This is a genomic window from Pseudomonas sp. BR20, from assembly GCF_050780135.1.
GTDB lineage: Bacteria > Pseudomonadota > Gammaproteobacteria > Pseudomonadales > Pseudomonadaceae > Aquipseudomonas.
Genome location: NZ_CP172012.1, coordinates 2,774,069 through 2,829,006, shown reverse-complemented (window position 1 = coordinate 2,829,006; position 54,938 = coordinate 2,774,069). Strand labels below are relative to the sequence as shown.

General features: G+C 62.5%; 55 protein-coding genes (2 of these 55 running past the window's edge). 20 read left to right on the top strand and 35 right to left on the bottom strand.

Annotated elements, in window-relative coordinates:
- The 4 genes from ACHPFG_RS13105 to ACHPFG_RS13090 form a co-directional block, all read right to left on the bottom strand.
- Window positions 1-1,424 carry the 5' portion of an amidohydrolase gene (locus tag ACHPFG_RS13105; protein ID WP_131699227.1) on the bottom strand. Its footprint begins 415 nt before the window's first position, so the window shows 1,424 of its 1,839 coding nt (coding positions 1-1,424); it begins with the start codon at window positions 1,422-1,424; its stop codon lies beyond the left edge, outside the window.
- The gene (locus ACHPFG_RS13100; protein WP_431702905.1) at window positions 1,421-2,011 is read right to left on the bottom strand and encodes an antibiotic biosynthesis monooxygenase; all 591 of its coding nucleotides are present in this window, start codon (window positions 2,009-2,011) and stop codon (window positions 1,421-1,423) included. Before ACHPFG_RS13100 ends, ACHPFG_RS13105 begins: the two co-directional genes overlap by 4 nt.
- Window positions 2,012-2,117: 106 nt before the next feature.
- Complete coding sequence (locus ACHPFG_RS13095; RefSeq protein WP_339543072.1) at window positions 2,118-2,705, bottom strand: NUDIX domain-containing protein; 588 nt, start codon at window positions 2,703-2,705, stop codon at window positions 2,118-2,120.
- A 32-nt stretch (window positions 2,706-2,737) separates the two neighbouring features.
- On the bottom strand, window positions 2,738-3,583 hold the full coding sequence (locus ACHPFG_RS13090; protein WP_431702902.1) for an SDR family NAD(P)-dependent oxidoreductase: 846 nt from the start codon (window positions 3,581-3,583) through the stop codon (window positions 2,738-2,740).
- A gap of 162 nt (window positions 3,584-3,745) precedes the next feature.
- Here ACHPFG_RS13090 and ACHPFG_RS13085 point away from each other — a divergent pair, with 162 nt between their 5' ends.
- A complete protein-coding gene (locus ACHPFG_RS13085) occupies window positions 3,746-4,672 on the top strand; it encodes an alpha/beta hydrolase (RefSeq protein ID WP_431702898.1) in 927 nt (308 codons plus the stop codon).
- A gap of 195 nt (window positions 4,673-4,867) precedes the next feature.
- Here the strand turns inward: ACHPFG_RS13085 and ACHPFG_RS13080 are convergent, their stop codons facing one another.
- Window positions 4,868-6,025, bottom strand: a complete 1,158-nt coding sequence (locus ACHPFG_RS13080) for an alpha-hydroxy acid oxidase (RefSeq protein WP_431702896.1) — start codon at window positions 6,023-6,025, stop codon at window positions 4,868-4,870.
- A 121-nt stretch (window positions 6,026-6,146) separates the two neighbouring features.
- Here ACHPFG_RS13080 and ACHPFG_RS13075 point away from each other — a divergent pair, with 121 nt between their 5' ends.
- Window positions 6,147-6,932: a DeoR/GlpR family DNA-binding transcription regulator gene (locus ACHPFG_RS13075; RefSeq protein ID WP_431702894.1), complete on the top strand. Its 786-nt coding sequence runs from the start codon at window positions 6,147-6,149 to the stop codon at window positions 6,930-6,932.
- Window positions 6,933-7,189: 257 nt separating this feature from the next.
- Here ACHPFG_RS13075 and ACHPFG_RS13070 read toward each other — a convergent pair whose 3' ends face one another.
- Both ACHPFG_RS13070 and ACHPFG_RS13065 read right to left on the bottom strand, forming a co-directional pair.
- Window positions 7,190-7,624: a DNA methylase gene (locus ACHPFG_RS13070; RefSeq protein WP_431702892.1), complete on the bottom strand. Its 435-nt coding sequence runs from the start codon at window positions 7,622-7,624 to the stop codon at window positions 7,190-7,192.
- 2 nt (window positions 7,625-7,626) lie between these two features.
- Entirely contained in the window at window positions 7,627-7,851 is a 225-nt protein-coding gene (locus ACHPFG_RS13065) for a hypothetical protein (RefSeq protein WP_131699219.1), read from the bottom strand.
- 186 nt (window positions 7,852-8,037) lie between these two features.
- Between ACHPFG_RS13065 and ACHPFG_RS13060 the strand changes: the two genes are divergently transcribed.
- Both ACHPFG_RS13060 and ACHPFG_RS13055 read left to right on the top strand, forming a co-directional pair.
- Window positions 8,038-8,541 carry a DUF4142 domain-containing protein gene (locus ACHPFG_RS13060; RefSeq protein WP_131699218.1) on the top strand — a complete coding sequence of 168 codons (504 nt, stop codon included), beginning with the start codon at window positions 8,038-8,040 and terminating at the stop codon, window positions 8,539-8,541.
- A gap of 30 nt (window positions 8,542-8,571) precedes the next feature.
- Window positions 8,572-9,132 (top strand): type 1 glutamine amidotransferase domain-containing protein, encoded by a 561-nt coding sequence (locus ACHPFG_RS13055; RefSeq protein WP_431702890.1) that lies wholly within the window; start codon window positions 8,572-8,574, stop codon window positions 9,130-9,132.
- 62 nt (window positions 9,133-9,194) lie between these two features.
- On the opposite strand, the gene ACHPFG_RS13050 is transcribed toward ACHPFG_RS13055, so the two are convergent.
- Window positions 9,195-9,401, bottom strand: a complete 207-nt coding sequence (locus ACHPFG_RS13050) for a PLDc N-terminal domain-containing protein (RefSeq protein ID WP_028616597.1) — start codon at window positions 9,399-9,401, stop codon at window positions 9,195-9,197.
- A gap of 255 nt (window positions 9,402-9,656) precedes the next feature.
- Here ACHPFG_RS13050 and ACHPFG_RS13045 point away from each other — a divergent pair, with 255 nt between their 5' ends.
- The gene (locus ACHPFG_RS13045) at window positions 9,657-10,133 is read left to right on the top strand and encodes a hemerythrin domain-containing protein (protein WP_145337455.1); all 477 of its coding nucleotides are present in this window, start codon (window positions 9,657-9,659) and stop codon (window positions 10,131-10,133) included.
- 68 nt (window positions 10,134-10,201) lie between these two features.
- Window positions 10,202-10,480, top strand: a complete 279-nt coding sequence (locus ACHPFG_RS13040; protein ID WP_131699215.1) for a hypothetical protein — start codon at window positions 10,202-10,204, stop codon at window positions 10,478-10,480.
- Here ACHPFG_RS13040 and ACHPFG_RS13035 read toward each other — a convergent pair.
- Entirely contained in the window at window positions 10,469-10,678 is a 210-nt protein-coding gene (locus ACHPFG_RS13035) for a DUF3079 domain-containing protein (protein ID WP_053130271.1), read from the bottom strand. The genes ACHPFG_RS13040 and ACHPFG_RS13035 overlap by 12 nt on opposite strands.
- Window positions 10,679-10,856: 178 nt before the next feature.
- On the opposite strand from ACHPFG_RS13035, the gene ACHPFG_RS13030 reads away from it, so the two are divergent.
- Genes ACHPFG_RS13030 through ACHPFG_RS13015 form a run of 4 tightly spaced genes read left to right on the top strand, consistent with a single transcriptional unit; the run spans window position 10,857 to window position 13,911 of the window.
- Window positions 10,857-11,387, top strand: a complete 531-nt coding sequence (locus ACHPFG_RS13030; protein WP_367248283.1) for an iron transporter — start codon at window positions 10,857-10,859, stop codon at window positions 11,385-11,387.
- The gene (locus ACHPFG_RS13025) at window positions 11,387-11,710 is read left to right on the top strand and encodes a cupredoxin domain-containing protein (protein WP_131699213.1); all 324 of its coding nucleotides are present in this window, start codon (window positions 11,387-11,389) and stop codon (window positions 11,708-11,710) included. Before ACHPFG_RS13030 ends, ACHPFG_RS13025 begins: the two co-directional genes overlap by 1 nt.
- Window positions 11,711-11,719: 9 nt before the next feature.
- Window positions 11,720-12,559 (top strand): FTR1 family iron permease, encoded by an 840-nt coding sequence (locus tag ACHPFG_RS13020; protein ID WP_431702886.1) that lies wholly within the window; start codon window positions 11,720-11,722, stop codon window positions 12,557-12,559.
- Window positions 12,556-13,911, top strand: a complete 1,356-nt coding sequence (locus tag ACHPFG_RS13015; RefSeq protein WP_431702884.1) for a 4Fe-4S binding protein — start codon at window positions 12,556-12,558, stop codon at window positions 13,909-13,911. Before ACHPFG_RS13020 ends, ACHPFG_RS13015 begins: the two co-directional genes overlap by 4 nt.
- Window positions 13,912-14,879: 968 nt before the next feature.
- On the opposite strand, the gene ACHPFG_RS13010 is transcribed toward ACHPFG_RS13015, so the two are convergent.
- From ACHPFG_RS13010 to ACHPFG_RS12955, 12 genes are all read right to left on the bottom strand, one after another.
- On the bottom strand, window positions 14,880-16,499 hold the full coding sequence (locus ACHPFG_RS13010; RefSeq protein ID WP_431702882.1) for a methyl-accepting chemotaxis protein: 1,620 nt from the start codon (window positions 16,497-16,499) through the stop codon (window positions 14,880-14,882).
- Window positions 16,500-16,567: 68 nt separating this feature from the next.
- Window positions 16,568-17,263 (bottom strand): anaerobic ribonucleoside-triphosphate reductase activating protein, encoded by a 696-nt coding sequence (locus tag ACHPFG_RS13005; RefSeq protein WP_145338834.1) that lies wholly within the window; start codon window positions 17,261-17,263, stop codon window positions 16,568-16,570.
- Window positions 17,260-17,415 carry an anaerobic ribonucleoside-triphosphate reductase gene (gene nrdD / locus ACHPFG_RS13000; protein WP_027607168.1) on the bottom strand — a complete coding sequence of 52 codons (156 nt, stop codon included), beginning with the start codon at window positions 17,413-17,415 and terminating at the stop codon, window positions 17,260-17,262. Before nrdD ends, ACHPFG_RS13005 begins: the two co-directional genes overlap by 4 nt.
- Before the next feature lie 31 nt (window positions 17,416-17,446).
- Entirely contained in the window at window positions 17,447-19,447 is a 2,001-nt protein-coding gene (locus tag ACHPFG_RS12995) for a ribonucleoside triphosphate reductase (protein WP_431702879.1), read from the bottom strand.
- 814 nt (window positions 19,448-20,261) lie between these two features.
- Window positions 20,262-21,248: a GTP 3',8-cyclase MoaA gene (gene moaA / locus ACHPFG_RS12990; protein ID WP_145338836.1), complete on the bottom strand. Its 987-nt coding sequence runs from the start codon at window positions 21,246-21,248 to the stop codon at window positions 20,262-20,264.
- Between the two features lies 1 nt (window position 21,249).
- Entirely contained in the window at window positions 21,250-22,176 is a 927-nt protein-coding gene (locus ACHPFG_RS12985; protein WP_431702876.1) for a peptidylprolyl isomerase, read from the bottom strand.
- 10 nt (window positions 22,177-22,186) lie between these two features.
- Window positions 22,187-22,867: a respiratory nitrate reductase subunit gamma gene (gene narI, locus ACHPFG_RS12980; RefSeq protein WP_131699965.1), complete on the bottom strand. Its 681-nt coding sequence runs from the start codon at window positions 22,865-22,867 to the stop codon at window positions 22,187-22,189.
- The gene (gene narJ / locus ACHPFG_RS12975; protein ID WP_259245017.1) at window positions 22,860-23,615 is read right to left on the bottom strand and encodes a nitrate reductase molybdenum cofactor assembly chaperone; all 756 of its coding nucleotides are present in this window, start codon (window positions 23,613-23,615) and stop codon (window positions 22,860-22,862) included. The genes narI and narJ overlap by 8 nt, the downstream gene beginning before the upstream one ends.
- A 3-nt stretch (window positions 23,616-23,618) precedes the next feature.
- Window positions 23,619-25,157 (bottom strand): nitrate reductase subunit beta, encoded by a 1,539-nt coding sequence (narH, locus tag ACHPFG_RS12970; RefSeq protein ID WP_027607174.1) that lies wholly within the window; start codon window positions 25,155-25,157, stop codon window positions 23,619-23,621.
- A gap of 1 nt (window position 25,158) precedes the next feature.
- On the bottom strand, window positions 25,159-28,932 hold the full coding sequence (locus ACHPFG_RS12965) for a nitrate reductase subunit alpha (protein WP_431702873.1): 3,774 nt from the start codon (window positions 28,930-28,932) through the stop codon (window positions 25,159-25,161).
- Between the two features lie 57 nt (window positions 28,933-28,989).
- On the bottom strand, window positions 28,990-30,387 hold the full coding sequence (locus tag ACHPFG_RS12960; protein ID WP_431702871.1) for a NarK family nitrate/nitrite MFS transporter: 1,398 nt from the start codon (window positions 30,385-30,387) through the stop codon (window positions 28,990-28,992).
- 2 nt (window positions 30,388-30,389) lie between these two features.
- Window positions 30,390-31,631 carry an MFS transporter gene (locus ACHPFG_RS12955; RefSeq protein WP_205885947.1) on the bottom strand — a complete coding sequence of 414 codons (1,242 nt, stop codon included), beginning with the start codon at window positions 31,629-31,631 and terminating at the stop codon, window positions 30,390-30,392.
- Between the two features lie 325 nt (window positions 31,632-31,956).
- Between ACHPFG_RS12955 and ACHPFG_RS12950 the strand changes: the two genes are divergently transcribed.
- The 3 genes from ACHPFG_RS12950 (at window position 31,957) to ACHPFG_RS12940 (ending at window position 35,952) form a co-directional block, all read left to right on the top strand.
- Window positions 31,957-33,759: a HAMP domain-containing protein gene (locus ACHPFG_RS12950; protein ID WP_431702869.1), complete on the top strand. Its 1,803-nt coding sequence runs from the start codon at window positions 31,957-31,959 to the stop codon at window positions 33,757-33,759.
- Window positions 33,756-34,403, top strand: coding sequence for a two-component system response regulator NarL (gene narL, locus ACHPFG_RS12945; RefSeq protein ID WP_145338841.1), 648 nt, complete (start codon window positions 33,756-33,758; stop codon window positions 34,401-34,403). The genes ACHPFG_RS12950 and narL overlap by 4 nt, the downstream gene beginning before the upstream one ends.
- An 868-nt stretch (window positions 34,404-35,271) precedes the next feature.
- Window positions 35,272-35,952, top strand: coding sequence for a Crp/Fnr family transcriptional regulator (locus tag ACHPFG_RS12940; protein WP_131699959.1), 681 nt, complete (start codon window positions 35,272-35,274; stop codon window positions 35,950-35,952).
- A 111-nt stretch (window positions 35,953-36,063) separates the two neighbouring features.
- On the opposite strand, the gene ubiT is transcribed toward ACHPFG_RS12940, so the two are convergent.
- The 8 genes from ubiT to ACHPFG_RS12900 all read right to left on the bottom strand — a co-directional run bounded on the left by ubiT (window position 36,064) and on the right by ACHPFG_RS12900 (window position 43,234).
- On the bottom strand, window positions 36,064-36,531 hold the full coding sequence (gene ubiT / locus ACHPFG_RS12935; RefSeq protein ID WP_431702866.1) for a ubiquinone anaerobic biosynthesis accessory factor UbiT: 468 nt from the start codon (window positions 36,529-36,531) through the stop codon (window positions 36,064-36,066).
- Complete coding sequence (locus ACHPFG_RS12930) at window positions 36,525-37,415, bottom strand: U32 family peptidase (protein WP_131699957.1); 891 nt, start codon at window positions 37,413-37,415, stop codon at window positions 36,525-36,527. The genes ubiT and ACHPFG_RS12930 overlap by 7 nt, the downstream gene beginning before the upstream one ends.
- Before the next feature lie 10 nt (window positions 37,416-37,425).
- Window positions 37,426-38,421: a ubiquinone anaerobic biosynthesis protein UbiU gene (gene ubiU / locus ACHPFG_RS12925; RefSeq protein WP_131699956.1), complete on the bottom strand. Its 996-nt coding sequence runs from the start codon at window positions 38,419-38,421 to the stop codon at window positions 37,426-37,428.
- 9 nt (window positions 38,422-38,430) lie between these two features.
- Window positions 38,431-39,663, bottom strand: a complete 1,233-nt coding sequence (locus ACHPFG_RS12920; protein WP_339453482.1) for a molybdopterin molybdotransferase MoeA — start codon at window positions 39,661-39,663, stop codon at window positions 38,431-38,433.
- Window positions 39,660-40,214 (bottom strand): molybdenum cofactor biosynthesis protein B, encoded by a 555-nt coding sequence (gene moaB, locus ACHPFG_RS12915; RefSeq protein WP_339543406.1) that lies wholly within the window; start codon window positions 40,212-40,214, stop codon window positions 39,660-39,662. Before moaB ends, ACHPFG_RS12920 begins: the two co-directional genes overlap by 4 nt.
- Before the next feature lie 85 nt (window positions 40,215-40,299).
- A complete protein-coding gene (gene pdxH / locus ACHPFG_RS12910; RefSeq protein WP_131699953.1) occupies window positions 40,300-40,947 on the bottom strand; it encodes a pyridoxamine 5'-phosphate oxidase in 648 nt (215 codons plus the stop codon).
- Between the two features lie 655 nt (window positions 40,948-41,602).
- Window positions 41,603-42,034, bottom strand: coding sequence for a hypothetical protein (locus tag ACHPFG_RS12905; RefSeq protein ID WP_431702863.1), 432 nt, complete (start codon window positions 42,032-42,034; stop codon window positions 41,603-41,605).
- A gap of 9 nt (window positions 42,035-42,043) precedes the next feature.
- On the bottom strand, window positions 42,044-43,234 hold the full coding sequence (locus tag ACHPFG_RS12900) for an NnrS family protein (RefSeq protein WP_431702861.1): 1,191 nt from the start codon (window positions 43,232-43,234) through the stop codon (window positions 42,044-42,046).
- 251 nt (window positions 43,235-43,485) lie between these two features.
- Between ACHPFG_RS12900 and ACHPFG_RS12895 the strand changes: the two genes are divergently transcribed.
- Window positions 43,486-44,169, top strand: a complete 684-nt coding sequence (locus ACHPFG_RS12895) for a Crp/Fnr family transcriptional regulator (RefSeq protein WP_431703469.1) — start codon at window positions 43,486-43,488, stop codon at window positions 44,167-44,169.
- Window positions 44,166-44,357 carry a protein DnrP gene (locus ACHPFG_RS12890; protein ID WP_090403099.1) on the top strand — a complete coding sequence of 64 codons (192 nt, stop codon included), beginning with the start codon at window positions 44,166-44,168 and terminating at the stop codon, window positions 44,355-44,357. The genes ACHPFG_RS12895 and ACHPFG_RS12890 overlap by 4 nt, the downstream gene beginning before the upstream one ends.
- Here the strand turns inward: ACHPFG_RS12890 and ACHPFG_RS12885 are convergent.
- From ACHPFG_RS12885 to ACHPFG_RS12860, 6 genes are all read right to left on the bottom strand, one after another.
- Window positions 44,351-46,192: a nitric oxide reductase activation protein NorD gene (locus ACHPFG_RS12885; protein ID WP_431702859.1), complete on the bottom strand. Its 1,842-nt coding sequence runs from the start codon at window positions 46,190-46,192 to the stop codon at window positions 44,351-44,353. The two genes, ACHPFG_RS12890 and ACHPFG_RS12885, sit on opposite strands and share 7 nt — an antisense overlap.
- A 624-nt stretch (window positions 46,193-46,816) precedes the next feature.
- Window positions 46,817-48,238 (bottom strand): cbb3-type cytochrome c oxidase subunit I, encoded by a 1,422-nt coding sequence (locus ACHPFG_RS12880; protein WP_339453524.1) that lies wholly within the window; start codon window positions 48,236-48,238, stop codon window positions 46,817-46,819.
- A 3-nt stretch (window positions 48,239-48,241) separates the two neighbouring features.
- On the bottom strand, window positions 48,242-48,682 hold the full coding sequence (locus ACHPFG_RS12875) for a c-type cytochrome (RefSeq protein WP_027607193.1): 441 nt from the start codon (window positions 48,680-48,682) through the stop codon (window positions 48,242-48,244).
- Window positions 48,683-49,249: 567 nt separating this feature from the next.
- The gene (locus ACHPFG_RS12870; protein WP_408013597.1) at window positions 49,250-49,456 is read right to left on the bottom strand and encodes a cytochrome C oxidase subunit IV family protein; all 207 of its coding nucleotides are present in this window, start codon (window positions 49,454-49,456) and stop codon (window positions 49,250-49,252) included.
- A gap of 43 nt (window positions 49,457-49,499) precedes the next feature.
- Complete coding sequence (locus ACHPFG_RS12865) at window positions 49,500-50,072, bottom strand: cytochrome c oxidase subunit 3 (RefSeq protein ID WP_431702856.1); 573 nt, start codon at window positions 50,070-50,072, stop codon at window positions 49,500-49,502.
- A complete protein-coding gene (locus ACHPFG_RS12860; protein WP_431702854.1) occupies window positions 50,056-50,832 on the bottom strand; it encodes a CbbQ/NirQ/NorQ/GpvN family protein in 777 nt (258 codons plus the stop codon). The genes ACHPFG_RS12865 and ACHPFG_RS12860 overlap by 17 nt, the downstream gene beginning before the upstream one ends.
- Before the next feature lie 300 nt (window positions 50,833-51,132).
- On the opposite strand from ACHPFG_RS12860, the gene nirS reads away from it, so the two are divergent.
- The 5 genes in view from nirS to ACHPFG_RS12835 are tightly spaced (at most 24 nt apart) and all read left to right on the top strand, a layout consistent with a single transcriptional unit that may run on beyond the window.
- Window positions 51,133-52,701, top strand: coding sequence for a nitrite reductase (gene nirS / locus ACHPFG_RS12855; RefSeq protein ID WP_237683199.1), 1,569 nt, complete (start codon window positions 51,133-51,135; stop codon window positions 52,699-52,701).
- 24 nt (window positions 52,702-52,725) lie between these two features.
- On the top strand, window positions 52,726-53,040 hold the full coding sequence (locus ACHPFG_RS12850) for a c-type cytochrome (RefSeq protein WP_431702852.1): 315 nt from the start codon (window positions 52,726-52,728) through the stop codon (window positions 53,038-53,040).
- A gap of 16 nt (window positions 53,041-53,056) precedes the next feature.
- On the top strand, window positions 53,057-53,374 hold the full coding sequence (locus ACHPFG_RS12845) for a c-type cytochrome (RefSeq protein WP_175539109.1): 318 nt from the start codon (window positions 53,057-53,059) through the stop codon (window positions 53,372-53,374).
- Window positions 53,371-54,540 carry a cytochrome D1 domain-containing protein gene (locus tag ACHPFG_RS12840; RefSeq protein ID WP_431702850.1) on the top strand — a complete coding sequence of 390 codons (1,170 nt, stop codon included), beginning with the start codon at window positions 53,371-53,373 and terminating at the stop codon, window positions 54,538-54,540. Before ACHPFG_RS12845 ends, ACHPFG_RS12840 begins: the two co-directional genes overlap by 4 nt.
- A gap of 1 nt (window position 54,541) precedes the next feature.
- Window positions 54,542-54,938, top strand: the 5' portion of a protein-coding gene (locus ACHPFG_RS12835) for an Lrp/AsnC family transcriptional regulator (RefSeq protein ID WP_431702848.1). The gene runs 62 nt beyond the window's last position; the window shows 397 of its 459 coding nt (coding positions 1-397); the start codon lies at window positions 54,542-54,544; its stop codon lies beyond the right edge, outside the window.

Here is a 54,938-nt window from a genome sequence, read left to right as displayed (position 1 = left end):
AGCTCCAGCGCGGTGAGGCGCGGCAGGCCTTCGGCGTGCAGTTCCAGGCCACCGACGGTGCGGCCGCTGACCATCCAGTACAGCGAGGTCCACGGGTTGTAGCTCGACACCCGCGTGGCATCGGTGCCCGCCCCTACCGGCACGCCTTCGGCCAGCATGCGCTTGATTGGTGGCGTGGCTTCGGCGGCCTTGGCGCCGTAGCGCTCGACAAAATATTCGCCCTGGAACGCCATGCGGTCCTGGATCGCAATGCCGCCACCGAGGGCGCGGACCCGCTCGATATTCTTCGGGGTGATGGTTTCGGCATGGTCGAAGAACCACGGCAAGCCATTGAACGGGATGTCGCGGTTGACCTTCTCGAACACATCGAGCATGCGCGAGATGGACTCGTCATAGGTGGCATGCAGGCGGAACGGCCAGCGCTGTTCCACCAGATGGCGCACCACCGGTTCCAACTCCTGCTCCATGGTCAGCGGCAGATCGGGACGGGGTTCGAGGAAGTCTTCGAAGTCGGCGGCTGAGAACACCAGCATCTCGCCGGCGCCGTTGTGACGCAGGTAGTCATCGCCCTGGTGCAGGGTGACGCTGCCGGTCCAGTTCTTGAAGTCGCTGAGTTCTTCCTTGGGCTTCTGGGTGAACAGGTTGTAGGCGATGCGCACCGTCAGCTGTTGATCCTTGGCCAGTTGCTCGATCACCGCGTAGTCATCGGGATAGTTCTGGAAACCGCCGCCGGCATCGATGGCGCTGGTCAGGCCGAGGCGATTGAGTTCACGCATGAACTGGCGGGTGGAGTTGACCTGGTATTCCAGCGGCAGTTTCGGGCCTTTGGCCAAGGTCGAGTAGAGGATCATCGCGTTGGGTCGCGCCACCAGCATGCCGGTGGGGTTGCCGTTGCTGTCGCGCACGATCTCGCCGCCCGGTGGGTTTGGCGTGTCCTTGGTGTAGCCGGCCACGCGCAGGGCGGCGCGGTTAAGCAAGGCGCGGTCATACAGGTGCAGCACGAACACCGGGGTGTCCGGTGCGGCCTGGTTGAGTTCTTCCAGGGTGGGCATGCGTTTTTCGGCGAACTGGAATTCGTTCCAGCCACCCACCACCCGCACCCATTGCGGCGTCGGGGTACGGTCGGCCTGCTCCTTGAGCATGCGCAGGGCATCGGCCAGGGACGGCACACCTTCCCAGCGCAGCTCGAGGTTGTAGTTCAGCCCGCCACGGATCAGGTGCAGGTGCGAGTCATTGAGGCCGGGGATCACGGTGCGGCCCTTGAGGTCGATGACCTGGGTACCGCTGCCACGCAGGGCCATGGCCTCGCCATCGGTGCCGACGGCAACAAAACGCCCCTCGCGGATGGCGACGGCGGTTGCCCGCGGGTTTTCACGGTCCACGGTGTGGAACTGGCCATTGAACAGAATCAGATCGGCGTTCATAGGGTTTCCTTTACAGAGGCTTCAAGCCAGGGAGCGAACAGGCGAGTGGCGGCCGGCATCAGCAGGTAGACCACCAGCAGGACGATGGTCACGGTGACTAGGAAGGTCGCGACCACATAGTTGGACAGGAACGGGTGCAGGCCGAGGATCGGACCCCACACGATCGGCACCAGCAGGGTCAGCGGCAGGATCACGCACAGGGTGACCACCGCCTGCTTCCAGCGCGGCGGCTTGGCGGCGCTGTCAGCCAGGGGCGTGAACCAGAATTCGTTGACCGCACCGATTTCGGTCTTGTCGCCGTCGGCCAGCATGGGCGTGGCTTCGGCGATCAGGGTGTTGCGCTCGGGGGAATTGAGCCAGGTTTCCAGGTCAGTGGTGGAGCGGTAGCGCAATACGCAGGTGAACAGCGTCAGGCCGCTCTGTTTACTGCGCACTACGTCGACACCGAGGTGGCCGGGACGCTCGCCGGCGATGCGCACGGTACGGCGCAGCCAGACTTCGTAGTCGGCTTCGCGGCCTGCCTTGATCAGGTGTTTCACGACCAGGGTGACGATTTCGTCGGGCCCTGTCTGTGGTGCTGGGTCCATGGGATGCCCCTCTGCCTTGAAATGTCAGCGATGAGGGGAGTTTGCCGGGGCCAGCGTTGGGAAAATTGCATGTACGTGCTGTTTAAGGGGGATCGCTGGAAAGGGGTCACCAGCCTTCTTTCAGCATGCGCAACTCCAGGTGCTGCAACAGCATGATGGTCTTGCCGTCGGCGATCTCGCCGCTCTGCACCATGGCCAACGCCTGCTCGAAACCCAGCTCCAACACCTCGATGTCCTCGCCCTCCTCTTCCAGGCCGCCGCCACTGCCGACCTGGTCCCCCGGCTGGTACTCGCCGAGAAAAAAGTGAATCCGCTCAGTGACCGACCCCGGGCTCATGAACGCCGCATAGATCTTCTCCACATGCCCGACGCGATAACCGGTTTCCTCCTCCGCCTCCAGGCGAATGCGCTCTTCGGGGCTGGCGTTGTCCAGCAACCCCGCCGCCGCTTCAATCAGGTAACCGGGGTAATCATTGACGAAGGTGGGCATGCGGAACTGGCGAATCAGCAACACCGTGCGTTGCTCACGGTTGTACAGCAGGATGGTCGCGCCATTGCCGCGGTCATACACCTCGCGGGTCTGGGCTTGCCAACTGCCGTCGCGGCGACGCAGGTCGAAGCTGTATTTTTTCAGCAGGTACCAGTTGTCCGAGAGGGTCTCTTCGGCGGTGATGCGAACGGGGCTGTTGTCCATGGCTGGCTCTTTTCCAAAGGGGTGATCGGGGTTCACGCTTGTTTGATGCGAGGCCACGCGGCCGCAACTTCTTCAGCACTGCCGGCGTGGATCCGCGCCAGGTTGCGCGGGTAATCCACACCAGGATTCTCAGTGAAGCGCGTTGCGGTGAATTGACCGTTGCTGGCCCGCAGGATGTAGCCGGTGTCCTCGCACTGTGTGGAGGCGAGGAACAACACGCCCGGGGTTACCCAATCAGGCTTGAGCTCGTCGGGCTCCTCGGTCACGCCCCACATCCGCGTCTTGGCCACCGGCGAAATCGCATTGACCCGGATGCCGGCCTCGGCGCCCTCATGGCTCAGCGCGTTCATGATCCCCAGTTGCGCCATCTTGCCGGCGCTGTAGGCCACCAGGCCGGTCTGCTCGTATTGTGCGTACATGGCGCGGTCGGAGGTGGTGAGGATAATGCGTGGCGCGGTTGAACGCAGCAGATGCGGCCAGGCGTGTTTGCACAACCAAAGTGGCGCGTAGAGGTTGATGTCCATGGCCCGCTGCAGGAACGCGGCATCCAGGTCCTGGATGTTCTGGTAACCCACCCAACCGGCGTTGTGAATCAGGATATCGAGTTGACCGAAGGCCTCGACGGCATATGCAACCAGTTGTCGGCAGCCCTCGTGGGTGGACAAGTCACCGCCATGCCCGATCACCGCCAGCCCTTCGGCCTGCAAGGCTTCTGCCGCCGCCTGGACCACCGAGGCATCGTTGCCGGCGCCCACCTTGTCAGCGCCGATATCGCTGATCACCACCCGGGCACCGCCCAGGGCCAGTGCCCGTGCATAGCTGAGTCCCAACCCGCGCGCACCGCCGGTGACGATGGCGGTTTTACCTGTGAAATCCATGTGCTTGCTCTCCTGTTCGGCCGCCTACCCTAACAACCGGTGTACGGGTTGTTCAATGCTGTAACACTTTGCAAGCAATCGCCGGGGGCGGCCGTCGAATTTATACCTGCCTGTGTAGGCCATCTGGTAAAACCCCCACTTCACCTTTGCCCTGGAATCTTCATGCCCTCTCGTTTTCTATCGCGCCTGAGCCTGCGCTGGTTTCCCCTGCTGTGCATGGCCCTGTTGATCGTCGGCCTGCCAGTGGGCTGCGCGGTGCTGCAACACAAGGAGCGCGAGCTGGTGTTTCGCATCGAGCCCGGCACCGCCAGTTGGTACAGCGGTTTGCCCAAGGCGGTGCAGGAATTCGAACTCAAGCCCGCCAGTTTCAAATCGGGGCAGAACATTCATGGCTGGTGGTACCCGGCAGCCAACAAGGACGCGCCGGCGATCCTCTACTTGCACGGCGTACGCTGGAACCTCACCGGGCAGCTGTTTCGCATCGAGCAATTGCACGCCCTGGGTTACTCGGTGCTGGCCATCGACTATCGCGGTTTCGGCCAGAGCCATGGCGAACTGCCGTCGGAAACCACGGTGTATGAAGATGCACGCATCGCCTGGGAACGCTTCCAGGTGCTGCAACCGGACCCCAGCAAACGCCTGATCTACGGGCACTCACTCGGCGGCGCGGTGGCCATCGACCTGGCGGCGGAGCTGGGCCAGCAAACGCCACTGCCGGTGCGTGGGCTGGTGATCGAGTCCACCTTCACCTCCCTGGCCGATGTGGCCGCGGCGGTAGCCAATACATCGCTGCCGGTGCGCTGGCTGCTGTCGCAGAAGTTCGACTCCATCGACAAGATCGCCGACATCCACATGCCGCTGCTGGTGGTCCATGGCCTGGACGACCGCTACGTGCCGCCGCGTTTCAGCGAGCAACTATTTGAAGCGGCCCGGCAACCCAAACGCCTCTTATTGGTGCCGGGTGCCAGCCATAACAACAGCATGAGCCTGGCCGGTGGCAGCTATCGCCAGGCACTCGATAACCTGATGCAAGCGAAGATGCCAGCACAGGTGGTCACCCACACTCCAGGTCATAACAACGAGTCATAAATCTGCTTTTCGGCACTGGGTTCGCGCTTGGCTGTCAAGCGCAAACCCTGCCCATACTGGACATGGCCGGCAGTTGATCAAATATTAACCTTTGGTTAAATCGCCAACCCTGCCGGGCGTTCGCAAAGTTATCCACAGAGATACCCACGGTTTTCGTGGACAACTCTTTTTATTTTTTTACGATTTTTTTGCTCACTAAACGGTTTCCGGGAATGTACCCGGCAGCAAAATCTCGCGATTCACATCGCGTATATCGTTATAGCCACACAGCGCCATTGTCACGTCCAGCTCACGGGCAATGATGTCAAGCGCCTTGGTCACCCCCGCTTCGCCCATCGCGCCCAAGCCGTACAAATGCGGACGACCGATCATGGTGCCTTTGGCGCCGAGTGCCATCGCCTTGAGCACGTCCTGACCGGAGCGAATGCCGCCGTCCAGCCACACTTCAATCCGCTCACCCACCGCGTCGACAATCGCTGGCAACTGGCTGATGCTCGACGGCGCACCATCCAACTGGCGGCCACCGTGGTTGCTCACCACCAGTGCATCGGCACCGGAATTGGCAGCCAGGCGCGCGTCCTCCACATCGAGGATGCCTTTGATGATCAGCTTGCCGCCCCAGCATTGCTTGATCCATTCCACATCGTCCCAGCTCAGGCGCGGGTCGAATTGCTGGGCGGTCCACGATGACAGCGAACTCATGTCCGCCACACCCTTCACATGCCCGACGATATTGCCGAAACCACGCCGTTGGGTACCGAGCATGCCCATCACCCACCGCGGCTTGGTGGCCATGTTGAGGATGTTCGGCAAGGTCAGCTTGGGCGGTGCCGACAGGCCGTTGATCAAGTCCTTGTGGCGTTGCCCGAGGATCTGCAGGTCCAGGGTCAGCACCAGTGCATCCACACCGGCCGCCTTGGCACGTTCGATCAATTGCTCGACAAACGCGCGGTCGCGCATCACATACAGCTGGAACCAGAACGGCTTGCCGACCTGTTCGGCGATGTCTTCGAGGGAGCAGATACTCATGGTCGACAAGGTGTAGCGCAGGCCAAACGCAGCGGCGGCGCGGGCGGTAAGAATCTCGCCATCGGCATGCTGCATGCCGGCCAGGCCCGTAGGTGCGAGGGCCACCGGCATGGCCATGTCCTGGCCGATCATGCTGGCGCGGATCGAGCGTTCATCGATATTGCGCGCCACGCGCTGGCGGAATTTGATCCGGGCAAAATCGCTTTCATTGGCCCGGTAGGTGCTCTCAGTCCAGGACCCGGAATCGGCGTAATCGTAGAACATCCGTGGCACACGCTTTTGCGCCAGCGTGCGTAAATCTTCGATGGTTGTAATCAACGACATCTAGGTCACCTCTCCCTGAACTGAGCACAAAGAGTAACCGCCCCTCGGGTGGGCAACCAGCCATTGCGTTTATATCGACTGCGGACTAATCTCGCACAAACCCGCAAAAAAGCGCACAAACATGCACAACACCCATCAAGCCATCGACCTGCCTTCCCTGCGCAAACAAAAGATCCTGTTATTGCTGGAACGCGACGGCAAAGTCACCGCCTCGGAACTGGTGGAACACTTCGCCGTGTCCCAGGACACCATCCGCCGCGACCTCGGCGAACTCGCCGCCGCCGGCCTGTTGCAGCGCGTGCACGGTGGCGCCCTGCCCCGGCCCAAGGACACCGGCAAGGACTTCTTCACCCGGGTCGGCGAGACCAATGAAGCCAAGCGTCAACTTGCACAACTCGCCGCTGACCAGGTGCAAGACGGCCAGATTGTGCTGTTCGATTCCGGCTCCACCACGTTGCAGATCGCCCAGTCATTGCCGCGCTCGATCCGCCTGACCGTCGTCACGCCGTCACCGATGATCGCCATCGCCCTGGCCGACCATCGCGATGTAAAAGTGATTCTCGCCGGCGGCCAACTCAACCCGGCCACCTTGTCTACAAGCGGCCAGGAAAGCGTGCGTCTGATCCAGAGTATCAAGGCCGACCTGCTGTTTACCGGGGTGTGCGCACTGCATCCGCAAGTGGGCATCAGCTCGCTGCATTTTGACGAGGTCGCGGTCAAACAGGCCCTGCTCGACAGCGCCTCCCATGTGGTCGCGGTGACCATGGCGGACAAACTCGGTGCGGTGGAACCGTTTGTGGTGGCGCCGTGCAACCGTATTCACACGTTGATCACGGAGTGGCATGTGCCGAGTGTGGAGGCGTATGAGTTGTTAGGGCTGGAGGTGTTGCGGGTGGAGGTCGAGTAGCAGCAGGGCATCAAATAGCTGTGTGGCGGATTGGCTTTTGTGACTGGCAGACTTGTTGTGGCCAGCAAGTTTATTGTGGCGAGCGGGCTTGCCCCGCGTTGGGGGGCGTAGCGGCCCCACATAAGGTCACCGCCACTATCCTGCCTAAACGCGGTGGCAGGTTTTAGGGCCGCTTCGCAGCCCAACGCGGGGCAAGCCCGCTCGCCACAAAAAAAGCTCGCTCACCACGACAAGCTCCATAGCCACAACAAGCCTGCTCACCACGACAGCACCTTCGCCGCATCCCGCATGAAAATCTCGATGGTCTTAGGCCCCACGCCGTCAAATTCACCCAGGCGCTTTTCGAAAGCCTGGCGGTTTTCGCTGGCACTGCGAATGTGGCTGATCTTGCCGGCGTACTCGGCGTTGAGCTTGGCACTCAGGTCCAGCAGGCGCTGCGCGGTGCTTTCGTCGTACCGCACGTAGTGAGCACGCCCGAGCATGGAGACCAGCTCTCGGGAAATGCAATGTTGCAGCTTGCGCGCAGTATCACGCCCCTCTTCCTCAACGATCACCTTGTACGCCTGTGCCGCGATGGGGGCCTGTATGCGCTTGCCCATCAGGAAGCTGGCGACAAACCACTTGAACAGGCTGCTGTCATCCTCCGGCTTGAGCTCGATACCCAGTTCCGCCGCAGTAATGGCGCGGGCCATGATCAGTGGCCCAGCTTGCGCTCGGCCTTGGCGGCCTGCTCGTTGATGGCATCGGTCTGGCGTTCAGTGTCTTTGATCGAGGTGGGCGTCAACACTTTATCGACGGTTTCGGTCTTTGGATTCGGGCGTTCCAGGGTCTGGCCTTTGGCAGCTTTATCAGTACCTTTTTGCGCCTGTTCAGAACTGATGGGGTCTGGGGTTTTGTCGGCAGTCTTGGCGTCAGTCACGGTGAAATCTCCTGGCAATTGAAGGCCCGCGAAAGCGGCGGACACTTATGCAGCAGAGGCCTGTGAATTTCGATAGTTCAAGGAAATTGCCGCAGAAAAACAGGAACAAAAAAATTTAAACCTTTTGCCCAGGCCTCGGCTCAACAGTCAGGTAACGGCATCCCGCCACCTTCAAGGAGCTCCATCATGACCACTCTGCTGATGAAACAAATGGGCCTGACTTTCGTACTGGTTGCCGGCGCAATGTCCACCGCCATGGCCGCCACCTCAAACAGCTTCGTCGATGACGCAGCCCAAGGCGGTATCACCGAGGTGGAAGCCGGCAAACTGGCACTCGAAAAAAGCAGCTCGGCCGACGTGAAGACCTTTGCCCAGCACATGGTCACCGACCATACCAAGGCCAATCAGGAACTGGTTGCGCTGGCAAAAAAACTCGACATCGAAGTGCCGGATGACGCCGCCCTGACCGACAAGGCCAAGAAAGCCATCCTGGAACTGCGTGACGAATCGTTTGACAAGGCCTACGCCAACAACCAGGTCGACGCTCATGAAAAAACCGTCGAACTGTTCAAGAAGGAAGCGGCTTCCTCGGACAATGCCGAGCTCAAAGCCTTCGCTGCCAAGACGCTGCCAACCCTCGAGGCCCATTTGAAAATGGCCAAGGAGCTGCAAGCCAAGCACGACCATTAATTCATTACTGACGCAAGGAGACATTCGATCATGAGCTCGCAACTCAACGGCAAGAAGATTCTGGTCATCACCTCCAACACCGGCATCGAGCGCGACGAGCTGCTCAAACCCCTGGACGCCTTGCGCGGCTACGGCGCCACGGTGACCCACGCTTCGAGCAAAGGCGGCACCACCCAGACCTTCGTCGGCGACACCGAGAAAGACAAAACAGTGGAGTCCGATGTGCAGCTGTCGGACGTCGTCAGCGGCGACTTTGACGCCCTGGTCATCCCTGGCGGTACCGTCAATGCCGATACCCTGCGCCAGGATGCGGCGGCGCTGCGCCTGATCAAGGACTTCGCCGACGCCGGTAAAACCATCGCCGCGATCTGCCACGGCCCATGGACGCTGATCGACGCCGGCGTGATCAAGGGCAAGACCCTGACCTCCTATAAGAGCGTGCGCATCGACCTGGAAAACGCAGGCGCGGCTGGATGGGTGGATGCCGAGGTCAAGCAATGCCAGGCCAATGGCTGGACGTTGATCACGTCGCGTACGCCGGATGATTTGCCGGCGTTCAACGAGGCGATTGCCAAGGCTGTCGCTGGTTGAACGGTCGCTGTTGAACGTAAACAGGCGCCTCTCGGCGCCTGTTTTTTCTTTCCCCAAGCCCTTCAGCTCTTACGCTGCTCCGGCATCTCACGCTTGGGCCCGAACATCGCCCACGCAATCAAGCCAAACAACGGCACAAAGATCAGGATCACCAACCACAACCCCTTGCTCTCCCAACCACCGGTGCTGCGCAGGACGATATTGATCGCCCACAACTCCAACAGCAGCAGAATCACCGCCAAGCCGATCCAGATATATTGAATTTCCATGCTTCACCTCCTAGGTCGTATGCATTAGGTCAAGCATCGGCCGCGAGGGTTCATTTAAATTTTCCGACGTTGTGGAATGCAACGCGCCGCAGCGCCGACCATGCAACCTGCACGACAAGCGCCCACCTGATCACATATAACCTGTTGAATTAACGAATAATTTAAAAACTGCTCAAGTTGGTACACCTGATGCACCTGTCAACTGGACGAGGCGTGCATGTCGACACGCCCTGAAATTCCCGTGAGGTGTCACCGATGAATGCCATTGACCTGCTCAAAGCCGACCACGAACGCGTGAAGGCCCTGTTGACTCAACTGAGTGAGTCCACTGAACGCGGGGTTAAAAAACGCACTGAATTGCTGGCCAAGCTGGAAGCGGAAATCAGCCTGCACACCAAGCTGGAAGAAGAAATCCTCTACCCGGCATTCAGGAAGGCGGGCGGCAAGGAACAGGACATCATGTACCACGAGGCCAAGGAAGAGCATCGCACCGTCGACGCCCTGGTATTGCCCGACCTGAAGCAAACCGAACCTTCGACCACCGAGTTTTCCGGCCGCGTCAAAGTGGTCAAGGAATTGCTGGAGCACCATATCGAAGAAGAGGAAACCGAGATGTTCCCGCAGGCTAAAAAGCTGCTGGGCAAGGCGCTGCTTGAAGAGTTGGGCGCTGAAATGGAAGCCATGAAAGCGGCGCATAAAAAGTTGCAGTCGAGCAAGCCTATGGCGGCTTGATCGAGGCATGACCAGAGCCTGGAATTCATCCAGGCTCTTGATACATCCACACGATAGGGGATAGCGTCATGAAGACCAGATCGTCCCAACGGATTGTGCTTATCGTCGGCCTGTCAGCCCTGCTCACCGGCCCCGCCCTCGCCGCCTTTGGCGATAACCCTGAACCTGCCTCCAACGCCTTGAGTGGCGACAGCGCCGCCGGCTCCGCCCTGCCACCGGGGACCTACCCCAGCAGCCCTTCCGACAGCGACAAAAAAACCAAGGACACCGCCAAACCGCCGAGCAAACCCGCCAGGCCGGCTGACACCCATAAAGACGGCAAGGAAAAACCCCGCTCAGGCAGCTGACGGTTCATCCGCAACCGGCGGCTCGGGTGCAAGCCCCCAGTCGCCATGCTCGTACCAGTCGTCCCCGATCATCTCGGCCGGGTGCATGGTGCGGTCGGCGCCATTGCCGCACGCCAGGTCGGTGGCGGCACAGTAGCGATCACAGCCCCAACAGATACGTTCAGGATGCTTGGGGTGCAGCGGAAAAGGCTTGGCCATGCGTGAACTCCCTGGCGACGAACACTCCCAGCAACCTACCCCGATAAAGCCTGTACAACCTTGATCGGCATCAAGCCTGGCAAGATGAAATATCCTCGAAACTTGACAGGAATCATTATTATTTACGGCTGACCTTCCTAGACTCGGGTTCTCTCTCCTCACCCGTCAGGAAGCCTCCATGCGTAGCCCTTCTTTGTTGTCCCTTGCCCTGCTGCTGAGCACCTCCGTGGCGTTTGCCAAGGAGTACCCCATCGGCGAACCGCAACACTGCCCCGGCCTGGAAATCGGCGCGGTGTACCTGCAACCGATCGAAATGGCACCCGCCGGCATGATGCGCGCCACGGCCGATTCCGATGTGCATCTGGAGGCCGACGTACGCGCCACGGCGGACAATGCCCAAGGGTTTCAGGAAGGCAGTTTCGTGCCCTACCTCAACCTGTCTTTCACCCTGAAGAAACAAGGCAGCGACACCCCCATCAGCGGTGATTTCCACGCCATGGTCGCCAACGACGGGCCGCACTATGGCGATAACGTCAAGCTGCAAGGCCCCGGCAAATACACCCTTACCTTCAGCGTGTTACCGCCCACCGGCCATCACTCCCTGGGTCGTCATACCGACAAGGAAACCGGGGTCGCCCCGTGGTTCGAACGCTGCGAGGTGCACTACGAATTCGTCTACGCCGGCATCGGCAAAAAAGGCGGCTATTGATGCGCCGCGCCCTGTTGCTGGGCGGCCTGCTGCTGAGCGGCGCCGCGATGGCGGCGCCGTTGCCCACCTATGAGTTGAGCCTGCAGGACGGCCATTTCGACCCACCACAACTGGTGGTCAAGGCCGATGAGCGTTTCAAGATCGTGCTCAAGAACATCGGCCAAGGCCCGGCCGAATTCGAAAGCACACCGCTGCGGGTGGAGAAGGTGTTGTCTGCGGGGGTGACCACCTTTGTGGTGATCCACCCGCTCAAGCCGGGGTTGTACCCGTTCTTCGACGAGTTCAACCCACAGTTGCCCGAAGGCAGCATCCTCGCCGAATAGGAGCCGTTGATGAACCAATCGATGTTTATTGTCTGGCGTGAAAGCGTCGAGGCCCTGCTGGTGATCGGCATTCTGCAGGCCTGGATCAGCCGCCAGGCCGGCCATGCGCAACTGGCCCGCTTCCTCTGGGCCGGGGTGCTGCTGGGGTTGTTGTGTTCGGCCGGTCTGGCCGGTTTGATGCTCTGGGCCGGTGACACCATGACCGGTCCACAGGGCGAGTGGCTGCAAGCGGCGCTGACCCTGTTGGCCAGCGGCTTGATGGTGCAGATGGTGTTCTGGATGCACCGCAACGCGGCCACGCTCAAACACACCCTGGTACGCGAAGCCGATGAGCGCCTGGCGCGCCAGGGCGGCTGGGGCGTGCTGTTACTGGCGCTGCTGGCGGTGAGCCGCGAAGGCAGTGAAACCGTGGTGTTTTTGTATGGTGCCGGTGCGCGCCTGCACGAGGAGGCGCAAGGCCTGTTCGCCGTCGGCGGCGTGCTCGGCCTGGCATTGGCGGGGCTCACCGTGCTGCTGTTGCGCGGCAGTCGGCGCTTTATCTCCTGGTCACTGTTTTTCGCCCTCAGCGAGGCGCTGCTGTTGCTGCTGGGCGGTGCGTTGCTGGTAGCGGCCGTGGACCGCATCAGCGGGCAACTGCTGGGCATGGACATGCCCGAATGGGTCTACGCCGCCTTCGGTGACAGCCGCTGGGACAGCAGCGCACTGCTCAGTGACAGCCACGGCCTGGGCGCACTGCTGGCCGACTTTGCCGGCTACCGCGCGGCCCCCAGCCTTATCACCGTGTTGGTACTGCTCGGCTACTGGCTCTGGGTGGGCAACGGCCTGCGTCGCGCCCGGCACGCGGCATGAGTTGGCTGCAGCAACTGGGCGATGGCATGCGCCGCCATGCCCGGTTGATCCGTGCCATGCAATGGGCGGTGGTGCTGGTCTACGCCGTATTGCTGGTGCTGCCCACCGTGCTGCCGTTGCCGGATAGCCAGGCGCGTGTGGTGAACAACCTGACGCTGCTCGCGCAATTTATCTTCTGGGGGATCTGGTGGCCGTTCGTGTTGCTGTCGATGGTGCTGTTCGGGCGCCTGTGGTGCGGCGTGCTGTGCCCGGAAGGTTCACTGAGCGAATGGGCCAGCCAGCACGGGCTCGGCCTGGGCATACCGCGCTGGCTGCGTTGGGGCGGCTGGCCGACCCTGGGCTTTTGCCTCACCACGCTCTACGGCCAGTTGATCAGTGTGTACGACTACGCCCAGGCAGCGTTGCTGATCCTGGGCGGCTCGACGTTGGCGGCGGTGGTGGTCGGCCTGTTGTTCGTGCGCGGCAAGCGCGTGTGGTGCCGTTACCTGTGCCCGGTGAGCGGCGTGTTCGCCCTGCTCGCCCGCCTGGCGCCGCTGCATTTCGCCGTGGAAGAACAACGCTGGAAAGCCAACAGCGCCCCGCGCCTGCCTCTGCCCAACTGCGCGCCACTCCTGGACATCCGCCGCCTGCAAGGCGCCAGCGACTGCCACGCCTGTGGCCGTTGCAGCGGGCAACGCGGCGCGGTGCAACTGATCGCCCGCTCGTGCAATCAAGAGATTCTGCAGGCACCGCGCCAACCCGGCTCGCCATGGGATGCGCGCCTGCTGCTGTTTGGCGTGATCGGCCTGGCCATGGGCGCGTTCCAGTGGACCGTAAGCCCGTGGTTTATCGCCCTCAAACAGGCACTCGCTGAATGGCTGGTAAGCCGCGACTGGCTGTGGCCGTTGCAAGACAACGCGCCCTGGTGGCTGCTCACCCACTACCCGCAACTCAACGACAGCTTCAGCTGGCTCGATGGCCTATGCATCGTGCTGTACCTGGGTGGCAGCGCACTGCTGATCGGCGGTGGCTGCTGGCTGCTGCTGCGCCTGGCCGCGTATGTGGCCGGAGATCGCGCACTGTTTCGGCCCTTGGCACTGACGCTCACGCCCCTGGGTGGTGCGGGGCTGTTCCTGGGGCTGTCGGCGACGACGGTGAAGTTGTTGCGTTATGAAGGGTTGGCATTGGCGTGGGTGCAACCGGCGCGCGCACTGATGCTGAGCGCCGCGATTGGCTGGTGCTTGTGGTTGGGGTGGCGACAGCTCAAGGGGCTTGGAACCCGACCGCGTTGCCTCGGGTGGTTGTGCTTACTGCTGAGTAATGGGCTGGTGGGGTGTGGCTGGTGGTTGCAGTTCTGGGGGTGGGCTGGCTGATGCACACCGATCCAAATGTGGGAAGGGGCTTGCCCCCGATGAGCATGGGTATCTGTGGCGCGGGCGCTTGCTCCCGTGGCGGCCTTCGGGCCGACCATGTCGTTGGGGTTGGAATGAGTACATATCCATTGTTGCGGTCACGGCTGCTTAGGGTTCCGCCCTTACGGCGGGTCACTTTGGAAAAGAGCCGGAATGCCGGCCCAGCCCAAAGTAACCAAAGGGCTCTTGCCCCACCACTCGGTACCTCGCCTAGGCTCGGTATGCCCGAACGAAGGCTTGAATCCGTGGGCCGCCGTCATGGGCCATCCTTGGCCCAGGACGGCTAACCCGGCGTCCTGCCGGGTTACCCACGGATTCAAGCCTGCGTTCGGCCAGCGTGGTTAACGGGGCGCCTAGGATCAAGATCAAAAGCCAGAGCAAAAGCAGAGCAAAAGCAGGCTGAGGTCTACCTGCTGGATGGAGATCCAAATGTGGGAGGGGGCTTGCCCCCGATAGCGCCGGGTCAGTAAAAAATAAGTGACTGACACTCCCTCATCGGGGGCAAGCCCCCTCCCACATTTACCGAGTACACCCGACCCAACTCCGGTCGGCTCTAAGGCCGCCGCGCTTTGGCTTTTGATCTCAAATCGCCCCGTCAAACACGCTGGCCGAACGCAGGCTTTGGAGCGTGGGTAACCCGGCAGGACGCCGGGTTAGCCGCGCTGGGCAAGGATGGCCCATCGCGGCGGCCCACGCTCCAAAGCCGGAGTGAGGGCACACCGAGCCTAAGCGAGGTGCCGAGTGTTGGGGCGAAGCGTTTTTGGTTACTTTTGGCGCTCTTCCAAAAGTGACCCGCTGTAAGAGCGGAACCCTAAGTGGCCGTGACCGCAGCAACGGATATGTACTCAATCAAATCCAACGACATGGTCGGCCCGAAGGCCGCCACGGAAACAAGCCCCCTCCCACAGTTTTGACCGCACCAGCCGAAGTTACACCTTGAACCGCGCCACCGTCTGATGCAGCGTCCCCGCCATCCCGGCCAGGTCGTGCCCCGCCGTTTCGGTGTGTATCGCGCCCTGCAACACCTGCTGCGACAGGTTGCGAATGCCCACCAGGTTGCGATCCACTTCCCGCGCCACCAGTGCCTGTTCTTCGGTGGCGCTGGCAATCATCATATTGCGTTCGTTGATCTGCGAGATCGACCGGGTGATTTCGTCCAGCGCTTCTCCCGAACGTTGCGCCACGCTCAAGGTCGCCTGTACCCGCTCGCTGCTGCTGTGCATGGCGGCCACGGCGTGTTCGGTGTCCTGGCGAATACTGCCGATCATCTGCTCGATCTCCTGGGTCGAGGTCTGGGTGCGATGGGCCAGTGCGCGCACTTCATCGGCGACTACCGCAAAACCGCGCCCGGCATCCCCGGCGCGGGCCGCTTCGATCGCCGCGTTCAATGCCAGCAGGTTGGTCTGGTCGGCAATGCTGCGGATCACTTCGAGCACGCTGCTGATGTCTTGCACGCGGCCGGCCAGTTGCTGGATACGCTCCGAGGTTTCCACCACACCGGTGGCCAAGGTATTGATCGACGCCACGGTTTCCTGCACCTGCGCCTGTCCACGCTGGGCAGTCTGCTCCGACAGGCGCGAGGCTTCGCTGGTGCTCACGGCATTGCGTGCCACTTCGTCGACGGCGGCGGTCATTTCGTTCACCGCGGTGGCGGCCTGTTCGATTTCCTGGCCCTGCAACTGCAGGCTGCTGCTGGTCTGGCTGCTGACCGCGCTCAACTCTTCCGACGAACTGGCCACGCCGTCCACCGACGCCGCGATATGCCGGACCATTTGGTTAAGGTTCTGCTGCATCTGATGCAGATTGCGCATCACACTGCCGTCGATACTGTTGCCCAACGGCACCTCGATGGTCAGGTCACCCTCGGCGATGTGGCTCAACACCCGCGCCACTTCATCCGGCTCGCCGCCCAGCGGCCGGGTGACGCTGCGCGTGACGATCACCGCCGCCGCCACCACCAGGGCCAGGCACAGCAGAAACAGCCCGAGCATGGTGCGTCGTGCCTCGTCATACAGGGTTTGCGCCGCCTGCTGGCGCTCGGCGAACAGCCTTCCTTGCATCGCCATCAACGCATCCAGGCTCTTGAACACTTCCAACTCGGCGGGGATTACCTGTTGCTTGAGCTGGGCCAGGCCCTGCTCGCGCGCGCCCTGCCGGATCAGCGCCTGCACCTGGGTGAAGGCCGCCACGTAGGCTTCACGGTGGGATTTCAAGGTGGCATAGGCCGCCTTGCCTTCAGCGGTGTCGAGCAGCGGCTCAAGGGTAGCGAACGCCTGGGTGATGCGTTCGCGCGTGGTGCCGATGGAGGCCTGGGCCTGCTGGTTATCCTGGTCGATCAGCAGGTCGCGGGTGTTACGCCCGTTATCGCGCACCCCGGTGGCAATCACCATGATCGGCGCGATCCTGGGCCAGTCCTGCTGCACGATCTGCTCGGATTGCTGCTTGAGGGTTGCCAGGTCGTGAAGGGCGTAAAACACCAAGCCGACCAGCGCCAACGGCGCAATCGCGAAACCGATGACAATGCGTTGTGCCGTGGTTAATTGCTTCATTGTGCTATTCCCTGATGAAAACCTGCCCGTCATGGGCAGCATCTATAAAAATCCGCTGAGGGCACGCATCACCCTCGCAATACAAAAGCAGGAAACAATTCGCGCAATCGGCCCCATAACTCCGGCAATGCGGCCTGTGCCGGTGAACTCGACAATTGCGCATCGAGCATGCTGGCCGTGCGCACCATTTGCACCGCAAAGCGTTGCACACCGTTGGCTTGCAAACGCTGGGCCAGCAACAACAACCGAGGGGGGTCGATCAAATGCCAATGCACCGTGGTGCGGCACTCGTATTCCACGCCGCTGGCCAACAGGGTGTCGAGGCTGCGCCAGTTGGCGGCACCGCTGTTCCTGACCTGGGTAATCAACTGGCAATCCTCGGCCAGCGCCTTGACGTCAAAACCGACCCAATCGGCATGGCGCAACGCATTGGCAAACCCTGCCGGTTTGATCCCGGCACTGTGCAGGCCGACGCGAAAGCCCATCGCCCGCACTTCATCCATGGCCGCCGGCAAGCCTTCCTGCAAGGTCGGCTCGCCACCACTGAACACCACGGCGTCGAGCAAGTCCTTGCGCCGCTGCAAAAACAGCAACACCCGGCGCCAATCCACCTCCGTGCTGCCGCGCGGTGGGATCAGGTCCGGGTTGTGGCAGTAACGACAGCGCCAGGCACAGCCCTGGCAAAACAGCACACAGGCGAGCATGCCGGGGTAGTCGAGGGTGGTCAGGGGCACCAGGCCCCCGATCCGTAGCGCTCGACTCATTGGCGCCCGGCCACGGCGGCCGTTTCAGTGAAATGCACGCGTTCCTTGTGCTCGGATTGTTTGCCGGGATTGAACGCCGACACGGGCCGGTGATAGCCCATCACCCGGGTCCAGACTTCGCAGCGCTGACGTTGTGGCTGGGATGTTTGCATGGTGAATCTCCTTGCGGGTTGGAAGATCGGTTCAATGCGCAGCGGCAAGTGCCAGCACTTCATCGCACTTGGGACAGAACTCATGCTCACCGGCGAGGTAGCCGTGCACCGGGCAGATCGAGAACGTCGGGGTGATCGTCAGGTACGGCAGGCGGAAACGCCCCAACGCCTTGCGCACCAGTTGCTTGCAGGCCTGGGCCGAGGAAATCTGCTCGGCCATGTACAGGTGCAACACGGTGCCGCCGGTGTATTTGCATTGCAGTTCGTCTTGCAGCTCCAGGGCTTCGAAGGGGTCTTGGGTAAAGCCCACCGGCAATTGCGAGGAGTTGGTGTAGTACGGCGCGACGTCGCTGCCGGCCTGCAGGATGTCCGGATAGCGCTTGCGGTCTTCCTTGGCGAAGCGGTAGGTGGTGCCTTCCGCCGGCGTGGCTTCGAGGTTGTAGAGGTGGCCGGTGTCTTCCTGGAAGCGCAGCAAGGTGGCGCGTACATGGTCGAGCAGCTTGAGGGCAAACGCGCGGCCCTCTTCGGTGTGCATGCCCTGCTCATCGCCGGTGAAATTGCGCAGCATCTCGTGCATGCCGTTGAGGCCGATGGTGGAGAAGTGATTGCGCAAGGTCCCGAGGTAACGCTTGGTGTACGGGTACAAGCCGGCGTCCATATGGTGCTGGATCACCTTGCGCTTGACCTCCAGGCTTTCCATGGCCATGTCCATCAGGCTGTCCAGACGTTGCAGCAGGCCTGAGGTGTCGCCCTTGAACAGGTAACCCAGGCGCGCGCAGTTGATCGTCACCACACCGAGGCTGCCGGTCTGCTCCGCCGAACCGAACAACCCCCCGCCGCGCTTGAGCAGCTCGCGCACGTCCAGTTGCAGGCGGCAGCACATCGAGCGCACCTGGTTGGGTTGCATATCGGAATTGAGGAAGTTCTGGAAATACGGCAGGCCGTAGCGCGCGGTCATCTCGAACAGACGGTCGGCGTTCTCGCTGTCCCAAGGGAAATCGTGGGTAATGTTGTAGGTGGGAATCGGGAAGGTGAACACCCGGCCCTTGGCATCGCCGGCCTGCATCACTTCGATATAGGCGCGGTTGATCAGCTCCATTTCCGCTTGCAGGTCGCCATAGGCAAACGGCATTTCCTCACCACCGATCACCGGCACCTGCTCGCGCAGATCTTCCGGGCACACCCAGTCGAAGGTCAGGTTGGTAAACGGCGTCTGGGTGCCCCAGCGCGACGGTACGTTGAGGTTGTAGATAAACTCCTGCACCGCCTGGCGCACCTCGGCGTAGTTCAGTTGATCCTTGCGCACATAGGGCGCCAGGTAGGTATCGAACGAACTGAACGCCTGGGCGCCGGCCCATTCGTTTTGCAGGGTGCCGAGGAAGTTGACCATCTGCCCCAGGGCGCTGCTCAAGTGCTTGGGCGGCCCGGCTTCGACACGGCCCGGCACGCCATTGAGGCCTTCGTGCAACAGCGAACGCAGCGACCAGCCGGCGCAATAACCGGCGAGCATGTCCAGGTCATGGATATGCAAATCCGCCTCACGGTGCGCGCGGCCGATCTGCTGGCTGTAGACCTCGTCGAGCCAATAGTTGGCGGTGACCTTGCCCGACACGTTCAACACCAGCCCACCCAGGGAATAGCCTTGGTTGGCATTGGCTTGCACGCGCCAGTCTTCACGGTCGAGGTATTCGTTCATCGAGGTGGCGACTTCCACCAGGGTCTTGCGGTCGCGGCGCAGGCGGCCGTGTTGTTCGCGGTAGACGATATAGGCGCGCATGGAGAGGAAGTAGCCGGCGTCCATCAGTACGCGTTCGACGCTGTCCTGGATTTGTTCGACGTCCAGGTGTTCGATGCCCCTCAGGCGGGCCAGGACGGCGCCCAGTAACAGGTCGACGTCAGCCTCCTGATACTCGCCGGTGGCGGTGCCGGCGGCGGTCAGGGCGTGGTGGATTTTTTCGGCGTTGAAGGGGACCAGGCTGCCGTCGCGTTTGTGTAGGCGGGTGCTGACCAACGGGGTGAGCGTGTTTTGCATTTTCCGGGCTCCAGGCACTACATATAGATTAAATAACCACTTAAAACACAACATGCAGTGATATTACGGAGGCTGGGTTTGGCTTCCCTTGATCGGGGTCAAGGTTTTTTGATTGGGTACATATCCGTTATTTAGGTAACGGCGGCTTAGGGTTCCGCTTTTACAGCGGGTCACTTTGGAAAAGAGCCCCAAAGTAACCAAAGGGCTCTTGCCCCAACACTCGGTGCCTCGCCTAGGCTCGGCATGCCCTCACTCCGGCTTGCGTGTTTGACGGGGCGCCCAGGATCAAGATCAAAAGCCAGAGCAAAAGCAGAGCAAAAGCAGACCGAGGTCCATCTGATATATGGAGATCCAAATGTGGGAGAGGCGGTGCGACGATTCGACTTGCCCCCGATGAGGGAGTGTCAGTTGATGGATTTGGTACTGACCCACTGCAATCGGGGGCAAGCCCCCTCCCACATTTTTTACCGAGTACACCAGACCCAACTCCGGTCGGCTCTAAGGCCGCCGCGCTTTGGCTTTTGATCTAAAATCGCCCCGTCAAACACGCTGGCCGAACGCAGGCTTTGGAGCGTGGGTAACCCGGCAGGACGCCGGGTTAGCCGCGCTGGGCCAAGGATGGCCCATCGCGGCGGCCCACGCTCCAAAGCCGGAGTGAGGGCACACCGAGCCCAAGCGAGGTGCCGAGTGTTGGGGCGAAGCGTTTTTGGTTACTTTTGGCGCTCTTCCAAAAGTGACCCGCTGTAAGAGCGGAACCCTAAGCAGCCGTGACCGCAGCAACGGATATGTACTCAGTACCACACCACACCTCCCCTCACCCCCCACTCATATTCATAAACCGCACCACCTGCACCTCCCCCGCCCCACTGAAATCATGCCGCAACGGCTTGCCCTTCAACCCCCTGTGCAACGCCTCAACCAACGGCCCATCCGCCAACGGATAGCGCCGTAACAAAGCGCGAAAATCCAGCGCATCCTCCTGCCCCAGGCACAACAGCAACTGCCCTTCCACCGTCATCCGTACCCGATTACAACTGCCACAGAAATTATGCGAATTAGGCGAAATAAACCCCACCCGGGTCCCAGGGTGCCCCGCCAATCGCACATACCGCGCTGGCCCTCCGCTGTTCTCGGTGCTATCGATCAGCCCATGCTCACGGGCAATCACCGCACGTACTTCATCGCTGGAGCAGAACGTCTCCCCTCGCGACCGCCCCACGTCCCCCAGGGGCATTTCCTCGATAAAACTGATGTCGACACCCTGGTCAATGGCATACCGCACCAACGCCGGGACCTCGTCAAAATTGCGCCCCTTCATCACCACGCAGTTGAGCTTGACCCGCTCGAACCCCGCCTCCCGCGCGGCCTCGATACCGTCCAGCACCTGGCGCAGATCACCGTTGCGGGTAATTGCGCGAAAGCGCTGCGTATCCAGGCTGTCGAGGCTGATGTTCATGCGCTTGACCCCCGCCTCCACCAACGGCCGCGCCAGTCGCGCCAACTGCGAGCCATTGCTGGTCATCACCAGTTCACGCAGGCCCGGCAGCGCCGCGATGTTGCGGCACAAGCCGACAATGCCCGGGCGAATCAGGGGCTCGCCCCCGGTCAGGCGGATCTTGCGTACGCCCTGCCCCACAAACAGCGCGGCCAGGCGTTCCAGTTCTTCCAGGGTCAGCACCTGCTGGCGCGGCAGGAATGTCATGTTTTTCGCCATGCAGTACACACAGCGAAAATCGCAACGGTCGGTCACCGACAAGCGCAGGTAATCGATCGAACGGCCCACCCCATCCACCAGGCTCATGTCACTGCACCAACGGTGAGTCGGCGCCCTGCAGCGCGATGCCACGGATGTCCGCTGCGCCGATCAGGGTTTGCAGGTACTGCACCAATGCCTTCTGCCACACCCCTTGCTGCAACTGGGTGCGAATCGCGACGGCTACCGCTTCATACGGCAGCGGCTGGCCTTCGATACGTTGGTCGACACTGATCACATGCCAGCCGTAACGGCTCTCCAGCGGTTTGGCGGCCAGTCCTGGGGCCAGGGTGAACAGCTGGCGCTCCAGCTCGGGCACGGTCTGGCCTTTGCTCACCTGGCCCAATGAGCCGCCCTGGGCCTTGGACGGGCAAGCCGAGTACTTGAGCGCCAGTTCGGCAAATTGGCCCGGTTGTTCTTCCAGGCTCAGCAGCAGGACTTCGGCTTGGGTGCGCGCCAGGTGGCGCGCCTCGGCGTCGTCCGGCGCGCATTCGAGCAGGATGTGCCGCGCCGCCAGCAACGGCGCGCTGTGAAAGCGCCCGCGGTTGTTCTCAAAGTAGCGCACACAGGTCGCCTCGTCGCAGTCGGGCACCGTCACCTCACGCTCCAGCAGCAGGCGCGTGGCGGCTTCTTCTTCGTTCTCGCCGGCGGCGATCTCCACCGCCAGGCCCAGCTCGGCGATCCGCTGTTGCAACAGCTCGCGGATCACCAGCGCGCGGGCGGCCAGGTACACCGCTTCCTCGCGGCTGTCGGCCGGGTGGTACTGCAACTCCAGGGCCATGGCCTCGGGCGTGACCGCCACGCCGTTGACGCTGATGATCGGCCATTCCTGTTCACTGCTGGCGATCAACTCCGGCGCCTTGATCTCCTCGAAAGAAGCCTGGGCCACACCCTCGGCCACCACCGGTTCTTTGGCCGACGAGCCGCAACCACCGCTGCCGCCCTTACCGCCACCACATCCGCATCCTGTACTCATGACGTTCTCCTCAGTACTTCTGCCGCACGATTTGATAACGACGCCCCAGGTACCAGATCGGCGCGCTGACCATGTGCACCAAGCGGGTAAACGGGAACAGCACAAACAGGGTCAAGCCCAGCGCCACGTGGGCCTTGTAGATCAGCGACACCGGCGCAATCGACTCGGCCGCTTCCACCGGCCGCAACAGCACCACGTTCTGCGCCCAGTCGGCGAGCATCACCATCACCGAGCCGTCCATATGCCCGGTGGACGCGACGATGGTCAGCAAGCCCAGCACCAGCTGCGCCAGCAGCACCAGCAGGATCAGGATGTCCGACGGGCTCGAGGTAGCCCGCACGCGCGGGTCACCCAGGCGGCGCTTGACCAGCATCAGCAAGCCCACCAGGCACAGCAGGCCGAAGAAGCCACCCGAGACCATCGCCAGCAACTGCTTGTTCTCAGTGCTGATCACATGGTGGTAGACCGACGCCGGGGTCAGCAGGCCGACAAAATGCCCGGCCAGCACGAACAGCACGCCGATGTGGAAGAAGTTGCTCGCCACGCGCATGCCCCGGTTGTTGAGCATCTGGCTGGAACCGGCCTTCCAGGTGTACTGCGACAGGTCGAACCGCGCCCAACTGCCCAACAGGCAGATCGCCAGGGCCACATAGGGGTACACCCCGAATACCAGCAAATTCCACTTAGACATTACCCACCTCCCCGGCGGGCGCTGCGGCCCGGCCTTCTTGCTGAAAATCCACCCAGTGCAACGGCACCGCGCTTTCTTCGCGAGCCTTGCCCGGAGCGCTCGGCATTGAACTGCAGCGGTCCTGCTGCTCGGCCTGCATAAAGTCCACCGCTTCCTCTTCCCAGATTTTGTCCAGGGCTTCGAGGGAGTCGTCGCGCGGTTCGGCGGCGACCTGGGCGCGCAGTTCGGCCACGGCCTGGTGCGGCTCGGCGCCGGCAATCTGCAACAGCGCACGGAAGCAACCGGCATAGCCGCTCTCACGCTCGTCCAGACGCGCAGCGAGCAAGGCCAACAGGTGCGCCACATCCGCCAGGCCCTCGCGGGCCTCGATGTCTTCGCGGGTGGACAGGAACTCCAGGTACAACGGGATGTAGTCCGGCAGCTCCTTGACGCCAATGGCGAAGCCGGCTTCTTCGTACTGGGCCATCATGTCGACCATGGCCTGGCCGCGGTCGCGGGACTCGCCGTGCACGTGTTCGAACAACAACAGCGACAGCGAACGCCCCCGGCCAAACAGCGCGCCGTAGTGTTCCTGGCCGTCCATCAGGTCATTGGCACAGATCAGTTCCAGCAGCTCAAACAACGCACCGCGCTGCTTGGGGCTGATTTCCCGCGATTCGAGAATCGCCTGTTCCAGTTCGTCGCGGCCGTTCACCAAGGTTTCAGTGGGATAGTCCAGCAGCAACGAAATCACTTTAAGAATGCGCATGGCTCAGTCCTCCCAGATCTGGACGGTTTTCAGCACGTCACGGCGGTTGGCTTTCTTGGCGCCGAACATGTTGGTGTCGGAGCTGCCGCTGCAACCGCTGCCGAAGCTGAAACCACACCCGGAACGTTCGGCGAACGCGTCGCTCATGGCGTCTTCACGGTGGGCGCTCGGTACCACGAAGCGGTCTTCGTAATTGGCAATGGCCAGGTAGCGGTACATCTCTTCCACCTGTTCAACGCTCAGGCCGACGTCTTCGAGCACTTGCAGGTCCTGCACGCCATCGACTTGCTGGGAGCGTTTGTAGGCACGCATTGCCAACAGGCGCTTGAGTGCACGCTTGACCGGTTTTTCATCGCCGGCGGTGAGCATATTCGCCAGGTAACGCAGCGGAATACGCAGGCTGTCCACATCCGGGATCACCCCGTTCATGCCCACGGTGCCGGCAGCGGCGGCGTTCTGGATCGGTGACAGCGGCGGCACGTACCAGACCATCGGCAAGGTGCGGTATTCCGGGTGCAGCGGCAGCGCCAACTTCCAGTCGACGGCCATTTTGTACACCGGCGAACGCTGGGCCGAGTCGATCACCGACTGCGGCACGCCATCGGCGAGGGCCTGGCGAATCACCGCCGGGTCATTCGGGTCGAGGAAGATTTCCAGTTGCTTCTCGTACAGGTCCTGCTCGTTGGCGGTGCTTGCCACTTCGCTGATGCGGTCGGCGTCGTACAGCAACACACCGAGGTAGCGAATCCGACCCACGCAGGTTTCGGCGCACACGGTCGGCATACCGGCTTCGATACGCGGGTAGCAGAAGATGCACTTCTCGGACTTGCCGCTCTTCCAGTTGAAGTAGATTTTCTTGTACGGGCAGCCGCTGATGCACATGCGCCAGCCCCGGCACTTCTCCTGGTCGATCAGCACGATGCCGTCTTCTTCACGCTTGTAGATCGCACCGCTCGGGCACGATGCCGCACACGCCGGGTTGAGGCAGTGCTCACACAGGCGCGGCAGGTACATCATGAAGGTGTTTTCGTACTCGCCATAAATGTCGGCCTGGATCTGGTCGAAGTTCTTGTCCTTGCGGCGCTTGGCGAATTCGGTGCCGAGGATTTCCTCCCAGTTCGGGCCCCACTCGATCTTTTCCATGCGCTTGCCGGACACCAGCGAACGTGGGCGTGCGGTCGGCTGGTGCTCGCCCAATGGCGCGGTGTGCAAGTGCTGATAGTCGAAGTCGAACGGCTCGTAGTAGTCGTCCAGGCTTGGCAGGTCGGGGTTGGCGAAGATGTTCGCCAACACGCGGAACTTGCCGCCGATGCGTGGGTTGATCGAGCCGTTGGCGTTGCGCACCCAGCCGCCCTTCCACTTGTCCTGGTTCTCCCACTCCTTGGGGTAGCCGATGCCGGGCTTGGACTCGACGTTGTTGAACCAGGCGTATTCCATGCCTTCACGGCTGGTCCACACGTTTTTGCAGGTGATGGAACAGGTGTGGCAGCCGATGCATTTGTCCAGGTTGAGGACCATGCCGATCTGTGAGCGAATTTTCATCTCAGTTCTCCTCGTTGTCAGTCGGCAATGGGCGCGGCAAATCATCACCGCTGGAGCCATCGAGCCAGTCGACCTTGGCCATCTTGCGCACCACGACAAACTCATCGCGATTGCAACCGACCGTGCCGTAGTAGTTGAAACCGTAGGCCTGCTGGGCATAGCCGCCGATCATGTGGGTCGGCTTGAGCACCACGCGGGTCACCGAGTTGTGGTGGCCGCCGCGGGTCTTGGTGGTTTCCGAACCCGGCACGTTCACGATGCGTTCCTGGGCGTGGTACATCATCACCATGCCTTCCTTGACGCGCTGGCTGACCACCGCACGGGCGGTCAATGCACCGTTGACGTTGAAGCATTCGATCCAGTCGTTGTCTTCGATGCCAGCGCGCTTGGCGTCGATTTCCGAGAGCCACACGATCGGTCCGCCACGGCTCAGGGTGAGCATCAGCAGGTTGTCGCTGTAGGTGCTGTGGATGCCCCACTTCTGGTGCGGGGTGATCCAGTTCAGCACGATCTCGGTCTCGCCATTGCTGCGCTTGCCCTTCACGCCTTCGATGGTGCGGGTGTTGACCGGTGGCCGGTAGCTCATCAGCTGCTCGCCGAACGCCTGCATCCACGGGTGATCCTGGTAGAACTGCTGGCGGCCGGTGATGGTGCGCCATGGGATGTTTTCATGGACGTTGGTGTAGCCGGCGTTGTAGCTCACATGCTCGTCTTCCAGGCCTGACCAGGTCGGGCTGGAGATGATCTTGCGCGGCTGCGCCTGGATGTCGCGGAAGCGAATCGCTTCGTGGGCCTTGGAGATCGCCAGGTGGCTGTGGTCGATGCCGGTGAATTCCGACAGCGCGGCCCAGGCTTTCAAGGCGACCTTGCCGTTGGTTTCCGGAGCCAGGGACAGGATCACTTCGGCGGCGTCGATGGCCGTGTCGATTTTCGGCCGGCCGTGGCTGATACCCGCATCGCTTTCGTGATGGTTCAGCTCGCCGAGGAACTCGACTTCTTCATCGGTGTTCCAGTTGATGCCCTTGCCGCCGTTGCCGAGTTTTTCCAGCATCGGGCCCAGCGATGAGAACTGCTTGTAGATGTTCGGGTAGTCCCGTTCCACCACCGCCATGTTCGGCGCGTTCTTGCCCGGAACCGGCGCCACACCGGCGCTTTTCCAGTCGGTGCCGCCAAACGGCTGGGCCAGTTCGCCGACGCTGTCGTGCATCAACGGTACGGTGACCAGGTCTTGCTCCACGCCCAGGTGGCCGACCGACATGGCCGAGAACGCCTTGGCGATGCCCTTGTAGATTTCCCAGTCGGAGCGCGACTCCCACGCCGGGTCGATGGCCGCCGACAACGGGTGAATGAACGGGTGCATGTCCGAGGTGTTCATGTCGTCTTTTTCGTACCAGGTGGCAGTCGGCAAGACGATGTCGGAATACACGCAGGTGGAGGACATGCGGAAGTCCAGGGTGGTCACCAGGTCAAGCTTGCCGATGGCGCCGTCCTCGACCCATTCGGCCTCGGTGGGCTTGCATTCGGTGCTGTGGCCGATGTCTTCGTTCATCACGCCGTTCTTGGTGCCCAACAGGTACTTGAGCATGTACTCGTGGCCCTTGCCCGAGGAACCGAGCAGGTTGGAGCGCCAGATAAACATGTTGCGCGGGAAGTTCACCGGGCTGTCCGGCTGTTCGCAGGCAAAACGCAGGCTGCCGTCCTGCCAGGACTTGACCACGTAGTCTTTCGGCGTCATGCCGGCGGCGGCCGCATCACGGCAAATGTGCAGCGGGTTGGTGTTGAGCTGTGGCGCACTCGGCAACCAGCCGGCGCGTTCGGCGCGGATGTTGTAGTCCAGGGCGTGTTCCGGGAATTGCGACTTGTCGGCCAGGGGCGAGAGCACGTCGTGCATGCTCATTTTCTCGTGGCGCCATTGCGAGCTGTGGCCGTAGAAGAAGCTGGTGCCGTTCATCTGGCGTGGCGGGCGGTTCCAGTCGAGGCCGAAGGCCAGGGGCAGCCAGCCGCATTGCGGGCGCAGTTTTTCCTGGCCGACGTAGTGGGCCCAGCCGCCGCCGGTCTGGCCGACGCAACCGCAGAGCATGAGCATATTGATCAGCCCGCGGTAGTTCATGTCCATGTGGTACCAGTGGTTCATCGCCGCGCCGACGATGATCATCGAGCGGCCCTTGGTCTTGTCGGCGTTGTCGGCGAACTCACGGGCGATCTGGATGGCTTTCTCGCGGCTGACGCCGGTGATCGCTTCCTGCCACGCCGGGGTGCCCGGTACGCTGGCGTCGTCGTAGTCCTTGGCCACGTTCTGGCCGCCCAGGCCACGGTCGATGGCCAGGTTGGCGGCGGACAAGTCGAACACCGTCGCCACTTTGGCCACGCTGCCGTCGGCCAGGGTCACGCTGTGCACCGGCACGCGGCGGAACTGCACGGCATCGCCGGCCACGTGCTGGAAGTGCTCGTGGGCTTCGCCGGCAAAATACGGGAAGGCCACTTCGGCGACGTCGTCACCGATCAGGCTGAGTTTCAGGTCGATGGCGCGGCCTTCGCCGCCCTCCTTCGCGAGGATGTTCCACTTGCCCTTCTCGCCCCAGCGGTAGCCGATGGACCCTTGTGGCGACACCAGTTCACCGCTCTCGTCGAGGGCGATGGTTTTCCATTCCGGGTTGTTGTCCTGGCCGAGGTTGCCGGTGAGGTCCGAGGCACGCAGGAAGCGGTCAGGCTGGAAGCCGGCGCCGGGCGCGAACCCGGTCATCGGCTTGAGCATCACCAGCACCGGCAAATCGGTAAAGCGCTTGGCGTAGTCGGTGAAGTAGGCGCTCGGTTTATCCAGGTGAAATTCCTTGAAGATCACATGGTTGAAGGCCTGGGCCAACGCGGCGTCAGTACCCTGCTTGGGGTTGAGCCACAGGTCGGTGAGCTTGGCCACTTCCGAATAGTCCGGGGTGATGGCCACGGTCTTGGTGCCCTTGTAGCGCACCTCGGTGAAGAAGTGCGCATCCGGGGTACGGGTCTGCGGAACGTTGGAACCCCAGGCGATGATGTAGTTGGAGTTGTACCAGTCGGCCGATTCCGGCACGTCGGTCTGCTCGCCCCACACCATCGGCGAGGCCGGTGGCAGGTCGCAGTACCAATCGTAGAAGCTCAGGCACACGCCGCCGATCAGCGACAGGTAACGCGAACCCGCCGCGTAGCTGACCATGGACATGGCCGGGATCGGCGAGAAGCCGACGATGCGGTCCGGGCCGTATTGCTTGATGGTGTAGACGTTGGAGGCGGCGATGATCTCGTTGACCTCCTCCCAGTTCGAGCGAATGAAACCGCCCATGCCGCGTTTGCTCTTGTAGGAGTCGGCCTTGACCTTGTCCTCGACGATGCTCGCCCACGCCTCGACCGGCGACAGAGTCTGGCGCGCGTCACGCCACAGTTTGAGCAGCGGCTTGCGGATCTTCGGGTACTTGAGGCGGTTGGCGCTGTAGATGTACCAGCTGTAGCTGGCACCCCGTGGGCAGCCGCGCGGCTCATGGTTGGGCAAGTCGTTGCGGGTGCGCGGGTAGTCGGTCTGCTGGGTTTCCCAGGTGATCAGGCCGTTCTTCACGTAGATCTTCCACGAGCACGAGCCGGTGCAGTTCACGCCGTGGGTGGAGCGCACGATCTTGTCGTACTGCCAGCGCGAGCGGTAGACGTTTTCCCAGTCGCGGGACTCCTTGCGGGTCTCACCGTGACCGTCGGAGAATTCGTTTTGCTTGCGGTTGAAGAACCGCAGTTGATCCAATAAGTGACTCATGATGCTTTCCTCATCAGGCGTGCCGTGGGGTGCGTTGCCCCGCGAATTCGTGGTCGATCAGCAGGGTGTGGCGCAGCCTTTGCGGGCGTACCACCACCAGGTCACGACGATGCAGCTCAGGTAGAAACCGACAAACATGTAGAAGGCCATCGCCGGGCTGCCGGTGGCGGCCATGGACGTGCCGAAGGACTTGGGAATGAAGAACGCACCGAAGGCGCCCATAGCCGAACTGAAGCCCAGCACGGCGGCGGACTCCTTGCCGGCATCCTTGATCGCCTGCTCGCGCTCGGCGGCGGATTTACGGGCACTGGCCTTCTCGTGCTGGGTGCGGAAGATCACCGGGATCATGCGGAAGGTGGAGCCGTTGCCGACGCCGGTGGTGATGAACAGCAGCATGAACATGCCGAGGAAACCGTAGAAGCTGCCGCCCTGCCCGTTCACCGGCAAAAAGTGCAGCACGCCGAACACCATCACGATCATCAGCACGAAGTTCCACAAGGTCACCCGCGCGCCGCCCATTTTGTCCGCCAGCCAGCCGCCGAGTGGGCGCACCAGGGCACCGACCAGTGGGCCGAGGAAGGCGAATTTCAGTGCCACCACGTCGGGGAACGAGGTCTTGATCAGCAGCGGGAACGCCGCCGAAAAGCCGATGAATGAGCCGAAGGTCGCCAGGTACAACCAGCACATCAGCCAGTTGTGCTTGCGCTTGAAGATCACCGCCTGCTCGCTGAATGAAGCACGGGCGCTGGACAGGTCATTCATGCCGAACCAGGCCGCCACGGTGACGGTGAGGATAAACGGCACCCAGATAAAACCGGCGTTCTGCAGCCACAGTTGACTGCCATCCGGCAAGGTTTGCGGTTGACCGCCCACCAGGCCGAACACGCCGAACGTGATCACCAGCGGCACACAGAACTGCATCACCGACACCCCCAGGTTGCCGAGGCCGGCGTTCAGGCCCAGGGCCGTGCCTTGCTGCGACTTGGGGTAGAAGAAGCTGATGTTGGACATGCTCGAGGCGAAGTTGCCGCCGCCGAAACCGCACAGCAGCGCGATCAGTACAAACACGCTGTAGGGGGTGTTGGGGTCTTGCACCGCAAAGCCCATCCACAGCGACGGCAGCAGCAGCGACGCGGTGCTCAGGGCGGTCCAGCGGCGGCCGCCGAAGATCGGCACCATGAACGAGTAGAACACCCGCAAGGTGGCACCGGACAAGCCCGGCAACGCTGCCAGCCAGAACAGCTGGTCGGTGGTGAACGTAAAGCCGATGGCGTTCAGGCGCACGATCACCGTGCTCCACACCATCCACACGGCGAAGGCCAGCAACAGCGCAGGGATCGAGATCCACAGGTTGCGGGTCGCGGTCTTCTTGCCGCTGGCGCCCCAGAACGCAGGGTCTTCAGGGCGCCAGTCGTGGATCACCGGCCCCGAGCCGGGCTTTTGCGCGATGGACATGTTCATTCTCCTTGGAGAGGTTGGGCGGTTTTGCCCAACAGCGGTTGCTTGCGCATTTCGCCGAAGTACATCCAGGTCAGGGACACCCAGACCACGCCGTACATCAACATGAAGCAGGACGAGCGCACGCCGGTGAGGTCCACCAGGGCGCCAAACAGGATCGGCAGCACAAAGCCGCCCAGGCCACCGGCCAGGCCGACGATGCCGGACACCGCGCCCATGTTCTGTGGGTAGTCATTGGCGATGTACTTGAACACCGAGGCCTTGCCAAACGCGAAGGCGATGCCCATCACGAACAGCAGCACGGTGAACAGGGTGGCGTTGAGGCCGATGTGGAAATCCAGGGGACCGTTGACGGTCTGCACCTGCAATTGGGTCTGCGGGTAGCTGAGCAGGAACAGGCAGATCCAGCTCACCCACAGCACCCACCAGGTCACGCTCTGGGCGCCCCAGCGGTCGGACATCCAGCCGCCCACCGCACGCAGCACGCCGCCCGGCAGGGAGAAACACGCGGCCAGCAACGCGGCGCTTTGCAGGCTGAAGCCGTATTCCTGCACGTAGTACTTGGTCATCCACAGCGCCAGGGCCACATAGCCGCCGAACACAATCGAGTAGTACTGGCAGTAGCGCCACACGGCCGGGTCTTTCAGGCACAGCAACTGCTGGCGCAGGGTGGCGCCGCCGGCACTGCGGTGCGCCTTGTTCTCGCTGGTAAGGAACCAGAACAGCAGCGCGGTGATAAACAGGATCGCGCCGAACACCTTGGGCACCAGGTGCCATGTGCCGAGGGCGATCAGCGCCGGGGCCAGAAACTTGGTGACAGCGGCGCCCGCGTTGCCGGCGCCGAACACGCCCATGGCAAAGCCCTGGTTCTCTTTGTCGAACCACTTGGCGACGTAGGCGATGCCCACCGAAAACGAACCGCCGGCCAGGCCGACGAACAGGCCCAGCACCAGGAACTGCCAATAAGCAGTGGCGTAGGTGATCAGGTACAGCGGCAGCACACAGGCGAGCATCAACAGGAAGAACACGATGCGCCCGCCGAAGCGGTCAGTCAGCAGGCCCAGGGGCAAGCGCACCAGGGAACCGGTCAACACCGGCGTGGCGGCCAACAGGCCGAACTGGGTTTCGTTGAGTTGCAACAGCTCTTTGATGGGTACGCCCAACACGGCGAACATCATCCACACCATAAAGCAGACGGTGAAGGCCAGGGTGCTCATGCCCAGCACCAGGCCCTGTCTCATACGGGGTTGAGTCACGGTATGCGCTCCAGAAAGTGATTTCATGGGCGCAGGTTAGGGGCGGCACCCCCGTGGAACTTGACCCAGATCAACGTCCGCCTGGGGGGTATGGGGCTATGCTGGCCCCACATACCTCTAAGGAGGTAGTCCCAATAACAAGAGAAAGTCTTTATTTATCAATGGATTGGTCTCTTGTGCCGGTATTTTCCCGTGGGAGGGTTGGCCGGCAATTCTTTAGAGGTAGTGCGCCAGGGATTGCGGTTTTTCAGCCCTTTTCCCTTTGCAGGTGCCGCCATGCAGGCTTCCAACCCCCTTCACTCACGCCACCATGTTTAACTGGCTGCGCAGCTCCCTGCCCGCTCGCGCCGGGCTGGCGGTGATCCTGATCGCCATCCTCGCCCTCGCCAGTTCCTTGAGCGCCGGCTTGATCGCCTGGTTCAGCCAGGGCGACGCGGCCGCCATCAACACCGCCGGTTCGGTGCGCATGGAGACCTACCACCTCAGCTGGAAACTCGCCGCCGGAGCCCCCGCCGACGAGATCGACACCATCATCCAGAGCCTGCAAGGGCGCCTCGACAGCCAATCGCTCAAGGCGGTGCTCGAAGACGGCCCGCGCAGTGCCCTGCTCCAGAGCTACCAACAAATCCAGCAGCGCTGGAACGATGACCTGCACCCGGCCCTGGCTCGCGGCGACGCGGTGCTGTTCCAGGCCTGCGCGCCGGGTTTTGTCGATCAACTCAACCAGTTCGTCAGCCTGTTGCAGCAACAGAGCGAACAGAAACAAGGCTGGCAGCAGGGTATCCAGGGGCTGGCACTGTTCAGCACGCTGATCATCCTGCTGATCGGCCTGTATGAATTGCAGTACGGCGTGGTCAACCCCCTGGAAGAACTGGTGCACGCGACCCGGCGCTTTCGTGAAGGCGACTTCAAGACCCGGGTCAACCACCGCTCCGAAGACGAGTTGGGGCAACTGGCCCTGAGCTTCAACGCCATGGCCGAGACCATTGAACAATCCCACAGCACCCTGGAAAGCCAGGTGCGGCAGAAAACCCTCAACCTGCAACAAGCCAACGCCGCCCTCGAACTGCTCTACCAGAGCAGCCGCAGCCTGGCCACGCGCCTGGCGAATGCCGAGGGCCTGGATGAATTGATCCGGCGCTTCCAGAAACGCCTGCCGGGGCTGCGCCTGTCGCTGTGCCTGCAAGGGCACTTCCTCGCGCCGGCCCAGCAGATGCTCTCGCTGCATGGTGGGGATAGCCGCAACGTCTGCGCCATCGGTGATTGCGCGACGTGCCAGAAACACAAAGTGGCGCTCCCGCAGGTGTTCAGCATCAGCAACCAGGGCTCGGAACTGGGCGAACTCAAGGCCCACTTCGACGATGGCCATCCCCCCCAGGATTGGGAAAAACAACTGATCCAGGCCCTGGCCAACCTGATCGGCACCTCGCTGTCGCTCAAGCGCCAGCGTGAACAGGACCACCGCCTGCTGCTGCTCGACGAACGCACCATCATCGCCCGCGAACTGCACGACTCCCTGGCCCAGGCGCTGTCGTACATGAAGCTGCAAGTCAGCCGCATGCAAACCCTGATCCGCCGTGGCGAACCGGTGGAAACCCTGGCCACCGTCACGGCCGAACTGCGCGAGGGGCTGAACAACGCCTACCGCCAACTGCGCGAATTGCTCACCACGTTCCGCCTGCAAATCCACGATGCCGGGCTGGTGCACGAACTGCAGGACACCGCCGAGGAATTCTCGCGGCGTGGCGAATTCCAGGTGCACCTGCATGTGGACGCCCTGGCCTTCCAGCTGTCGGCCAGTGAACAGATCCACATGTTGCAAATCACCCGCGAGGCGCTGTCCAACTGCCTGCGCCATGCCCATGCGCAAAACGCCTGGCTGCAACTGCGCCAAGAGGGCGAGACCGTGAGCCTGAGCATCGAAGACGACGGCCGTGGCTTTTGCGAAGAGGTCGACAGACGTGAACACCACGGCCTGACCATCATGGACGAGCGCGCCCGCAGCCTGCACGGCCACCTCGACATCAGCCCCCGCGAGCCTCAAGGCACGCGGGTGCAACTGCGCTTTCACCCGGAATTTCTCGGGCAACCCCTACAAGGCACCCACGCATGAACACAGCCACTCGCCACCGTATCCTGCTGGTCGACGACCACCCGATGATGCGCCACGGCATGCGCCAGATGCTTGAACTGGAAGACGACCTGCACGTGGTCGGCGAAGCCGGCAACGGCCAGGAAGCCCTGGACCAGATCGACGCGCTGCAACCGGACCTGGTGCTGCTGGACAACAACATGCCGCACATGAACGGCCTCGAAACCCTGCGCCGCCTGCGGGCCATGAACTATGGCGGCAAGGTGTTGCTGTTTACCGTGTCCGACGCTGAAGACGATATTCGTGATGCGTTGCGGCTGGATGCCAATGGCTATCTGCTCAAGGACATGGAGCCGGAACTGGTAGTGACGTACATCCGTGATGCGTTGCATGGCGCGCTGGTGATCAGCCCCGGGTTGACGCGGGTGCTGGCCCAGGCGCTGCGCTCGCCACAACCGCATGCGGCGGTGGAGTTGACCGAGCGGGAACGGCAGGTGCTGAGGACGATTGCCAGCGGGTACAGCAACAAGGTGATCGGGCATAAGTTGGGGATTACCGAGGGGACGGTGAAGGTGCATGTGAAGAATTTGCTGCATAAGCTGGGGTTGCGGTCGCGGGTGGAGGCGGCGGTTTGGGCGATGGAGCATTTGCGGCAGGCGGGGTGAGGTTTTTGGGGGGATTGAGTACATATCCGTTATTTAGGTAACGGCGGCTTAGGGTTCCGCCCTTACGGCGGGTCACTTTTGGAAAAGAGCCCCAAAAGTAACCAAAAGGGCTCTTGCCCCAACACTCGGCACCTCGCCTAGGCTCGGTGTGCCCGAACGAAGGCTTGAATCCGTGGGCCGCCGTCATGGGCCATCCATGGCCCAGGACGGCTAACCCGGCGTCCTGCCGGGTTACCCACGGATTCAAGCCTGCGTTCGGCCAGCGTGTTTGACGGGGCGCCCAGGATCAAGATCAAAAGCCAGAGCAAAAGCAGAGCAGAAAGCAGAGCAGAAAGCAGAGCAAAAGCAGACCGAGGTCCATCTGATATATGGAGATCCAAATGTGGGAGGGGGCTTGCCCCCGATTGCGGTGGCTCAGTACCAAATCCACCAACTGACACTCCCTCATCGGGGGCAAGCCCCCTCCCACAATTTTCACCGAGTGCACCAGACCCAACTCCGGTCGGCTCTAAGGCCGCCGCGCTTTGGCTTTTGATCTCAAATCGCCCCGTCAAACACGCTGGCCGAACGCAGGTTTTGGAGCGTGGGCACACCGAGCCTAAGCGAGGTGCCGAGTGTTGGGGCGTGTTTGGTTACTTTTGGCGCTCTTCCAAAAGTGACCAGCTGTAAGAGCGGAACCCTAAGCAGCCGTTACCGCAGCAACGGATACGCACTCGGTCCAATCCAAAAAAATGGTCGACCCAAAGGCCGCCATCGGGGGCAAGCCCCCTCTCACATTTTTCACACAAACCCCGCAAGAGGTACCCCCACAGAGGCATATCAACCCCGCACCAAGCCCCCTACGCTACCCCATTGCGGAGGCCCAAACATGCTCACCCATCCCCACATCGTCCTGACCCTGCGTCGCCATCACCTGTTCAGCCAGCTCCCGGAAAAAACCTTCCAGGACGTCTGCACCCTGGCCAATCTCAAGCGCCTGCCCGGCCATGCGCCGTTGATGCACCAGGGCGACGCGGCTGAGCGTTTTTTCCTGCTGGTCAGCGGCCAGATCAAGTTGCATCGGGTCACGGGTGAAGGCCAGGAACACCTGGTGGAAGTCATCCAGCCCGGCCAGACCTTTGCCGAAGCGTTGCTGTTCACCCAGGCCAAGGCCTATCCGGTGAGCGCCACCGCGCTCAAAGACAGCGTGCTGGTCAGCATCGAAGGCCAGCACTACCGCCGGGCCCTGGAAGACCAGCCGAAAATTTGCCTGGCAATCCTCGCCAGCATGAGCATCCACCTGCACCAACGCCTCAAGGACATCGACACCCTGACCCTGGCCAACGCCAGCCGCCGGGTGATCAACTTCCTGTTCCAGGAGCGCGATGCGCTGAGTGGCGAGGTGGTGCTGCAAGTGCCCAAGCGCCTGGTGGCGTCGAAGCTGGGGATCCAGCCGGAGACCTTTTCAAGGATCCTGCACCGGCTGGTGGAAGGCGGGTTGATCGAGGTGCAGCGGCGCACCATTCGGATCGTGTGCGAAGAACAGTTGATGGGTTACCAGGCTGGTTGATTCAGTGCCCCCGATGGCGTCGGGTCAGTTAGCAAATAAGTGACTGACACTCCCGCATCGGGGGCAAGCCCCCTCCCACAGTTTTGACCGAGTCCGGCCCAAACAAACCGATCAAACCACCACCCCCCGCCCCGCCCGCTCCAAGTTCCGCCACAACCAAGGCGGCAACACATCCGGGTCCAAACTGTCGATCAAATTCTTCAATCCCAACCCCAACTCCGTATCCCCCTCAATCACCAACCGGCGTCGAAAGAACAACGTATCCGGATCTTCCTGCCGACTGGCGAGCAACAGAAACTCCCGCCAATTACCACTGATGCTCACCTGCGCCTCGGCCTTTTGCTCAATCCGCAACCCGTCCCGCGCCAAGGTCAGGTACCAGCACAACCCCAGGTCAGGAATACGCAAACACATCCAACGCCCACGCAGCAGGTCAAACCCACCGTCGCGCAGGGGCTCGGCCAGGCAGCGGTTGAGGGCTTGCTGCAAGGCCAGGCGCTGCACGCCAAACGGCACGCGGCGGATCAATGGCAACAACTGGTCGGCACCCTTGAGCAGCCATTGTTTACGACTCAACACAGCCCCACCTCCTCAACCCGCAACATGCCCGCCTGGCCGTGCCAGTAGCCGTTGCAGCCATCGACATACAGCGGCGGCGTGGCGCCCTGGCGCACGTGGTCGAAGGCGCGCACCACCTCGACCATGCCTTCGGCCCGGGGGCTCAGGCGCAACAGGTTCGCACCACAGGACACCAGGCCGGGGTAATCGGCCAGCAGGTTGGTAACGTCAGCCGACATGGTCTGAATGCCATTCAAGGTGAACAACGCTTGGCCTTCCTGGCTGGTCAGCGCCATGCCGTCGGGGTAGTTGATGCAGCAGAACTGGCAGTCGTCCTTGGGGCGGTTCTCTGCACGGGCGGTGAAGCAACGCGCCGAGTAGGCCAGGGGCAAATGGCCGTAGGCGAAGATTTCCACCTCGGGCAATGGCCGGCCCAATTCGCGCACCTGTTCCAGCACATCGGCGATCAGGCCCTGGGAGCATTCCACCGGCGGCACCCAGCGTTGCATGCCCGCGTCGAGCAGTTGCACCAGCGCGTGACCGTTGTAGAGGTTGAGCGCCGGGCCGCCGACAAAGGGCAGTTTGCGCTCGATCAGCATCTGCACCGCGCCCATGTCATTGGCCTCCACCAGCAACTCGCCGTTGTCACACAGGCGGCGCAGGCTCGAGAGTTCAGAGGCGGCTTCGATCAGGGTCAGGCTCGACAACACGATCTGCGCCGAGCTGTAGGTTTGCAGCTCCCGGCCCAGACCCAACCAATGATCCAGGGAGAACGCGCGGCGTTTGGCGCACACGGTTTCGCCCAGGTAAATCACGTCCAGAGGCAAGCCGGCCATGTCCGAGTAGAAGCGCCCCAGGTGTTCCTTATCCCAATAAAACAGCACCGGTCCCAGGCTGAGTTTCATCTGTGTCTCCTCACTGCCATGCACGATGGTAGGCGCCGAGTGTGGTCTGGCTGCCTTCGGATAACCCGGCCAGCACCTGGCGCCATTGGTCCTTGACCACAAAGCTGGCCGGCGCGCTGCGGTGGGCGTCGAGCGCGGCGCGCCAGACCCGGGTGACTTGTTCCACATACGCCGGGCTGCGTTGCCGGCCTTCAATCTTGACCGCTTCGACACCGATGGCGCTGAGCTCCGGCACCAGGTCGAGGGTGTCGAGGCTGGTGGGTTCTTCGAGGGCATGGAAGCGCTTGCCGCCGACCAGGAAGCGGCCCTTGCACAGGGTCGGGTAGCCGGCGGGTTCGTCGGGCGTGTAGCGGTCGATCAGCACGTCGCTCAGGCGCGCGCTCAAGCCCTCGGCATCTTCGCTCCAGCGCACCGCCTTGGCCGGCGAGCACACGCCGCACAGGTTGGGCGACTCGCCGGTGATGTAGGAGGACAGGTGGCAACGCCCCTCGGCCATGATGCACAGGCTGCCAAAACCGAACACTTCGATGGGCACCGGGCTGCTCGCCGCCACCTGTTTGACCTGGGCCAGGGACAGCACACGGGGCAATACCGCGCGGCGAATGCCGTAGCGTTCGGCATAGAACTTCAGCGCCGCCGCGTGGGTGGCCGAGCCCTGTACCGACAGGTGCAAGGCCATGTGCGGATGCTGGCGGCTGGCGTAGTCGAGCACGCCGGGGTCGGCGGCGATCAGGGCGTCCACGCCGTGGTCCGCCGCGCGGTCGACGGCGCGTTGCCAGCGTGCCCAGATCTTCGGTTGCGGGTAAGTATTGACCGCCACGTACAGCTTGCGCTGGTGCTGGCGAATAAAGGCGACGGCACCGTCGAACTGTTTGTCGTCCATGTTCAACCCGGCGAAATGCCGGGCATTGGTGTCATCGCGAAAACCGACATACACCGCATCGGCGCCTTGGCGCACGGCGGCTTTGAGCGCAGGCAGGTTGCCTGCCGGGCAGACCAGTTGCATGGGGGCTCCTCAGAGAAATTCAGCGAAAGACACAAACGGCACCGGTTCATCCTTGAGCACCTGATGCTCACGCTCGACGATCACCAGGCCATCGGCCCAACAGGCGGCGGTCAGCATCGCCGAGCTTTGCTGGGGGTGCAGCACGGCGCGCAGTTGCCCGTCCTCGCCGGGGCTCAGGCGTGCGCGCAGGTACTGGCGGCGCTTATTGGGCTTGAGCCATTCAAACGCGGCCGGCACCTGGATCGGCACCGGCAGCACCCGCTCCACACCTTGGGCACGCAGCAGGAACGGACGCACCACCACCAACGCGGTGATCAGCGCCGCCGACGGGTTACCGGGCAGGCCCAGCCACGGTTTGCCCGCCACTTCGCCAAACGCCAGGGGCTTGCCGGGCTGAATCGCCAGCCGCCAGAAGTCCACGCGGCCAAGTTCTTCGATGGCCTGTTTGAGATGGTCCTCCTCCCCCACCGACACACCCGCAGAGGTCAGCAACAGGTCGCACTCGGATGAGGCCAGGGCCAGCGCATCACGGCTGGCGGCGAGTTCATCCGCCATCACGCCGTAGTCGTGCACGTCCACACCCCAGCCTCGCAACAACGCGGCCAGGGCATAGCGGTTGCTGTTGTAGATCTGCCCCGGCACCAGCGCCTCGCCCGGATCACGCAGCTCGTTGCCGCTGCTGAGCAGGCACACCCGCAGCGGGCGATAGACTTTCAACCGAGGGATGCCGGCCGAGGCCAGCAAACCGATGTCCTGGGCGCGCAGGCGCTTGCCGACGGCAATCAGGGTCTGCCCGCGCTGCAGCTCTTCACCCTGCTTGCGCACATGCTCGCCGAGACGTACCGGCGGGCACCAGATGCGCTGGCCGTACAGGCGGCAACGCTCCTGGGGCACCACCGTGTCAGCACCAGGCGGTAGCGGCGCACCGGTAAAGATGCGCACGGCCTGCCCGGCCTGCACGCTCACCTTGCTGTGCTGCCCCGCCGCAATGCGCCCGGCGAGCATCAGGTAGCCGCCTTCGGCCGGCACGTCCTCGGCGCGCAGGGCGTAGCCGTCCATGGCGCTGTTGTCGAAACCGGGCAAATCCAGAGGTGAGAACAACTCTTCAGCGACCACTCGCCCCAGCGCCTGCTCCAGGCCAATCACCTGGGTGCTCGGCGGTGGCGGCGCCTGGGCCAGCAGCGTGGCGATGGCCTCGTCCACTGGCATCAGGTGGCCGCTGTCACACACCGAGGCACTCATGAACGCGACTCGCAGGCTTGCAGGATCTGCTCGGGCTGGGGCTTGAGGTGCGGCACGAAATTGCACGGGCCGGTGCGGCTGTCCAACTGCCCCGCCAGGATCTGGTCCCAGCCGGTGCGACACGCGCCCGGCGAGCCCGGCATGCAGCACACCAGCACGCCATTGCTGATGCCGGCCAACGCGCGGGACTGCAAGGTGGAGGTGCCGATCTCGGCCAGGGACACCTGGCGGAACAGCTCACCGAAGCCTTCGACATGTTTGTCCAGCAACGGCAGCACCGCCTGGGGCGTGTTGTCGCGGGCAGTGAAACCAGTGCCGCCGGTCATCAGCACCACTTGCACCTCAGGGTCGGCGATCCACAGCGAGACTTGCGCACGAATCTGGTAGATGTCGTCGATCACCAGGCCACGGTCGATGAGCACATGCCCGGCACTTTCGAGGCGGTCCACCAGGGTCTGGCCGGAGGTGTCGGTGTCGAGGGTACGGGTGTCACTGATGGTCAGCACGGCGATGTTCAGGGGCACGAAAGTGCGTTGTTTCAAATGGGCCATGATCAAGGCTCCAGGCGTGAAGAAAGTTGCCGTCAGCCTGCGCCGCAACGGGCGCAGGGCCTATTCCTCCAAGGAGGTATCTCGTTCAGGGGGCCAGGCGCGTGCGCTGCCACGTGCCGGCATGCAGGCGGTAGTCGAGACGGTCATGCAGACGGTCGGGCCGGCCCTGCCAGAACTCGATGCGCTGCGGTTGCAGGCGGTAGCCGCCCCAATGCTCGGGCCGCGGCGGTTGCTGCCCGGCGAAACGCTCGGTGACGTCACGCAGGCGGCTTTCCAACTCGCTGCGATGGCTAAGGGGCTGGCTTTGCGGCGAGGCCCAGGCACCCAATTGACTGGCAGCCGGGCGCGCATCGAAATAATCGTCCGACAGCTGCGCCTCCGCCCGCACCACCGGGCCTTCGATACGCACCTGACGCTCCAGCCCCGGCCAGAAAAACGTCATGGCCGCATGGGGATTGCTCGCCAACTCCTCACCCTTGGCACTCTGGTAATGCCCGAAAAAGAAAAAGCCCTCGGCACTGAAACCCTTGAGCAGCAGGATGCGGCAATGCGCATGGCCCTGGCTGTCCACGGTGGCCAGCGCCATGCTATTGGCCTCCGCCGGAGGCACCTCGGTTTTACGCGCCTGATCCAGCCACTGGCCGAACAGCACCAAGGGATCGTCCTGCACCAAGTCATCACGCAGGCCATAAAGGGTGTAGTTGCGGCGCAATTGCGCAAGAGACAGGGGCATGACGCGATCCTCCAGAAAGTTCGCCACAGTGTGGGAACTACCGCGCCGTTATCCCTTGACCACGATCAACATTCGCCCGTGGCATGACGCCGCATGTGATTGCTTGAGGTGTGGGGGCTACACAACGGATCGCGTTGCTGTTGCTGTTGCTGTTGCTGTTGCTCTGGCTTTTGATCTTGATCTCAGGCGCCCCGTCAAACACGCTGGCCGAACGCAGGCTTTGGAGCGTGGGTAACCCGGCAGGACGCCGGGTTAGCCGCGCTGGGCCAAGGATGGCCCATCGCGGCGGCCCACGCTCCAAAGCCGGAGTGAGGGCACACCGAGCCTAAGCGAGGTGCCGAGTGTTGGGGCGAAGCGTTTTTGGTTACTTTTGGCGCTCTTCCAAAAGTGACCCGCTGTAAGAGCGGAACCCTAAGTGGCCGTTACCGCAGCAACGGATATGTACTCGGTCTGATCCCAAATCCTGGTCGGCCCACAGGCCGCCATCGGGAGCAAGTCGAATCGTCGCACCGCCCCTCCCACATTTGATCTCTATACATCAGATACCTATCAGCCTGCGCTGGATCTCGCTCCATTACCGCAGCAACACCTGCGCGACCACATCCGCCTGGAGAACAACGTGTTGTTTACCAGGGCGCTCAATCCGCCTGCCTGATCAGCGCAACATCAGCTTGGCCACGATCACGATCACCACCATGTGCACCAGGATGCTGCGACGAATCCACGTCGCACGCCGCGGGCTCAAGCGCTGGTGACTCAGCAGGTACGCCAGCCACAGGTAATGGCCGATGATGCTCAGGGCCAGCAGGATTTTCAGGCTCAGCAGCGCCGCGAAATGGCTGGCCCAGGGCACCACCAACAGCCCGCGATAGTGCCAGGCCAGGCCAATGCCCGCGCCGTACAGCAACACCACCACGCCGTGCAGTACCTGGCGCGAACGCCGCGCGATGGCGTGGTCGGACGTGAACTGCGCCGACCAGGCCAATTCCTCACGGGCGCTGTGCCAAATCACCACTTCGAAAAACAGCGTGCCGATAAACGCAATCGCCGCCAGCAGATGCACGATCAACAAGGTGGAATAAAGCATGACGTCCTCCTAGCCTGGATGCCCATCGACCCGTGCCTGCCACAGCATCGGGCCATACCGCCACAGGTACAGGCCGAGCCCGACGGTCCAGCACACACCCGCCAGCCACAACGCAGCCATCGGCAACAGCAGTACCAGCACCACCCGGCACACACACGCCAGGTTCAGCAGCCCAAAGGCCAGGGTCATCCCTGCGGGCGGCTGCAACGGGCGGCCGGTATGGCCCAGGCTGACGCGGGCGATCATCGCCAGGATCAGCCCGGCCATGGCGCCGATGGTCAATGCATGCACGGCCAGGCTGGGATTGAGGGGCGCGCCGAAGTGCCACAGCGCCATGCCCAGGCAGGCCACAGCGAGCCAGGCGTACGCCAGGTGCAACGACCAGAGCAACGGCACCCGCCACAGCCCGCGATCATGCCAGCGCACCAGGCGCAATAAGTGCCCCAGTCCAAGGGCGGCGAACAGCAGGCCGATCCCTGGGTTGGCGGCCAGCGCAGGCCCGGCGGCATACAGCACGGCGACCAGCAGCGAAGCCCCGAGCAACGCCCGGTCCAGCCATGGCCAGGGTTTGACCGCCTCGACCCGGTCCAGACCGCGCTGGGTGAAAAACGGAATCACCCGCCCGCCGATCAAGCCCATCATCGCCGCCACCAGCCACAGGCCGGTGAGCACCGCCTGGCGTTGCAGGCCTGGGTCATTGCGCAGCAAGCCATACAGCGACAGCGCATCGGCCACGGTCAGCAGCGCCAGCACCAGCACGATCGGGTAGTTGCGCTTCTGGCGTACCTGCCACAGGGTCCAGCCCATCACGCCGGCCACGGCCAGGGGGAAGGTCAGTTCCAGCACCGCCAGCAGCGGCCAGTGCAGGTTGAACAGCCACCCCAGGCGCGCGGCCAGCCACACACCGGCAAGCAGCGCCAGGGCATTGCCGCTGATGCCTGGGCGGCCGGTCCAGGTCTGCACTGCCGTGAGCAGGAAGCCGGCGATGATCGCCAGGCCAAAGCCGAACAGCAGTTCATGCCGATGCCAGGCCAGCCAGCCGCCGGCGGGTTGCCAGGTGCCGAGGTGCCCGCCCAGGGCCAGCAGCCACAAGGGGATTGCCAGCGCCGCCAATACACAGGCGCCGAGGAAGAATGGCCGGAAGGCCAGGCGAAACAACGGGGTAATCGACATTGCCTTGCGCCGATCGAGCACTTGCATAACACGGTCTCCCTTCAGGACTGCGGCAATCTTGCGCCGATGGGCGTGCGTTGCCCTTGTCGTAGATCAAGTCGCTATCGGGGGCAAGGGATTACCCTCGCGCCTATATCCACACCGCACCCCGGAGCCATGATGAAAAACGCCTATGTCCCCCTCGCCTGGTTTGTGATTCTCGGCTCCATGCTGGCCGCCGCCAGCGGGCTTTCGCTGGTGCTGGTGTGAACGCACCACTGCTGTTCAAGGAACCGGGCATGGTGCTGCATCGCGTGCACCACCAGATCCTGCGCAGCCATCACCTGTTCGAACCGCTGAACGACGAAGAACTCAACGAGCTGATGGGCAACAGCCAGTTGCTGAGTATCGACAAGGGCGAGCCGCTGTTCCGCCAGGGCGAACCGGCCGATGCGTTTTACTTCGTGATTGCCGGTGCGGTGAAGATCTACCGCTTGACCCCCGACGGCCAGGAGAAGGTCTTCGAAGTGATCGGCGAGCGCCAGACCTTCGCCGAAGCCATGATGCTGATGGACACTCCCAACTACGTGGCCTGCGCCGAAGCGGTGTGCCCCACCCAGTTGTACCGTTTGTCCAACGCCACCTACATGCGCCTGCTGCACAGCAACAGCCGCCTGACCTTCGCCCTGCTCGGCAAGTTATGTGTGCGCTTGCACCAGCGGGTCAACGAGATCGAAACCCTGTCACTGAAAAACGCCACCCACCGCGTGGTGCGCTACCTGCTGACCCAACTGATGCGCCTGCACAGCACCGACGCCACGTTCGAACTGCCCATGGCCAAGCAGTTGATTGCCGGGCACCTGTCGATCCAGCCGGAGACCTTCTCGCGGATTATCCGGCGCCTGATCGATGAAAAAATCATCACCCAGGACGGACGCCAGATCGCCATTCTGGACCGGCTGCGCCTGGAGCAATTCGAGTGAAAACCTGCCTGTACTGCCAACAGCGCAATGCCGACAAGCATGAGCAGTGCACGGATTGCGGCATGGCCCTGCCCGCCTCGGACGCCGGCGTACAGGCCCTTCGCTTGCGGCGTTTCCAGTGGTTCTGCCTGAGCCTGACGCTGTTTTGCATCGCGATGTTCTTCTGGTTGCCGCGCGACTTCTACTGACCCTCGGTCAGTTGCCGGTACAGCTGGGGCAACCGCAGCGGCAACTGCTCCGGTTGACGGATCAGGGTGTAGCCATGAGCACCGAACATGTAGGGCAAGTAGTCCCCGGCCTGTTTGTCGATGGTGATGCAGAACGGAATCAGGCCCTGGCGCCGCGCCTCGACCACTGCCTGACGGGTGTCTTCAACCCCGTAGCGGCCCTCATACAGATCCAGGTCATTGGGTTTGCCATCAGTCAGTAGCAACAACAACTTGCGCCGCTGTTTGCACGCCCCCAGCAGGTGGGTGGCTTGGCGAATAGCGGCGCCCATGCGCGTGTAGTAACCCGGTTTGAGCGCCTGGATACAGCCACGCGTGCGGTCGTCATAGGCTTGCTCGAACGTCTTGAGCTGTTGCAGGCGCACCTGATGGCGGCGCAGGGACGAGAAGCCATACAGCGCAAACGCATCTCCCAACCCGGCCAGGCTTTCACCAAACAGCAACAGGCTGTCGCGGATCACGTCGATGACCTTTTGCTCGTCGTTCAAATGCGCGTCGGTGGACATCGACAGGTCCGCCAGCAGCAGGCACGCCAGGTCTCGTCGTGTGTGACGCTTTTCCTGGTACAAGCCGCGTTCGGTGCAGGCGCCGTGTTGGCGTTGCACGTGGAAATCCACCCAGGCTTGCAGGTCCAGTTCCGCGCCTTGAGGTTGCTGGCGCAGCCATTGGCGGTCGGTGCGCAGTTGCTGGAATTGACGGCGCAGGCGCTGGGCCGGGCCGAGTAATCGGGCCGGTAACGGTTGCGGTGCATCGGCACGTGGCTGCATCAGTTGCAGATTGACGAAACCAGGTTGCAGGCATTGTTGGCGGTAGTCCCACTCGGGCAGCTTGATGCCCTCGCCGAGGGGGATGTCATCGACGTCGGCGGGCGGCAGGTCCAGGTGCAGCTTCAAGCCGCCGCTCTTGCGCACGCGCTGGCGCGACAGGCTCAACTGGTCGAGGTCTTCGGCGACGCGGGCGGCGTCCGGGTCCTCACTGTCGTCGGCCCAGCGATCGAGGTCGACGTGCTCGGTCCAGCTGAACAGGTTTTCCAGGCGCACCACCAGCAGGCCGCCATCGCGACTGTGGTCATCCACACGGCTGGCACGCTTGGGCCCGCCATGCTGCTCGCCGGACGGGGTGGCGAGGTCGTCGGCGTCGTCTTCAAGGTCGACGGCCTGGGGCGTGTCCAGGTGCAATGGCGGGTAAAGCCATAAGGGCAACGGCCAGGCGGCGCGTTCGCTGCGGGGTAAATGGCGCACGCTGCCGGGCTCGCGCAGGGCCTTGCGCAGGGCTTTTTCCAGGGCGGCTTCAGCGGGGCTCAGGCTGGCGGGGTCGGGGCGCAGCGTGATATGGGCGTCCACCAGGCGCTGGTAGCTGGACAGCAGCGCCGGGTAGCGTTGCAACAGCAGCCAGGTCCAGCGTTGGTTGTCCCGCGCCCAATGGGTCATGGGGCCTGCATGGGCGGCCAACAGCGCCAGCCAGCGGTACAACTCCAGATTCAACGCGACGGTGGGGTACACCGCCAGGCTCGACGGCAGGCGCAGACGATTGCCATCGCAGGAGGCCAGGGGTGCGTGCTTGCAGGTGCCGGCGATGCGCATCAACAGGTTGCGGCGCAGCAGCAGGTCGCGTTCGCTGGCGGCTTCGAGGGCGATCCCGCTGGCACCACCCAAGGCGCGGAACAACATGGCCAGGCTGCGCTGGCGGTCGACCAGATCGACCCGCGCGTGCGGAAAATCGACACTGGCGCGGCGGGTGATAAAGCGGTGCCAGGCACTGCCGACCCACTCTTCCAATTCAAGGGTAAAGGCCATGGGATGGGCTCCAACTGTTTGATATTTGACAGGCACACTGCAGTCCAAATGTGGGAGGGACGGTGCGACGATTCGACTTGCTCCCGATGGCGGCCTCTGGGCCGACCATTTTTTTGGATTGGACCGAGTGCATATCCGTTGCTGCGGTAACGGCCACTTAGGGTTCCGCTCTTACAGCGGGTCACTTTTGGAAAAGAGCCCCAAAAGTAACCAAAAGGGCTCTTGCCCCAACACTCGGCACCTCGCCTAGGCTCGGTGTGCCCGAACGCAGGCTTGAATCCGTGGCTAACCCGGCGTCCTGCCGGGTTACCCACGGATTCAAGCCTGCGTTCGGCCAGCGTGTTTGACGGGGCGCCCAGGATCAAGATCAAAAGCCAGAGCAAAAGCAGACCGAGGTCCATCTGATATATGGAGATCCAAATGTGGGAGGGGCGGTGCGACGATTCGACTTGCCCCCGATAGCGCCGGGTCAGTTAAAAAATAAGTGACTGACACTCCCTCATCGGGGGCAAGCCCCTCCCACATTTACCGAGTACACCAGACCCAACTCCGGTCGGCCCAAAGGCCGCTGAGAAAAATTGTCTAGACACTTATGGGCCCCGATGAGATTGGACCGCGTTACCTTCAGTAGACGATCGGCACCGGTGCTCCAGCCATCCGGGCGCGTTGCCGGAAGCTGCACAGGTAGCAGACCAGCCCAAGCAGGAACACCACCCCACTGACCAACCGTGCCCAGAACAGCCCCTGCAAATGCTCCACCGTGGCCATGAACGGCAAGGCCACCCCGTCCACCTGCCAGCGTTGCAGCCAGACTTGCACGGCCCCGGCGGCGGTGAGGAACAGCGTGATCATCACCATCGACAGCACCATCATCCAGAAGCCCCAGATTTCGAGGGTTTGCGAACGCGCGTCCGGCGCTTCACCGATACCGCGCAGGCGTGGCATGGCGTAGCTGATCAGTGTCATCACGATCATTGCGTAGGCACCGAAGAACGCCAGGTGCCCGTGGGCGGCGGTGAGTTGGGTGCCGTGGGTGTAGAAGTTGACCGGTGCCAGGGTGTGCAGGAAACCCCATACGCCCGCGCCGAAGAACGCCGTGACCGTGGTGCCCTTCGCCCACAACGTGGCCGCGCGGTTGGGGTGCTGGCGCCGACGTTGCTTCACCATGGTGAAGGCGAACATCACCATCGCCAGGAACGGCAGCGGCTCCAGGGCCGAGAAGATCGAACCGACCCACAGCCACACCTCGGGCGCACCGATCCAGAAGAAGTGGTGACCGGTGCCGATGATCCCAGTGATCAAGGCCATGGCGATGATCACGTACAGCCATTTCTCCACCACTTCGCGGTCGACGCCGGTGACCTTGATCAGCACGAAAGCCAGCATCGAGCCCATGATCAGTTCCCACACGCCTTCGACCCACAGATGCACCACCCACCACCAGTAGAACTTGTCCCGCGCCAGGTTGCCGGGGTTGTAGAAGGAGAACAGGAAGAACACCGCGAGGCCTATCAGCCCGGTCATCATCACCATGCTGACGGTGGTCTTGCGGCCCTTGAGCAGGGTCATGCCGATGTTGTACAGAAAGCCCAGGCACACCACGACGATGCCCATTTTGGTAATGGTCGGTTGCTCCAGGAACTCGCGCCCCATGGTCGGCAGCAGTTCGTTGTGGGTCAACTTGGCCAGCGCCGCATAGGGCACCAGCAGATAGCCGAGGATGGTCAACACCCCGGCGGCGGCGAACACCCAGAACAGAATGATCGCCAGTTTCGGGCTGTGCAGCTCGCGTTCGGCCTCCTCGGGTATCAGGTAGTAGGCCGCGCCCATAAAGCCGAACAGCAGCCACACGATCAGCAGGTTGGTGTGAACCATCCGTGCCACGTTGAAGGGGATCAACGGGAACAGAAAGTCGCCGATGACGTATTGCAGGCCCATGATCAAACCGAACAGCACCTGACCGAGAAACAGGATCAGGGCGAACACAAAGTAGGGTTTGGCCACGGCCTGGGATTGGAATTTCAAGTATGGATTGGCACTGCGCATGGCTCAGCCCTCCTTGTTCGGTGGCCAGTTATTGGTATTGATCTTCGAGCTCCATTTGAGGAACTCGGCCATATCGTCCACCTCCTGGTCACTGAGATTGAATTGCGGCATGGCCCGCCGCCCCGGTACACCCAGGGGCTGCATCTTCATCCAGGCATGCAGGAACGGCTTGAACCCTTCTTCGCCGCCCCGGCGCTTGAACACATTGCCCAGTTCCGGCGCGAAATAAGCGCCCTCGCCCAGCAAGGTGTGGCAGCCGACGCAGTTGTTGCGCTCCCAGACGCCTTTGCCGCGAACGACAGATTCGGTGAGTTGGTCGACGTTGCTGCGGGCGGGAAAGGTTTGTTCGGTGTGGTAGGTCAGGGCCAGGAAAATCAGGAAGAAGAACACGCTTCCTCCGAAGTAGATATTCCTGGCCATGCCCTTGGTGAAGGTCTCTGACATGGTCGCTTCCTCATTGCTTGGCCAGGGGATGATAGGGAGGTGGGGGGTGGAAACTGCTTGATGGCGATCAAGAAATGTTGATGGTTTTGGTGGGGTATTTTTTTGGGGGGGGGTGGGTTGGGTACATATCCGTTATTTAGGTAACGGCGGCTTAGGGTTCCGCCCTTACGGCGGGTCACTTTTGGAAAAGAGCCCCAAAAGTAACCAAAAGGGCTCTTGCCCCAACACTCGGCACCTCGCTTAGGCTCGGTGTGCCCAGGATCAAGATCAAAAGCAGAGCAAAAGCCCGAGCAAAAGCAGAGCAAAAGCAGAGCAAAAGCAGAGCAAAAGCAGAGCAAAAGCAGGCTGAGGCCTACCTGCTGGATGGAGATCCAAATGTGGGAGGGGGCTTGCTCCCGATGAGGGTGGGTCAGTGATACATGAGTTGACTGACTCACCGCTATCGGGGGCAAGCCCCCTCCCACATTTTTTACCGAGTACATCAGACCCAACACCGGTCGGCTCTAAGGCCGTTGCGGCTTGGATTTTGATCTGGAGTGAGGGCATACCGAGCCTCGTAAGCAGCCGCTACGCAAATAACGGATATGTACTCAGTAAAGCGACCACAACCACCCCCCACCCCAGCATCAAAAATCTCCACAACACTGGCCCACGCCGCAATTCCATAAACCCATCCACAATCACCCACCCCTTGACCACCGCCAGCAACAACACCCCCCACCACAACCCGGATGCCCCCGTCAGCACAGTGCCAACGCTCAGCACCACCAACATCAGCCAACACAGGATCAGCGTCTGGGAACCCGTCATACACACCTCAGCGAATCACATAGACCAGCGGAAACAGCACCACCCACACCAGATCCACCATGTGCCAATACAGCACCCCGGATTCCAACCCGCTCAAGCCCGGCACCCGGTAAGCCCGCTGCCAACAGCGCAACGCCAGCCCCCCCAGAATCACCATCCCCAGCAGCACATGCAGGAAATGAAACCCCGTGAGTATCCAGTACAAGGTGAAAAACGTGCTGTGCTCCAGGCCCAGTCCGGCAGCGCCCAGGTGGGCGTACTCGGTGAGTTTGATCGCCACATACACCAGCGCCACCAACAACGCCCCCATCAACAAGCAAGCGCCCCGACGCGAATGCCCCAAACGCACCTGCTGCACAGCCAACGCTGCCAACAAGCCTGCGGTCAGCAGGCTCAAGGTCATCGCCAACCCCGTCGAGGTATCCAGCTGTGCGCGTCCGGCGGCAAACAGCTCGGGCTTGAGCACCTGGGTCACGGCAAATGCCAGGATCAGGATCGCAAACACCGACAGTTCAGCGAGGATGAAGAACCACATTGCCAGGTCGCCTGGCAGGCGGCGCGGTTCAGGCAAAGTGCACATCCACCACGTCCATCAGCGCGGCGACGATCTGCGGGTCGTCGCTCAAGGGTTCGGCCAGACAGGCCAGGCAGGCTTCGCGCGGGCTCATGCCGGCGCCGATCAAACGGGCGGTGAAGATCAGCAGCCGCGTCGACGCCACCTCCTCCAGATCATGCTGATCAAGCCGACGTAACGCCTGGCCCAGGCGCACGATCTGGGCGGCCAGCGCTGAATCCACACCGGCCTCACGGGCAACGATGCGTTCCTCGTCGGCCACCGGCGGGTAACCAAAACGCATCGCTACAAAGCGCTGGCGCGTGCTGGGTTTCATGCCCTTGAGCAGGTTCTGGTAGCCGGGGTTGTACGACACCACCAGCATGAACGACGACGGCGCCTTGAGCACTTCGCCGGTGCGTTCCAGGAACAGTTCGCGGCGTTCATCGGCAATCGGGTGCAGCACCACGGCGGTGTCCTGGCGCGCTTCGACGACTTCGTCGAGGTAGCAGATCCCGCCTTCGCGCACGGCGCGGGTCAGCGGGCCGTCCTGCCACCAGGTGCCGTCGGTACCGATCAGGTGGCGGCCGAGCAAGTCGGCGGCGCTGAGGTCGTCGTGGCAGGCCACGGTGTACAGCGGCAGGTTCAGGCGGTGCGCCATGTGTTGCACGAAGCGCGTCTTGCCACAGCCCGTGGGGCCTTTGATCAGCACCGGCAGGTGGTGGCGCCAGGCGTGTTCGAACAGCTGCTGTTCGTTGTCCTGCGGTTGGTAGAAGGGCTCGGTCATTACGCGTACTCGCAACGGGTTCGGCCCCCACGCTAAGGGCCCCTGCGACAACCTGGCAAGCACGTGCAACGGCAAACTTGATCGCCGTCAAGCGAGCATTGCGTCGCTGCAACATAGTCTTGCCTGGCACTAAGAACCTGCGCTCTACCCCGCCTTCGCCGGGCATCGCAAAGGTCTTGCCTGAGGAGATATGGAATGCTGACTCGCAACAGAAAACCCTGGGTCCTGAGTCTTGCCAGCCTGAGCTGCGCCCTGGCCCTCGCATTGCCCATCAACGCCCATGGCGACGCGCCGGCCGGGATGGTGAAAAGCCCCGGCGCGCCGGACATCAGCCAGGCTGAGTTCGACGCCTCCAAGCAGATTTACTTCGAACGCTGCGCCGGCTGCCACGGTGTGTTGCGCAAAGGCGCCACTGGCAAGCCGCTGACACCGGACATCACCCAGGCCCGTGGCCAAGCTTATCTGGAAGCGCTGATCACCTACGGCTCCCCGGCCGGCATGCCCAACTGGGGCACGTCCAACGCGCTGACCAAGGCGCAGATCACCAGCATGGCCACCTTCATCCAGCACACCGCGCCCACCCCGCCGGAATGGGGCATGGCCGAAACCCTCAAGACCTGGAAAGTGCTGGTCAAGCCCGAAGACCGGCCGAAAAAACAACTGAACACGCTCAACCTGCAAAACCTGTTCTCGGTCACCCTGCGCGACGACGGCAAGATCGCCCTGGTGGACGGCGACACCAAGCAGATCATCAAGCTGATCGACACCGGTTACGCCGTGCATATCTCGCGTATCTCCGCGTCTGGACGCTACCTGCTGGTGATCGGCCGCGATGCCAAGATCGACATGATCGACCTGTGGCCCCTGGAGCCGACCAAAGTCGCCGAGATCAAGGTGGGCATCGAGGCGCGCTCGGTGGAGACTTCGAAGTTCAAGGGCTATGAAGACAAGTACGCGATTGCCGGTTCCTACTGGCCGCCGCAGTTCACCATCATGGATGGCGAAACCCTGGAGCCCAGGCAGATCGTGTCCACGCGGGGCATGACCGTCGATAAGCAGGAATACCACCCCGAACCCCGCGTGGCGGCAATCATCGCCTCCCACGAGTGGCCGGAGTTCATCGTCAATATCAAGGAAACCGGCAAGGTGATGCTGGTCAATTACCAGGACATCAAGAACCTCACCATCACCACCATCGACGCCGCGCCGTTCCTGCATGACGGCGGCTGGGACAGCACCCACCGCTACTTCATGACTGCCGCGAACAACTCCAACAAGGTCGCGGTGATCGACTCCAAGGAGCGCAAGCTCACCGCGTTGGTAGAGGTCGGCAAGACCCCGCACCCTGGCCGTGGCGCCAACTTCAATCACCCAAAATATGGGCCGGTATGGGCCACCAGCCACCTGGGCGACGGCGGTATTTCGGTGATCGGCACCGACCCGGTCAAGCACCCGCAATACGCCTGGAAACAGGTGGAATCCCTCAAGGGCCAGGGCGGCGGTTCGCTGTTTATCAAGACCCACCCCAACTCCCATCACCTGTACGTCGACACCACCCTCAACCCCGACGCCAAGCTCAGCCAGTCGGTAGCGGTGTTCGACATCAACCAGCTGGACAAGGGCTACACCGTGCTGCCGATTGCCGAGTATTCGGGCATCAAGCAAGGCGCGCTGCGGGTGGTGCAACCGGAATACAACAAGGCCGGTGACGAGGTGTGGTTCTCGGTGTGGAACGGCCAGACCGAAGAGTCGGCGCTGGTGGTGATCGATGACAAGACCTTGAAGCTCAAGCAAGTGATCCGCGACAAGCGCCTGATCACGCCGACTGGGAAATTCAACGTCTACAACACCCAACACGACATTTATTGAGCCCCATCAACACGAGGTCACCGAATGAAAAATATTCTCCTCGCACTGCTGGCGTCCGCCGCTGCGCTCGGCCTGCAACCGGTGTTGGCACAAGACGGTCCTGGGTTGTTCAACAGCAAACCCTGTGTGGGCTGCCACATGATCGACGGCAAACTGGTGGGGCCGGCCTTGAAGGACGTCGCCGCCAAGAATGCCGGTGTGAAGGACGCCGCCACCACCCTGGCCGGCCATATCAAGAACGGTACCCAGGGCAACTGGGGGCCGGTCCCGATGCCGCCGAACCAGGTCACCGATGATGAAGCCAAGGTGTTGGCCGATTGGGTCCTGACCTTGAAATAAGCGTAAGGAGCACGCCATGCAAGCATCGATGATCGGTACGGCCATGGCGCTGCTCTTGCTGATTCCCGCGCGGGCAGCGGCCACCCCGGACGCTGCCCGTCTTGAACACCTGTTGACCCAGGATTGCGGGGCCTGTCATGGCCTGCACCTCACCGGCGGCCTGGGCCCGGCGCTCACACCGCAAGCCCTCGCCGACCACAGCCGCGACAGCCTGATCGCCACCGTGACCTACGGCCGCCCTGCCCGCGCCATGCCGGGTTGGGGCCCGCTGCTCAGTGCCGGCGATATTGCCTGGCTGGTCGATCGCCTTTTGCAAGGAAGCCCCCCACCATGATGCGACCCACCCTGTTATCCCTGTGCCTGTTGCTGGGCGCCTGCGCCCAACCCACGTTGCGCGGCAGCGGCGACCTGGGCCTGGTGATCGAACGCGCCAGCGGCAGCGTGCAGATTATCGAGAGCACCGGCATGACCGAACTGGCCCGTATCGAGGGGCTGGGCGACCTGTCCCACGCCTCGGCGGTGTTTTCCCGCGACCAGCGCTATGCCTATGTGTTTGCCCGCGATGGCGGGCTGACCAAGATCGACCTGCTGCGCCAACGCATCGAGCGGCGCATCGTCCAGGGCGGCAACAGCATCGGCGGCGCCATCAGCCAGGATGGGCGCTTGATCGCCGTGTCCAATTACGTGCCGGGCGGGGTCAAGGTGTTCGATGCAGAAGACCTGACCCTCATCGCCGACATCCCCGCGACCGCAATGGCCGATGGCAAGCGCTCGCGGGTGGTCGGCCTGGTGGATGCGCCCGGCCAGCGCTTCGTGTTCAGCCTGTTCGACACCGGCGAGATCTGGAGCGCCGACTTCAGCCACGGCAACCTGCCGCGCATCACCCGCTTCAAGGACGTCGGCGAGCAACCCTACGACGCGCTGATCACCGCCGACGGCCGCTACTACATGGCCGGGCTGTTCGGTGAAGACGGCATGGCCCAGCTCGACCTGTGGCACCCGCAGCGCGGCGTGGTGCGCGTGCTCAAGGACTATGGGCGCGGCCAGGCCAAGCTGCCCGTGTACAAGATGCCCCACCTGGAAGGCTGGGCCGTCGCCGACGACCAGGCGTTCGTGCCGGCGGTGGGACGCCACCAGGTGCTGGTGATGGACGCACGCACCTGGCGGCAGACGGCGGCGATCCCGGTGGCCGGGCAGCCGATTTTCGTCACTGCACGCCCCGACGGGCGCCAGCTGTGGGTCAACTTTGCCTACCCGGACAACGACCGGGTGCAGGTGCTCGACACCGAAACCCACCAGGTGGTCGCCGACCTGCGCCCCGGCCCCGGTGTGTTGCACATGGAATTCACCGGGCGCGGCGAGCAACTGTGGCTGTCGGTGCGCGACGGCGAACAGTTGCAAGTGTGGGACCCGTACCACCTGACCCTAATGAAAACCTTGCCGGCCCAGAGTCCCAGCGGGATTTTCTTCAGCCTGCGCGCGCAAAAGATGGGGTATTGAAATGGATCTTGATTCGCTCAGCCAGCAATTGATTGAACGCTTCCAGCACGGCATGCCGCTGTGCGCCGAGCCCTACCGCGAAATGGCCCAGGTGCTGGGTTGCAGCACGGCCGAGGTAATGGCCTGCCTGCAACGCCTGGAACTGGCCGGCGCGTTGTCGCGCATCGGCCCGGTGTTCGAACACACCCGCGCCGGCGCCAGTACCCTGGCCGCCCTGGCGGTGCCGATCGAGCGCCTGGAACAGGTGGCCGCGCGGGTCAGCCAGTACCCAGAGGTCAATCACAACTATGCCCGCGAGCATCATTACAACCTGTGGTTCGTGCTCACCGGGCCTCACCGCCAGCACCTGCAGCAGATCCTCGACGAGCTGGAGAAAGACACCGGTCTCACTCCGCTGG

What these genes read in the sequence shown, in the direction of transcription:
- ACHPFG_RS13100 (WP_431702905.1), bottom strand. Translation starts at nt 2,011, where the DNA reads ATGGACCCAGCACCACAGACAGGGCCCGACGAAATCGTCACCCTGGTC.
- ACHPFG_RS13095 (WP_339543072.1), bottom strand. Translation starts at nt 2,705, where the DNA reads ATGGACAACAGCCCCGTTCGCATCACCGCCGAAGAGACCCTCTCGGAC.
- ACHPFG_RS13090 (WP_431702902.1), bottom strand. Translation starts at nt 3,583, where the DNA reads ATGGATTTCACAGGTAAAACCGCCATCGTCACCGGCGGTGCGCGCGGG.
- ACHPFG_RS13085 (WP_431702898.1), top strand. Translation starts at nt 3,746, where the DNA reads ATGCCCTCTCGTTTTCTATCGCGCCTGAGCCTGCGCTGGTTTCCCCTG.
- ACHPFG_RS13080 (WP_431702896.1), bottom strand. Translation starts at nt 6,025, where the DNA reads ATGTCGTTGATTACAACCATCGAAGATTTACGCACGCTGGCGCAAAAG.
- ACHPFG_RS13075 (WP_431702894.1), top strand. Translation starts at nt 6,147, where the DNA reads ATGCACAACACCCATCAAGCCATCGACCTGCCTTCCCTGCGCAAACAA.
- ACHPFG_RS13070 (WP_431702892.1), bottom strand. Translation starts at nt 7,624, where the DNA reads ATGGCCCGCGCCATTACTGCGGCGGAACTGGGTATCGAGCTCAAGCCG.
- ACHPFG_RS13060 (WP_131699218.1), top strand. Translation starts at nt 8,038, where the DNA reads ATGACCACTCTGCTGATGAAACAAATGGGCCTGACTTTCGTACTGGTT.
- ACHPFG_RS13055 (WP_431702890.1), top strand. Translation starts at nt 8,572, where the DNA reads ATGAGCTCGCAACTCAACGGCAAGAAGATTCTGGTCATCACCTCCAAC.
- ACHPFG_RS13050 (WP_028616597.1), bottom strand. Translation starts at nt 9,401, where the DNA reads ATGGAAATTCAATATATCTGGATCGGCTTGGCGGTGATTCTGCTGCTG.
- ACHPFG_RS13045 (WP_145337455.1), top strand. Translation starts at nt 9,657, where the DNA reads ATGAATGCCATTGACCTGCTCAAAGCCGACCACGAACGCGTGAAGGCC.
- ACHPFG_RS13040 (WP_131699215.1), top strand. Translation starts at nt 10,202, where the DNA reads ATGAAGACCAGATCGTCCCAACGGATTGTGCTTATCGTCGGCCTGTCA.
- ACHPFG_RS13035 (WP_053130271.1), bottom strand. Translation starts at nt 10,678, where the DNA reads ATGGCCAAGCCTTTTCCGCTGCACCCCAAGCATCCTGAACGTATCTGT.
- ACHPFG_RS13030 (WP_367248283.1), top strand. Translation starts at nt 10,857, where the DNA reads ATGCGTAGCCCTTCTTTGTTGTCCCTTGCCCTGCTGCTGAGCACCTCC.
- ACHPFG_RS13025 (WP_131699213.1), top strand. Translation starts at nt 11,387, where the DNA reads ATGCGCCGCGCCCTGTTGCTGGGCGGCCTGCTGCTGAGCGGCGCCGCG.
- ACHPFG_RS13020 (WP_431702886.1), top strand. Translation starts at nt 11,720, where the DNA reads ATGAACCAATCGATGTTTATTGTCTGGCGTGAAAGCGTCGAGGCCCTG.
- ACHPFG_RS13015 (WP_431702884.1), top strand. Translation starts at nt 12,556, where the DNA reads ATGAGTTGGCTGCAGCAACTGGGCGATGGCATGCGCCGCCATGCCCGG.
- ACHPFG_RS13010 (WP_431702882.1), bottom strand. Translation starts at nt 16,499, where the DNA reads ATGAAGCAATTAACCACGGCACAACGCATTGTCATCGGTTTCGCGATT.
- ACHPFG_RS13005 (WP_145338834.1), bottom strand. Translation starts at nt 17,263, where the DNA reads ATGAGTCGAGCGCTACGGATCGGGGGCCTGGTGCCCCTGACCACCCTC.
- nrdD (WP_027607168.1), bottom strand. Translation starts at nt 17,415, where the DNA reads ATGCAAACATCCCAGCCACAACGTCAGCGCTGCGAAGTCTGGACCCGG.
- ACHPFG_RS12995 (WP_431702879.1), bottom strand. Translation starts at nt 19,447, where the DNA reads ATGCAAAACACGCTCACCCCGTTGGTCAGCACCCGCCTACACAAACGC.
- moaA (WP_145338836.1), bottom strand. Translation starts at nt 21,248, where the DNA reads ATGAGCCTGGTGGATGGGGTGGGCCGTTCGATCGATTACCTGCGCTTG.
- ACHPFG_RS12985 (WP_431702876.1), bottom strand. Translation starts at nt 22,176, where the DNA reads ATGAGTACAGGATGCGGATGTGGTGGCGGTAAGGGCGGCAGCGGTGGT.
- narI (WP_131699965.1), bottom strand. Translation starts at nt 22,867, where the DNA reads ATGTCTAAGTGGAATTTGCTGGTATTCGGGGTGTACCCCTATGTGGCC.
- narJ (WP_259245017.1), bottom strand. Translation starts at nt 23,615, where the DNA reads ATGCGCATTCTTAAAGTGATTTCGTTGCTGCTGGACTATCCCACTGAA.
- narH (WP_027607174.1), bottom strand. Translation starts at nt 25,157, where the DNA reads ATGAAAATTCGCTCACAGATCGGCATGGTCCTCAACCTGGACAAATGC.
- ACHPFG_RS12965 (WP_431702873.1), bottom strand. Translation starts at nt 28,932, where the DNA reads ATGAGTCACTTATTGGATCAACTGCGGTTCTTCAACCGCAAGCAAAAC.
- ACHPFG_RS12960 (WP_431702871.1), bottom strand. Translation starts at nt 30,387, where the DNA reads ATGTCCATCGCGCAAAAGCCCGGCTCGGGGCCGGTGATCCACGACTGG.
- ACHPFG_RS12955 (WP_205885947.1), bottom strand. Translation starts at nt 31,631, where the DNA reads ATGAGACAGGGCCTGGTGCTGGGCATGAGCACCCTGGCCTTCACCGTC.
- ACHPFG_RS12950 (WP_431702869.1), top strand. Translation starts at nt 31,957, where the DNA reads ATGTTTAACTGGCTGCGCAGCTCCCTGCCCGCTCGCGCCGGGCTGGCG.
- narL (WP_145338841.1), top strand. Translation starts at nt 33,756, where the DNA reads ATGAACACAGCCACTCGCCACCGTATCCTGCTGGTCGACGACCACCCG.
- ACHPFG_RS12940 (WP_131699959.1), top strand. Translation starts at nt 35,272, where the DNA reads ATGCTCACCCATCCCCACATCGTCCTGACCCTGCGTCGCCATCACCTG.
- ACHPFG_RS12930 (WP_131699957.1), bottom strand. Translation starts at nt 37,415, where the DNA reads ATGAAACTCAGCCTGGGACCGGTGCTGTTTTATTGGGATAAGGAACAC.
- ubiU (WP_131699956.1), bottom strand. Translation starts at nt 38,421, where the DNA reads ATGCAACTGGTCTGCCCGGCAGGCAACCTGCCTGCGCTCAAAGCCGCC.
- ACHPFG_RS12920 (WP_339453482.1), bottom strand. Translation starts at nt 39,663, where the DNA reads ATGAGTGCCTCGGTGTGTGACAGCGGCCACCTGATGCCAGTGGACGAG.
- moaB (WP_339543406.1), bottom strand. Translation starts at nt 40,214, where the DNA reads ATGGCCCATTTGAAACAACGCACTTTCGTGCCCCTGAACATCGCCGTG.
- pdxH (WP_131699953.1), bottom strand. Translation starts at nt 40,947, where the DNA reads ATGCCCCTGTCTCTTGCGCAATTGCGCCGCAACTACACCCTTTATGGC.
- ACHPFG_RS12905 (WP_431702863.1), bottom strand. Translation starts at nt 42,034, where the DNA reads ATGCTTTATTCCACCTTGTTGATCGTGCATCTGCTGGCGGCGATTGCG.
- ACHPFG_RS12900 (WP_431702861.1), bottom strand. Translation starts at nt 43,234, where the DNA reads ATGCAAGTGCTCGATCGGCGCAAGGCAATGTCGATTACCCCGTTGTTT.
- ACHPFG_RS12895 (WP_431703469.1), top strand. Translation starts at nt 43,486, where the DNA reads ATGGTGCTGCATCGCGTGCACCACCAGATCCTGCGCAGCCATCACCTG.
- ACHPFG_RS12885 (WP_431702859.1), bottom strand. Translation starts at nt 46,192, where the DNA reads ATGGCCTTTACCCTTGAATTGGAAGAGTGGGTCGGCAGTGCCTGGCAC.
- ACHPFG_RS12880 (WP_339453524.1), bottom strand. Translation starts at nt 48,238, where the DNA reads ATGCGCAGTGCCAATCCATACTTGAAATTCCAATCCCAGGCCGTGGCC.
- ACHPFG_RS12875 (WP_027607193.1), bottom strand. Translation starts at nt 48,682, where the DNA reads ATGTCAGAGACCTTCACCAAGGGCATGGCCAGGAATATCTACTTCGGA.
- ACHPFG_RS12870 (WP_408013597.1), bottom strand. Translation starts at nt 49,456, where the DNA reads ATGTTGGTGGTGCTGAGCGTTGGCACTGTGCTGACGGGGGCATCCGGG.
- ACHPFG_RS12865 (WP_431702856.1), bottom strand. Translation starts at nt 50,072, where the DNA reads ATGTGCACTTTGCCTGAACCGCGCCGCCTGCCAGGCGACCTGGCAATG.
- ACHPFG_RS12860 (WP_431702854.1), bottom strand. Translation starts at nt 50,832, where the DNA reads ATGACCGAGCCCTTCTACCAACCGCAGGACAACGAACAGCAGCTGTTC.
- nirS (WP_237683199.1), top strand. Translation starts at nt 51,133, where the DNA reads ATGGTGAAAAGCCCCGGCGCGCCGGACATCAGCCAGGCTGAGTTCGAC.
- ACHPFG_RS12850 (WP_431702852.1), top strand. Translation starts at nt 52,726, where the DNA reads ATGAAAAATATTCTCCTCGCACTGCTGGCGTCCGCCGCTGCGCTCGGC.
- ACHPFG_RS12845 (WP_175539109.1), top strand. Translation starts at nt 53,057, where the DNA reads ATGCAAGCATCGATGATCGGTACGGCCATGGCGCTGCTCTTGCTGATT.
- ACHPFG_RS12840 (WP_431702850.1), top strand. Translation starts at nt 53,371, where the DNA reads ATGATGCGACCCACCCTGTTATCCCTGTGCCTGTTGCTGGGCGCCTGC.